This window comes from uncultured Rhodoblastus sp. (assembly GCF_903903185.1).
Taxonomy (GTDB): Bacteria; Pseudomonadota; Alphaproteobacteria; order Rhizobiales; family Beijerinckiaceae; genus Rhodoblastus.
Window position 1 is genome coordinate 1 of sequence record NZ_CAIUXT010000250.1, and the last position, 51,435, is coordinate 51,435.

Below are 51,435 nucleotides of genomic sequence, written 5' to 3' on the forward strand. Positions count from 1 at the left end.
CTCCGATTACGATGGCCCATGCCGACACGTTCGATGCCTGCGCGGCTTGCGCAGCAAGCATTCTCAATACGCCTAAATCCGTTACTGGCGCTTGCTCAACTGCGTGCTCTGGTTGGTACGGCACACCGCGATATCGCGAGTGGGTCGAAAAATGGATGTTAAACCACCCTGCGCCCAAAAGCATTTATCAGCAATGGATGGAAACTCATACCCCACGGGACCAACTGATAACGCCGCCCATCTGCGAGATTGCCAACGTAAAGGAAGTCTTTCCCGCCGGGGAAGAATGCCGATCCGGTAAAGAATCTCAAGGGCGCCATGGCGATACAGCCGATGGAGATTACTGGTCGTGCAGCGGCGCCAGCGCTGGCGGCATAACCTACACCAATGGCATCAATCAAAATGGCAGTTATGCCTATGTCCCCGCGATGGAAGCCTCACTACCGGGCGATAGTGTGAAATTGTGCCTTGTCAGCCGACAAATCGACTGCCCGCCCGGAGATGACCGGGGTACAGTCTACTCGTCATTAAATCTTCGAACTCACGGCAGATGGAAAAAACCCAATTCGGAGCATAGTTGCGGAGGAGCGTGATCCCACCAGCGCGCCATTTTTCATGAATTTCGCACGCGAATGGCTGAAACGATTCAATGAATCAGCGCATTGTAATGTTGTTTATGTATTCGAGTGGCCATGATGCGCGAAACCCGGTCGTTCCCAAACAGTTCGTTGAATGGCATCATCCATTAATAGCCCGTAGGGCCGGGTGCTGCCTCACCTATAGCTCTCTGAAAGGCCGCCCACGCCCTTCTTTAGGCGTGGACGGCAATTCGCGACTTCACAACACCGCCACCGACCAATCGCTCAAGGGTGTGCAGAGGTAGATGTTGCCACCTCCCTCCGCGTGCGACAGTCGAGCGTCTATCTGAAGCGCGCGAGCAAGAGCCAATTGGCATTGACCCTTGTTTGCGAACTCAGGAACAAAACCTTTGTTCATCGTGTAAGCGCCCCTACCGTTGCTCCACCCGAGGGTGAGCATCACCCAATCATTCTGCGAATCCACGTCCCGCGCGCTCGCGCTCAAGGTCAGCGCCAGCGCGGCGACGACGGCAGCGAGGAACTTTTTCATTTTGTTTCTCCATATCGAGCACGATTCGCTCGTTCATGCGTTGGCGGGGAACAGATGCGCTTGCTTCGCTCGGCGCGTCGCCAATTGGCCGCGCAGAAGATCGACCGCTGCGTCAGAAAGCGGCGACCTTCAGGACTGCGATCCGGTACATCGGATCATTTTCTTGATGCAGATCAATCGTTGCGGCATTATCGAACGGTCATGACATCGAGAGCAGACCTTTTCACACAGATGACGGAACGAAATGCTCTGCGGCGCCAGAGCGGGCTTCCGCTTTTAAACATGCGCCACGAGATCGAAAAATCCCAGAACGTCCTCGACTGGAAGGCATTTGCCGATATTTGCGAACAGCATAAAGCCGTCCGGGATCGGATCGCGGCAAGGATCAAGGCTGAACTGGCCGTAGAGGGCTGCGACTGCCTGTCCAGTGGCGGGCGGATTATGCTGGGGATCAAGGTCGAGAAAGAGTTTCATGGCGTTTTGCGGGGGATCGGCGTCAAGATTCCGACGGTGACGGGGGCCACCCGTTACGGCTCGAATTCATGAGTTCGCCTGCATCGGTGGCGCCGTCGAATGATTACGGAAAACTTTGATCAGAGAGGCTTTATGGGGCGGGCCAGATACGCCAACAGTTTTGCATCGGCTTCCTGCATCAATGCCTTGTCAAAACTAATTCGGTCGTTGTCAGCTTTGAAAATAGCCCACGTCCACTCGATGATGACACTATCAGGTGAATGCTCGGCCAGCCATTTCGTTCCTCCCCAGCCATTCGGAACGGTGAAACGATTTTCGGGATAGCGATGAACTACATTTGAAAATCGCAACCAATAATAAATGGCGAGGGAGTCAGATAGTGTGACCATGTTCATAGGCTCTATATAGCTGTCATCGTCACTAATGCACTTCAAGATGAATTCGGCACGCGCATAACTTATTGGGTAATCGTAGATGCGATTTTTGCTCATTGGGGAAAAATGTCCTTCTATTACCGTTTGGGACGAATTGGGCGTTCGGACCTGTCAGGGTAAGCTGCGAACAACCTTGGGATACTTCATTTTATAAAAAGCGGCGTCTTCATCGGTGACGTTTAATATGAAATCACCATAGATTCCCCTCGGATCGTGAGGTTTAAGCTTCGAAAATCCTCCGCAGCGGGAGCCAAGCTCTTGCCGAATATCCGCTGTGGTGGCACCGCAGGTGATAATAATTGTTGAGTTCATTGAAATGTTCTCCATCCTTCGTACGGACGCGATACCGTGAGTTGTGCTTATGAATGTATTTATCTAAAGTAATACAGACTTCGCCGCACAACGCTGCCTCTTTGATTAAGTGAGAAGTCCTCGATGTGGCCTCTGATCAAACCTAAACAATGAATGGTTGCCAGTAGGATACCGCAATGATTTCCCTAAAAAATTGGATCGAAAAACATCCAAAATGGTTCGAGCAGTCTCGGATCGACATCGAAGGTGGACACGAGGGATGGCGACAATTGATAGACGACGTCTTTACGGCGGCGGAGCAAATCTTGTCGGACAATCCGGGAGCGTTATTCAGGATAACGCAGGTCAAGGAGAAGCTTGGTGCGCTGACCATTTATTTCCGTCACGAAGGGCTCCCAGCCGCAGATGTGGATCGGTTGCGCGGGATAAAATTCATAGCGCGGGAACGGTCACTGCATGTCTGTGAAATATGCGGCGCACCCGCGAATTTGGGCGCGCTCGATTCATGCTTGAGTGTGCGCTGTGGCTCTTGCGCGCCCGCCGGATGGCTGGCGATATATGGCGATAGGTCCCGCACCATCTCCAATCCTTGACTCCTCAGCTTGCCGCCGAACCTTGCTGTTATGGGGTCCAGCCTGTGAGGAAACTCGTCGATCTGGTAAAATGATCCCGCTGAGGGGTGCAGAATCGTCATCTAGGGAGTCGATCCATGAACAATCGCATTGCGCTGACGTTTGGCCTCGCCGTATCGATTTCCTCCGCAACGGCAACTTTTGCTGGTCCCTGTTCACAACAGATTGGCGAGATGCAGGCCCAGATCGACACCAAGCTGGAGGCCGCTGCCGCTGCGGGACCGAGCGGGAAAGAGACGACGGCGGCGACGATGAATCGCCAGCCCACGCCAAAGTCGATTGCCGCCGCCGAGGTCCGGTTGGGAGACATTTCCGCGAAAACCATGCAGGCGATTGATGGCGGAATGGCGCGAGCGCGCGAAGCCGATCAAGCCGGAGACCGGATCGCCTGCGAAAAAGCCCTCGCCGACGTAAAAAACGCTTTGGGGAATTGAGGGAAAGAACTGGACTTTGGCCAAATCTGCGCCATTCTCTACAAATCATCCCCCAATTCCACCTCCCAGCATCCCGGCCATCGGCCACAAAGCCGACAGAAACCGTCTCACCAATTGATCGCCGCCCAATAGTAATTTCAAAAATCCGGTCGGAATTTGAATTCCGATTTCGTATTTGTGATAAATAATATTATGATGATGGAAAAAACAGTGTTTTGTAATGACGATTATGTTGAGGAATTATCTCGGGACGGACGATTGATTATGCCCATTACGACGGTTTTCATAGGAACACACGATCTGGCTGTGGACATCCTTATGAAACTCGATGATGAAGAAGAAGCTGTGGTCACAAAAATCTGGAGAGTTCAATTCGATGATCCACAATCGCAGACTGACTTTCTCGCACTATGTCCAGACGCTTTTTACCTTGAGGGTTGGTTTCTTGTGATGAACTGCGTTATACGGGAATTTGTGATTGAACATGGATGCGCCAGATTGGAAGAGATTGTCGCCATTGAATTTAATTCACTTAGACTTCGAAAGCGGTTCATTGATGAAACGGATCATTGAATCAGCGCGTTGGAATGTTTGATCCGGTATAGCTCGGCGCAAGGCCGAAATGATTAAACGGCGCCGCTGGCGTTGATGGTCTCTTTCCGTCGGCGCGGGCGGTGATGGACGGCACGCGGAGTCTGATGTCGCTCGGAGCGGCAACACTGCCAGTTCCGCAGCAACCTCTGGTGGTAATGGTGGCATGGCTGCCGAGAAAAGCGATAAAAGGTTGGCGCAAGGAACTGAATCCAGCACTGTAGCTAGTAATCCGCGCTTGCTAGCCTTAAACTCGACCGACAGGAAACAGACGGGCAACTAGCCTTAAGCTGCGAACAGTCTGCCATACACGGCAAATTTGCCGATCAGCTTGTGCAGGGGAAATGCACTAAAGTGTTCGCGCGATTCGAAGTGGAATGCATAGTCATTGCAAATCGTGCCGTCGAGGACATGAGGAGCGTCCGCTGCCAAAATTGCTGGCAAAGCTGTAATCGTTGGCGGTTGGTGCCGATAGACCATACCTGACTTGCGATACATTTATTCCCCCCGAAGGCCTGATGCCGTTAGCTGTTGCGGATTTTCGCAGTAGAGAACTCCAAGAAGCGACATGATTCGCGCTCGCGGCTGTAGGCGACGACGGCGGCAAAGAACTAATCTGCCCTGACGGCACGATGGCGTCCTTGCGCTGCATCAATGAATTCGATTATTTCATTCCAGAACAGTTGTTTCGCGTTCGCATCAGTTGGGTCGAACGTAGTCACAGGCCAGATGCCCGTTCAAGCTCGGACGTTTCCCCTTGCCCCCGATCCAGTTCCCGAAATCTGCCGCCCAGCGGTGTGCTGCGGGGTCCGCCGTAGCGCCACCGATTGGAATCTGCGGCCACAGTCCCGTTTTGAGGGCTCCGCTCAAGGCGTTGGCGGCTTCGCCGAGAGACTTATCCTTACCGATGCATTCGCAGGCCAGCCCGTCGATAGCATTCGGCGTGTTCATTCCGGGAAGTTCAACCGAAACTTCATCAACTAATTTGATCAATTCCAAGCCGCCGTTGGTAAAAGTCTCAATGTAGGTGCGGCAGGGAACTTGCTTCCAATTTTCGTCGGCTTGGACGGTCGGCGCAACCATTAAAAAGGTGAGAAAAGTAGCGGAAAAAGTTGTGGTTTTCACTTTTCGATTCCTTCCACGTCGTTTTGTTACGGTCGGGGTCTCAATGGCTCAATTAAGACAATTGTGCATATTCGACGCGAGGTCAGAATGCGGCTTCACTGATGTGATTGAAAATGGTTTTTCAAAAGGACTTTCGGGCAGGGATTTACGCGGCGCTCCTCTTTTCGACCTCAGTCAGGATTTCAATGAGCCTAACGACATCCGCCGTTTCGAAAACGCCCGCGACTCCGTTGCTGTCGAAATCCGTGAACGGCGCCTCGTAGAGCAGGCCGGGGTCCATGATCCCCTTTGCCGTCAAATGCTCGATCAATAGGCCGAGGAATTCGTGCTGGTTGGCGGTCAGCGGACGGCCTGACATGAATTCCACGAACGCCGCCTGAGCCGCCTCGCGGTCGAGACCGACCAAGGTTCTGACAAATCGACCGAGCCCGCCCTCGGCTTGCAATCGGCCCAGTGAGTCCGCGTCGACGCCCGCCTCGACGAAAATGCGCTCAAGTTCGGAAAGGTCGGTGGCGGTCAAAGGCTCGTTGCGCCGGAGTTTTAGAACGGCGATGTGATTTTCGTAGGGACGCAGGAACGCCCGCGCCTTGCGGCGAAACGCTTCCATATCCGTGCCGATGGGGATGCCGCGCACCTCGATCTCGGCGGCGACGCCAACGCGATCTTCGAAATCGGAATAGACGATAGGCCGCTTCTTGAATTCGATCAATTTTATGAGCCCGCGCAGTCGGCGCCGAACGGTTTCCAGCATGGGCGCGGTCACATCCTGCCAAAACTCGTCTGTCTGGACCTCAAGGATCAGCGCCAGTTCGGCGGCGACCATGGGCACGTTGGCCAAGCCTTCCAGCAGTCCGGCGATATCGCGGATGCGTTTCTTCAGCGTGGCGAAAGAGGCATCGGTCTGCAAGAGCGCCAGTTGCGTGCGATAAATTGTCAGGTCGAATTGCTTGGCGGCGAGATCGTCGTCGGTCACGCTTGTCGGAAGCCCCGCTACATGCTCGATCAACTCGGTTCGAGCGTCGGCGTCGAGACTGCTCCATGAGTCCTCGTCGGAAAATCTCTCGACTTGGCGCCGATGAGGACGGACGAGAAAATTGTCGGGGCTCATGCCGCGCACTTCATCCCGCAAGGCTCCCGCGAGCGACTGGCGCAGATCGACGACGGCGCGACTCTTCTCATCATCGGCAGGCTCCGCAGCGTCTAACTGGCCAATCAACTGCACACGGGCGTCAAACAAACGCTTGCTCAGCGAGTCCGCCGCCACCGCGTCGGTCGCGCCGGGATTCTCGTTGAAAAACTCGAAATTTCGGCACCAGTCGAAAATATAGAAAAACGCCTTGTCCTTGCCCGGACCGCACAGGTCCTTGCAGAGCCGGGTCCCGCGCCCGATCATTTGCCAGAATTTGGTTTTCGAGCGGACCGGCTTGAAAAATACCAGATTCACAACCTCCGGCACATCGATGCCGGTGTCGAGCATATCGACGGAAACTGCGATCTGCGGCGTTTTCGCGGGCGTGGAGAAATCATCGATCAGCGATTGCGCATAGGAAATCGAATAGTCGATGGTCCGGGCGAAATGGCCTTGGAGATGCGGGTAATTGGCGTCGAACCGCTCCGTGATGAATTGGGCGTGCGGGCGGTTCTTCGCGAAGATGATGGTCTTGCCGAGCTTTTCGCCCTCATCGACCTTCAGCCCGGTCTCCATCAATGCTTTCAGCACCTTGTCCACCGTGTCGGCATTGAACAGCCATTTGTTCAGCGCCGGGGCCTCAACGGCTTCAGGCGTAGCGCCTTCCTCGTCCCACTCCAGCGCGTCCCATTTCTCCTTCTCCTCGTCGGAAAGCTGTTCGTAGCGAATACCGGCATCGAGAAAATCCGTGCTCGACGCGATCACGCGCGGCGGAACCAGATGCCTGTCGCGCACCGCCTCGTCGAGACCATAGGCGTCGGTCGGCACGCCGGTTTCGAGGTCGAACAGCCGATAGGTGTCGCGATCCACCTCGCCCTTCGGCGTCGCCGTCAGCCCGACCAGATAGGCGTCGAAATAATCGAAGATCGCCTTGTATTTTCGATAGACCGAGCGATGCGCCTCGTCGATCACGATCAGGTCGAAATGGCCGACGCCAAAGCGCCGCTCGGCGGCCCCCGCCTCGTCGATCATCTTCATGATGGTCGGATAGGTCGAGCAATACACCCGGCCCTCCTGTTCCTTGTCGAGGCAGAGATTGACCGTCGGCGACCCCGGCAGGAATTTCTTGAACGCTTTTTCCGCCTGCCGAACCAGCGCGGTGCGGTCGGCGAGAAACAACACGTTCTTCACCCAATTGGCGCGCATCAGCAGGTCGCACAGCGCGATCACCGTGCGGGTCTTTCCGGCGCCAGTGGCCATCACCAGCAGCGCCTTGCGTTGGCGATCACGCTCAAAAGACTCGGCCACCCGGCGGACGGCCCGATGCTGGTAGGCCCGCTCGACAATGGCGTTGTCGATGGCCTGTTCCCCCAAAAGCTTTTGCGTCGTGCGACGCTGCATCATCAGCGCCAATTCATCGCGCTTCAAAAAGCCCTGAATGGCGCGCGGCGGCTCACGAGAATCGTCCCAAATCCAATGGTCATAACCATTGGTGCAGAAAATGATCGGCCTCTGGCCATACTGGTTCTCAAGGCAGTCGGCATAGAGCTTTGCCTGCTGCTGACCGATCCGCGCGTCGCGGCGCGTGCGTTTGGCTTCGACGAGCGCCAGCGGCTTGCCGTCGCCGCCGCGCAGCACGTAATCGACAAACCCTTGGCCGCTATCGCTCGGCATGCCCGCAACTTCGACCTCGACGGCGTCAGGCGCCTGCGGATCGAATCCCGCCTCGCGCAAAAGCGTGTCGATATAGAGGTCGCGGGTTTCCGCCTCGTTGTAATCGTGGCTGTCGGGAATTTGCTGGTTGGCGGCGCGGATGGCGGCGATCTCGGCGCGAGCGGCGGCGAGTCCGGCCTCCAGCGCGGCGCGGCCCTCCTCGCTGGCGCGGCGCGCGTTTTCGGCCTCGTCGCGGGTTTTGACATTGTCCTGAAAGCGCCGGGCGATTTCTTGAAGTTGCGCCAGCGAAGTGGTGGTGACCTGCGTCAGACGCGGCAAGGCCTCGATGCTGAAAACGGCGTCCGGCGCGGGTTTGTCGCCCTTGGCGTAGGTGCGCGCCAGCCAATAGGCCAGATGAAAAAATTCACGCAGGGCGGTGGCCGCCAGTTGGGCGGAGACCGGCTTGCCGTGGGCGGCGGCGTTGCCGACATCCTTGACGAAACGCGCCTTGATCGAAAGCGTCTGCCCGACCAGCGCCTGAAAACTCGGTTCGGCGAGATAGGCGGCGAGGTTGTCGCTATAGGGCGTTTTTAAGCTCTTCTCGCGCCGAAAAAGCCAATCGACCAAAGTCTCCAGCGCAATGCGGCAATGAACCCCGGCGGCGCGCGCATCCGAATAGGCCTGCGACTCGGCCTGTGCGGCGGCGGCAAAAACTTCAGGAAATTCAGTCTTGAGAAAATGGAATTGCGACATGGCCCCGCCATTCGAACTGGTTTCGCGCCCTTTGTCCATCGGCAGAAAAAGGCGGCCCCTTGGTTTCTCGCACTCACTGGACTAAATTGGGTTAGTCCAGTGAGTTCGCCATGCGCCAGATCAACATCCACGAAGCCAAGACCCATCTGTCGCGCCTCGTCGAACAGGCGGCGGCGGGTGACAGTTTCATTATCGCCAAGGCGGGAAAACCGCTGGTCAAAGTCACGCCGCTCGACGCGCCGGAACCCGCCGCCATGCGCCGCACGGGTTTCCTGAGCGGTCAAATCGAGGTTCCCGAAGATTTCGACCGCATGGGCCGCGCGGAGATCGAAAGCCTGTTCGACGGCGAGTCATGAGGTTTTTGCTCGACACGCACCTGCTGCTCTGGGCGGCGGGCGCGCCGGAGTTACTGCCGCAGGCGGCGCGCGAGGCAATCGAGAACCCGGACAACGCGCTTTGGTTCAGCGCCGCCAGTTTTTGGGAGATCGCCATCAAACGCGGCCTTGATCGCCCGTATTTTCGCGTCGATCCGCGCGCCTTGCGGCAGGGCCTGATCGAAAACGGCTATGAGGAACTGGCGATCACGGGCGCCCATGCCGTGGCGCTCGACCTGTTGCCGCCGCTGCACAAGGACCCGTTCGACCGCATCCTCATCGCGCAGGCCATGGTCGAAGGGCTGACGCTGATGACCAGCGACGCCTTGATCGGCGCCTATCCCGGCCCGATCCGTAAGGTTTGAGCGTCAGGCCAGTTCCAGATTTTTGCCTGCGGAGGCGCCCGTCAACTCGCCGCGAAAGGCGCGGTGTTGCAGGACGGCGAACAGGGCGTCGAGTTTTTTCAGATGGGCGCGGTGGGCGGCTTTCATTTTGTCGACTTCGGCGAACCTACCACCAATCCGTTCAAGGTCACTGTCGTTAAGCAATGGTATTTCAAACTCTCGAATTTCGACCGGTGAAATATGCGGGACAGTTGTTTCCGTGATTTTGCAATGCCCCACGAATTCCGTGCTTTTGAGCAGTTCGAGCAAAAAAGCGGATGCTCGTCGGTCGTTCGGTCTCAGTCGGGCTACACGCTGGACGAGGAGAGCGGGCAGATCGCTTTCCTTTACTCGCGCCACTTTTAGGCCCTCAGAAATCCAAGGACGATCCATCGCAAGCACAATATCGTCTTCGTGGAGTTCAAAAATTCCGAAATCGCTCGCTAAATTTCGTGGCCAATAGGCCGTATCCTGCCAATCAATCCTGTCGGGCAGGACATTCGCGCCTCGGCATAGCCTTATGTCAGCAAAATCTTCTGAATATTGGCTGCTCTTGAATGGATAGCCGACTTGAAAGTCAACGAAATCGGCCAACCTGACTTTTCTTCGTCCCTCGACGCGCAGATTCTGAATGATAGTTGAGATCAGCGCCTCGGTTAAATGACCCAGACGAGCTATAGCCTCCCTCCGCTTGCGGCGCAGGGCGTCGGCCTGATCGAGGATCGCCGCGATCTGCCGCTGTTCGGCGAGGGGCGGAAGGGGTATTATCAGTTCTTCAAGAAATTTTCTCGGTACGCGCCGCTGGCCTGCGCTGCCCGTCATTCTACGCGCGCCCTCGACTCGCACACGGTCTTGGCGAAGAAAATGGCAAAGAAAGCGATTGTTGAGCCTGTCCGAGAAAGGCCGAATGACATGAAATTCAGTCGAGCCAAAACCGTGCCGCTGGCCGAAATCCGCAATTGCGATTTTGTTGTTCTCATAGCATGGCGTGATTTTCGCAACGAGAACGTCGCCGTTTTGCATATAGCTATAGCCAGCTTTCAAATCAGCCGCAGCAAGCGTTTCGGGAACGTCCATTCGGCCCGTTTCTGAAACACGGGCCATCGGCACGAACGCGACTTCCTCATCCTCATGCAAATGCGAGCAGGAAGGATTAAAAATAGCGAGGTTGCCGAGCGAGAGGCTGTTCACGCCAGCATTTCCTCAAGCCGCGCCATGCCATCGGAAATCTCGGTCTCGATCCGACGCAAGTCCGCAAGAATCTCCGCCGGGCTGTCGTGCGCGACCTCGTCGTGCTCGACTTCGCGAAAACGGTTGAGAGAAAGGTCGTAGCCCGCCGCCGCAATTTCAGCTTTTGGAACGCAAAAACTCTGCGCCGTGCGCGGACGGTCGCGTTCGGCGGAAGCCCGCTCCTCCCAGCGCATCAGCAGATCGGGCAGGTTGTTCTTCGCCGCTTCGGCCTCGTCCAGTTCTGCCTCCGGCGTGGGCCCGAGTTTTTCCGGCGCCAGCAGAGGCTGGCGCTTGTCGTCGAGCGACCAGCCATCCGCCTGCACATCGTAGAACCAGACGAAATCCGTGCCGCCGACGCCCGTGCGCGTAAAAACCAGAATGGCGGTGGAGACTCCCGCATAGGGCCTAAAAACGCCAGACGGCAGTTTGATCACGGCGTCGAGCTTGTTCTCATCGACCAGCATTTTGCGCAAATCCTTGTGCGCCTTGGAGGAGCCGAACAAAACCCCATCGGGCACGATCACCGCCGCGCGCCCGCCCACCTTCAACAGCCGCAGGAACAGGGCGATGAACAGCAGTTCCGTCTTCTTGGTCTTGACGATGCGCTGCAAATCCTTGGCGGTGGTCTCATTGTCGAGGGAACCCGCGAAGGGGGGATTGGCGAGCACCAGCGAATAGGCGCCCGCGTCCTCGGCATGGTCCTCGGCGAGGGAATCGCGATAGGCGACATTGGCGTTTTCGACGCCATGCAGCGCCATGTTCATCGCGCCGATGCGCAACATGGTCGGGTCGAAATCGAAGCCGTTGAACAGCGTCTCATTGAAATGCTTTTTCAGGCGCGCATCGCTGAACAGGCCCGCGTGATGCTTTCGCAGATATTCACCAGCGGCGACCAGAAAGCCGCAGGTGCCCGCCGCCGGATCGCAGATCACGTCCTCGGGTCTCGGCTGCATCAACTCGACCATCAGCGCGATGATATGGCGCGGCGTGCGGAACTGGCCGTTCTGACCGGCGGACGCGATCTTCGCCAGCATATATTCGTAAACGTCGCCCTTGGTGTCGCGGTCGCCCATGTCTACATGATCGAGCTTTTCCACGACCTTGGTCAGAAGCTGCGGGCTGGGAATTTGAAACCGCGCATCCCTCATATGCTTGGCGTATTCGCCGCCATCGCCGTTGAGGCCGCGCAGGAAGGGGAAGACCCGTTCGTCGACGGTCCTGAACATTTCAGGCCCGGCGAAATTCTTGAACCGCGACCAGCGCAAATTCTCCCAAGGCTCGCCCTTCTCGTCCGCGCCTTCCGGAAAAATCCGCCGCTCCAGAGGGCGGTTCAGCATGGTGGCCTTGCGCTCCGCGACCTCCTGCATTTCGTCGAGGCGCTTGATGAAAATCAAAAAGGTGATCTGCTCGATGACCTGAAGCGGATTGGCAAGGCCGCCGGACCAGAAATCATTCCAGATGCTATCGATTTTGCTGCGCAATTCGCCGGTGAGCATGCGATTCCCCTAAAGACCCGCGTCAAGCTAACGACAAGCGGCAAGGGGAGCAACATATGTCGCAGGAAGGCGCTGCCGGGCATCGGCTCGCAGCTTCCGTCGGCGGCCCTTTTTCCATTTTGCATCAACAAGTTGACGGACTCGCAATTCGGCACGTTTTCAGTTGCGCGACGCGATTCGTCAAGCCGGAGAGTTTGCATTTTCATCTCCTTCTGTGAACCGACGATCAGAAAAATCCTTTAAAAACAGATAGTTAATAAAAACTAGCCAAAAAGTTCGCCACGGCGCCCACCTTGCGGTGAGCCGAGAGAGTGCGGGATTTCGTCGCGCACCAATCTCGGCGAACGGAAGAAGAAATGTTTGTGTCACGCCAACTTGGCCGGGCGTAGAGCCTAGACCAAGAATGTTTACGCGCAGATTTGACCAAGCTTCGTCCGCACTTCATCGGAGAGTAACGGTGGTTTTTCAAATTAGATACGAATTTGGAGGCGAGAAAGTTATGAGCGCTTCCCAAATAATTCACGTCGTCACTGCTCACAATGCGACGCGGGATTCATTAGGTATTTTGCTGAAAGTGGAAGGTTATACAGTCAAAAAATACGCTTCCATTCCCTCATTCCTTGCTAAGATTGAGCAAACCGACGCCGCCAGTTGCATCTTGGCGGATGCTCAAATACCCGGCATGGACGGGCTGGATTTGTTGGCTGCGCTCAATGAACGGGGCATCTTTTTTCCGGTTATCGTCATGAGCGGAATTGCCGATCATGAGCTTGAAACTACGGTAAGGATGCAAGGCGCGGTAAATTTTTTTGAGACGCCATTAGACCCCGAAATACTGCTTGCGGCCATTCGCAATGCATTGACGCTATCCCACAACTAAGTCCCAACTTGACCGAAACGCCCCGAGAAAAGCGGGGAGCCTGCACCGCAATTCAGATGGCCTATGGTTGGCGAATCGAATGCTTCGGGGGTGTCTTAGGTCGCCCGGTAGATCAAATATTTGGCGAAGTTCCCAGAAGTTTATGCCACAAAGCTCGCAGGCTGCAACGGATGACGCTCGTTCCTAAGCTTCAATGCCGCGTCGATGGATGCAAGCAGGGCGTCGGCGCCGGCGAGTTTCGATAAAATGTTGAACGCTCCCAGCTTCAGGGCTGAGACCGCAATTTGAGCATCGGCGCGTCCGGTCAGGACGATGACTGGGGTGTCGTTGCGCTGTGCAGCCAAAGCCGCCAACAGATCGAGCCCGCTCATTTCCGGCATATGTACATCCGTCAAGATGCAACCGCTTTCGCATTGCCAGTCGGTTTCGAGAAAAATTCGAGCGGACGCATAGGTGCGAACCGCATAACCCTCCGATGTCAGGAGCATATTCAGTGAATCGAGCAATGCAGGATCGTCGTCGATAACGTGAATGACCGGAATATTTTGATCGAACGCCATGAATTCAGCCTCGTTCCGGCAAAAATTTGGAACGCTTGGATTCAGATGATCACGCGGCTTTGCGTTGCGACAGATTCGGAATCTACTCATGCTTTAGAAGACGAAAGGCCGAAGAGTTTTGCTTGAAACCGCGCCCACGGGGCCGCTGCGATAGCAATCCCGGACCATATATGCTTGTGTTTTCCGCTATTTACGCGATCCGTAGGCAGGGTGGCCCCGTATTAATTCTGGCGCCAGATGCAAAGCGCGAATTATTTCGTGCGAAAAACATCGACCCCGGCGCAGAAATCCACCAATCGACCAAATCGCGTCTGGCCATAAAGGGCGCGGAGCCCCCATAGCGCGAAGCAGGCGGCGGATAGTTGGCGGTTTAAGGGAGATCGGCGGCGAGGGCGGTCGAACCGCAAGCTGCCACTGTGAGTCCGCGCCGCTTACCGGGAAATAATTTAAATCAATGACTTGAAAGCCTTTTTCGGCTTTATTATAACATTTACAGTGTTGGGTTGCAGCGCGGGAGATGTCATGGCGATTGCAAATCATCCGATTTCGAGGAGTCTCGTTTGCGAGCGGCCTATCGCGACGCCGACGGCGCCAAGGATGGAAAACTCGGCAGACCTGCCTGATCGTGACCTTAAAACCATTGATGCGCTTGCAATGGTAATGGCCAAGAACTTACCGCTTCAGTTTATCTCCGAATTCAAAAGGGCGCATGATGAAGGGGTTACCTTGGTTGCCCTTGCTGACGCCATTCTCCTAGCGCACGCCAAGAGGCTTTCCGCATGTGGTCGCTGTCGGGACCGGTTGTGCCGTTCATGCCCGTTGGCGACCTTTTCCAGCGTCGGCTTAACTGATAAGTCCGACTGACGCAGCGACAATCAGGAAATCCACGCCGCAGCCTACGCCGGACCAATAGAACCGTCGTCCGGACCGCGACCAGTTCGGGAGCGGTGGCGATTGTCTCACGGACAAATCAACGGTCGATAGATTACATGGGGCCGCGTTCGAAGAAATAGGACATCGGTACTTTCAGAATACGCGAAATTCGAAAGAGTTGCTGCGCCGAGATTCTGCTTTCACCAGTTTCAAATTTTTGAACATCCGAAATTGTCGCACCTATCATGTGGGCAAGTTCATCCTCATTTATTCCCAGCGACAAGCGGCGCATCCGAAGCCTTGCCCCGACGAAAGTGTCTATCGGGTCAGGGGTCTTTCTCTCAGATTCCGAGGCAAGCCGCCCGATGAAATTAGGTTTCATCTCAAATACCTAAGTTAGAAAACCAGATTTTGTTTATACCATACTGATAATCGCTCTGGAAGGTCGGATTGGGGCTGAGTTCATCATAGGCCATGCATACCAAGATTAATTGGCATTCGGGGCGTAACCCGGCCACGCTGGCGCGACACCGATCTCCCTGCCACCGCATGTTTGGCAGATCATCAGCCCTTGAATTTTCGGCAATGTCGTCGCCGATGGCAACACGGTGAGCGGCGCCTAATAGTCTGGGAAAATGCCCGGCATCGGCGGCAAATTGCCGGTCTGGTCCCGAACGACGCGAAAGATCGCACCAATTGCGTCTTGAGGTTTCGTCATCGAATAGAGATTGCACATCCGGCGATTATGCCAGCGTTGGGGGAGTTGGCGCGATTTTGTGTTCATGCCCGCGCCGATTCAAAATTCGGGTTAGTTGGAGCGGACAAAAGGAGGCATATCAGTGCGAGGCGAGGCTATCGGCAGGATTCGGTTCGAACTGTCGTCGGCACGATGTTCGCCGAGCGTCTAAAGTCGACGTCAAACGCACCTCCAACGTAGCTATTAAGCATCGTGCAGGAGTAGCGGCAAAAAAAGACTTTGGTGCGCTGCGCGGTGATGTCGGCCTTGCCGTTGAACTCCGATGGTGATAAGTTTAAATTTCGTGAATATTTTGCGTGTCGTTTCAACGGTCGACCCCGGCGGACTCTAGTTAAACAGACCGCCGGAAAGGTAGTGGCATCCGATAACTTAAGGGGAAACGTCATGAAGTGGGCGACAGTATTGGCGGGCGCGGCTCTGTCCCTTGCCTTCGCGAATTCGACCTTGGCTCGTACGGTGTTCGTTTCAGCGTTTAACGGGCCTTGGTCGGTTGGGAGCAATCCTAGCCTGACTTACGGCGTCGGTGACAACACCGGTGCCGTGGTGCTTGCTCTGGAGACCGGTGCGACTGCGATAACCATAACCTATGATAGCGGGTTCGCGAGCGCCTTTTCGGGAGCGCCTCCTTCGGTCGATGTTTACGGTTATGTTGGCGGCATCTTCGGCAGCGGAAGTGGCCTGTCGGGGATCGGCTACTCTGGGCAACCGTTCCCGACTTTTTCGATTGATCCGACAAACACGGGTAACCCTCTCAACTTGATGTCGTTGGTAGGTGCGTTCACGGATAGTTCGGGCCTCGTTAAGGGTTCTCCCTTCGCATGCGACGGTTCGGTAAGAACATGTGACGGATCGGTTCGAATCTTTATTCCAGTCGGGGCCACCCGGTTGTCGCTCGGAGCTAACGACGATATCTTTGCCGACAATTACGGCGGCTGGAACATCACGGTAACAGGTGTGACAGCCGGGGTTCCTGAGCTTTCGACTTGGGCGATGATGCTCGTTGGCTTCGGGAGCGTCGGCTTCGCGGGCTATAGATCGCGCAAGGCCCTTTTAACCGTCGCGTGAGGCTTTGCTTTTGCATCGTGTAAAGAGAGGTCGCGATACGGCGACCTTTTTCTTTCGCTCAGCGTACCCACCGCCGGGCTTCCCTATATCCAGCCGCCTTATTCCGCCGCGACCTTCGGCGCGGCCTTCCTTCCGCCGGGCATTTTTGCTGCAACTCTCTTCGAAGCAACTGTTTCACCGGCCTTTCGACCAGCGGGCTTTAAAGCGCCATTGCCTCAACCGCCGACGCACTGAGCCAGACGTCAATTTCTTCATCGTTGGTCGAGATGACCGGCACGGCTTTCGAGGGAGTGCTGGGTCGGAAGTTGGACTTCGTGACGTTCCGCCATCCGAAATGCGGGCGCCTTGTATGCGTCGCGCAGGTTGTTGATCGGAGCTTTGTCAGGCGGTTTTTTCACGCCAGAAATCGTGAAAGGTTTTTGGCTACCTGAAAAGCCTGCTAACATATTGATAATAAAAGATAAAAGCATCTCATCCGCCCTTTTCCCACTAAAATCCGCGAAGAGGCCTATCTTATTGATCTAACTCTATATTTTTGGTAAGGTTCGCTGCTTGGGCGCCGATTTAGGGATAACTTGAAAGATAATGGCAGGTGCCGCAGGCGGGATGCGGGTGCCGGGAGGGCTTGCGATGTTCCATAGCTTGCATGAATTTTGGCGGCGTCATATTTGTGACGATGTTCCAATAAAGATGGACTTGTGCCTTGATTGCGGTGAGGTTAACTGCCTCGCGGATCAGTGGAATGAGTGCGCCCCACGAAAGGCTCGCGCGGCTGCACTTGCGGCCCCAATGACCGAAACCAGCAAAAGCCGGATTTCTGCCGCCGCCCTTTCAATAGGGCTTCCCCTCGCGATTGATTGAAATGCAACGCTAAAGCGCGACCGCATGCCAGCAGATCGCCGATCTGCTGGCATATCCATTTCTAAACGGTCATAATAGGTCTCGATGAAATTTTTCCCGGAGGTGGCGGGGTGAGGACAGCTAATGGCATTTTTAAATTCCTTGGCTGCGGAAAAAGCGTGCTCCCTCTTTTTTACCCCAAGATTTTTAAAATGTCCTGACGCGGTTCCCGAAATCTGCCCGACGAATTGAAAGGGCAGACCCCGGCGCAGAAATACCCGCCGAAGCAATCGGTCCGACGCATCTCCTCAAATCACGATCCGCTCGATTTCGTCGAGGCTCACTTCATCGTGGCGCCGATCAACCGAGTCTGCAAACTGCTTCGCCGCATGCGGATATGATCAGGAATAAGCCGAAAATGCTCTAGCAGGCTTGATACCGAAAGACATCAATCAACTGAGCGCCAGTGATCCAGCATAAATTCCCGCTGAGACAGTGTGCGCTGACGTAGGCGCGAAGGGCTGGCGCATACATCCCAAGCATCATGTTTGTTCCGATGGGATGGGTTCCAGCATGAAAGCCAAGCGTTGCTTCCCTCTCAACGCAGCTAGCGTGTTTGAGGCGCATGGTACAGGCGGATGCACAGATGCCACGGATCGGTCTTTTGTCGGTCTGGCTTCGCGCCCAGTAGGTCGAGATTGAGCCGCCGGTGTCGACTTGACCGTATCCTATGACCAGAGTTCCGGCGACGCAATAAAATAGGGCGCCAACGATCATCCCGCACAGCCATGCTACAGGGACGCGCCATGTGATCGACGTCATGGACGATTTGTTAGAAGCATCATCGGCACAGCGGCCCTTGTCGGTAACAGCCTCGTCGACTAGGTCACGAAACTCAGGAGAAACAACGTACGAAGTCATAACCATCGCCCTACAAAACGGCGCCCATTTGGCGCAGAACGCTTGCGTCCAGACAATCACGCGGCAGATGATCATGTTCTGCAAGGTCGGCGCCATGCGCTGGCGATTGGTCCGGCATAGATTAACTAGATGAATTTAAAAAGAAATATTATAAACCTCATCCCGGAGGAGTTTGCATATTACAAAATCGTCTGCCGCGCGAATTGCATTTCGAAAAAGCCTTGCCTCGCATCGCGAATCTATCGAGAACGCCGCCGGTAACGTCGAGCAACCCTTTCTTGGCCTTCCCCTTTGCGCTGTTTTGCGCTATTCGCGGTCGGTGTCATCCGATCTTCATTATCTGCCACCAGACGCGATGCACGAACTCCATCGGACGAAGCTCCACAGACCCCGGCGCAGAAATCCCGGATCGTCAGCGCTCATATCACGATCCGCTCAATCTCGGCTGGGCTCACCTAATCGTTCCGCCGATCATCGGGTCCGGGTCGATGAACGGTTGCCCATGGCGGCAGCCTTTTCCAAAGTCCCGCCAATCTTGAAAGAAGCCGTGATACCGGTGGCGCGGAACGTTTGGTTGCCGATCTTGGTCTCGATTCTGGAGCCCACAGCCCTGCGCTGAATCATCGCATAAGCGTTTGCTTGGGGCAGGGGCGTCCGGGTGGCCAAGGAATTCGCGAATTGCATTTAGAATGCGAACAATTTTCGCAAGAACTTCCTATTTTGCGAGGTTTTGGCTCCTGACAGGGAACCGAAAGACGTCCGGACCCGCAAAGGTTTTAGACGAAAAAGGCGAAAAGTCTTTTTTCGCAACGGCGTAATAGATTGATATTATTGACTATTAGTCAAAATAAACGTGCGAAAATTGTATTTTCAATGAGCACAAAGACCATTTTTCTGCATCCCAAAAATATCTGGCGCCGTCCTTGCGGATTTGAGATCGACGATATATCGCGTCGGCCCATTTGAAATAGTCACGGATGGTCATAACGTTCGCAAAGGTTGGGGTATCCCATGGCAAGCAAAATCAATATCATCAAAGCAGCGGCAGTTCTTTTTGGCGCAACGATGGCCGTGTCTGCTGCTCAGGCTGACACTTTTAGTTTCACAATAGAAAATGGTCCGGCCAGCTACTTTTATGATCGAACCCCAATTGATGGTGGCATCGTAACCGGAGTGCTTTATGGATTGACCGACAATGGTTGGTCTAAACCAACGGCGGTTTCGATCACGTATGCTGATCCCGGACTTGGTCTCGCGTCCGGCCCTTTGACATCCAGTTGGCAATGGGGCGGCACAGGCTTTCAGGAGACCAACGGCCAGATAACGGACGCAAATTTTGACTTCAATTTTAACGATGCGGCGGGCAATGGTTTCCAGCTTCGTTTAAATGACCAAGTAGAAATCGCAGGCGCAAATTGGCTATTTTGGAACGGTGGCAGTCAGCCAGTTACAGGGGTTGGAAATACGCTGGGCTTCTCGGGAGCGCAATATCAGTCCATGTCATCCGGGGTCCCTGAGCCGTCCACTTGGGCGCTGATGATGATTGGCTTCGTCGGTCTCGGCTTCGCCAGCTATCGTCGGAACAAGATGGCTTCCGTCGCCGCCTGATCGCCTTTTTTCAATCGAAATTTGCAAAGGCCGCCGAGAGGCGGCCTTTACTTTTTGCGCCGGACAATCTTTGACCAAAGATGGCATTCGGCTTCAAAGCGACGGCAAGCCCTTGGGCTGGGGCGTCTCGGTGAGCTTGCCAGTGCCCCGGTCAATCGTCGGGAAAAGCAGTCCTTTTAGGCTCGCGCCCCGGCGGCTTGGACGAGGGCGAGTACGTGATGGGCAAGGACCGGGGCGAGGTGATTCAAGCGGCGTGCCGCTTATCCAATTCTTGTTTGATCTTTTTTCGGTCTCGGCGGAAGAGGTCAAGAATGGGTTGCCGTCCCGGTCCCGGCACCTTTTCCATATCATGCACGACATGTTCGATGATTTCGTCGAGGTGAACGAGGGCGGCTTCCAATTCATCGCGGGAGCGTTCTTTGAGGAGCTTCATGGGTAATCCATTCAAATATTCGATAAGGCGCATTATCATATATTAATACAAAGACCAAGCTCTGCGCCCGATGCTGGGTGTTGAATGCGGATGTTTACGAAAGATGTTGGCGAACGCGAAGCAAGTCCTGCTTCGCAAGAAAGCTGCCAATCCCAACGCCCTGCCGGGCGCTTCGACTAGGTCGGGCAAAGGTTCGCGCGACGGCGTGGGTAAATTCCGAACCTGCCTAAATGTTGCAATGCGGTATAAACGGCGATCAAAAGAGAAACTTTCAGGGGTCGGATTTTTAACAGCGGCTAGAAAGCCGTTTCACTAAAGGAAATGTTCGTGGAACATCAAATTATCCATGGTGGCGTCATTCGCAGATTGTGGGCCGCCGACCTTTCAGCTTTCAGGGACCACCTGCTGAGGCTCGACCCGCAAAGTCGATTTGATCGTTTCGCAATGGCCGTCAACGACGACTTTTTGATCCGCTATGCCGAGCACTGCTTTGGCGTCGACGATGTGACCTACGGCTATTATGTCGACGGGACGTTGCGTGGAGTGGGCGAATTGCGCGATGTCGGCATTAATATCATAGGCGGTTCCGTCGAGGCGGCCTTCAGCGTCGAGTTGGTCTGGCGTCGGCTTGGGTTCGGCTTGGAATTAATGGACCGGATCGTGCGGGCCGCGCGCAACCGTCGCGCCGAATCGCTTTATATGTCCTGTGATGCGTGCAACGCCGCAATGAAGGGGTTGGCCCGCAAGTTCACGGCAGACCTGCGCTTTGAAACGGACGACCTTATATCGCGTCTGGTGGCGCGCTCGCCGTCAGCCGCCTCCGTATGGGGCGAGTTCGCGGATAATTCGACGAGCGTCGCAATTGCCAAGCTCGACCTACAGACGCGAGTGTATTCGATGCAGCGGCGCTTCCGACCATCGTTCACGCCCTTCGAGGCCGCGTTCTGATGAAGGTCCGCGAAAAGCTTTTGCTACCATTGCGCACCCGCAAAAATTGGCGCAAATGGCCCGGTTCGCGCGGCGCCAGCAAGGGCAGGATAATCCCATAACAAGGCATTAGCTTGATTCCGCGCAATGCGATTTCTGCAAAATCGAGCGCGGATTTCGCATTCCTAAACTACCGCCGCTTCGTCACCGTCCGCCAAAGCTCCGCCCAAATAGCCGCATCGGCGTCCGCGCGGCGGCGGCGATTTCGCTGTGCGTCCCTTCTGGCCTGATCGAGATTCGCCAGATCGAAATTTCGATCCGCTTCGGCCTGCTCAAGCATGACTCGGGCGTCGGTGTGGAGGACGGTAAAGGCGGGCTCGACGCCAGCCGCTTCAAACACCTGAAAGAGCCACCTTTCGTCGTAGCGCCAGTTCTCCGAGACCAGTTCGCGTCCGCCAAGCTCGCTATTCATAATCCGGGCGATTTCTTCCACTGGCCGACTATTTTCGCGCAAATAAGCGAGAGAAATGCCATGCAGCCTTTCCGATTTTGCGCTCCAAGCGTCCTTTATTTTCCAATCTGGTGCTGGCCGAATGAGATGGGCGGCGGAAACGATGCTTTCGCCGTCCTTGCTCAAAAAGGTCCAACCGGTTTCGATGATGTAACCGTCGAGGCTCGACGCTTCGCAATCGAATAAGACGGGCGGCGCGGGAATTACTTTTTTTATTCCGCCGCTGCTTTCGGCGCGGCTTTTCTTCCGCCCGGCTTTTTAACGGCAGCTTTCTTGGCAGCACGCGATTCAGCGGCCTTTCTTCCAAGCCCAGTGCTCTTTGCCAGAGAGGAACGCTGGGCCGAATAGTTCGGGGCGACAGTCGGATAATCCGCTTTCAACCCAAAAGCCGCTCGATATTCATTCGGGGATTGACCGTGTTCCGATTGCAGGTGGCGTTTGAGAGACTTAAACGATTTCGCGCAATGAAGGCATATTAGAGAATCGGGTGTAACCGACTTCCTGATCGAAACGGCGGGCTCGAATTTCTGCGGCTCTTCAACATTAGAAACAGGAGTCGAGCCTACCGAGACTCCAAATGCGTTTTTTACCGTCTCGATAACCACGTGGAGATCAGCGGGATTTACAGTGTTGTTCGACAGGTAGGCAGATAGCACTTCGGCGACCAGCGCCGTGTTTTCATTCTCTGACATTTTCATTCTCCGAATCTTGCTATTTTTTATTTCGAAGAAGCGCCCAGTTTCGTTGTTTGTCAATTCAAAAATGGTGATTTCAATACATGAAGGCATCAGCTTTTTTAATTTGCCGTTAAGGTTTGGCTGTTCAAAATGCAGAAAGTCCGGCAGCGATGGGCGCCGGACTCTCTGCTTCGCTCCGTGAATATGAATTTGTTTTCAGCGCGCTGCATGAATGCGGTCACATCAAACTGCGTACTGGAGCTTTTCAGCTTTTTCTTTTGAACGGATCATCAGTCGGAGAGTCTTTTCCTAGAGATCGCTGATAATCGGATGGAGCGTGCTTTTTTGATTGAGCTTGATCCGATTTCGGCTTTTTCGGCTCCTTATTGGATTTCATTTGACCCTTAGACATCGCGTCCTCCATTTGCTCTGCGCAACAGGCGGCCTCAATTGCTCCGTTTCGACATATTTGACGCCACTTTTGAAGCGTTGGCGTCTGGCGGAGTGAATTTTGCTGATATTCGCGCCTGTCCGGGCTGCAAATGGTGATCATGAGGCCTTCGTGACAGGCCATGCTTTAGGAAAAAAGCGAATCGAAATGTCTCAAATGCTTTTTAAACTCGCACCCGATCATCAAAGGAGGATTTTAATTCAGGCTGAGAATATGCGCGATAATGTCATCCCGCTGTTTGGCTGAGAGCATGAACATCGGCATCCCTGCATGCGGCGTCGTGAGAGCCACCAATAAAGCGGTCCGCGTCATTCCGGGGGTGGCGGCAAGTTTGACGAAAGTCGGCGCCTCCGCTCTTGGTGACCGATCCTGTCCGGCGACTGTCGCGTGACATTCCGCACAGACCTTTTGCGCTACGCCGAGACCTTCCTTTGGGTCGCCGACAGCTTGGGCATTGGCGTTGCCAACTGCGGCAGCGAGCAGCAAGGCGGTTGAAAGATAATACAAAAGCTTCTTCACGGATTAGCTCCCATCGTTAAACTGAAAATCGTCTCCAGCGGTTTCGCCTCGGCTGGGCGCGAATATGACCGCCTAAAACTTAAGTGGGACTTCAGCAAAAAGTGGAGGTGCGATGGCGTCGGAGACAACAACAGGGATGCCGCGAACATGTTCATTCAGCGCAATGAGCCCGGCATCATTGCCCTGAAAATACGTCAGCTTCGTTGTCACTTCCATCCATTTTCGGCGGAATCGACTTGATCATGAAGACGTTGTTGCGATAGCGAACCGAGGCGTCACCGTGAACCAAGGTTGACGGCTACGGCGCCGAGCCATCTCCGCTGAGCAGCGGATACACGCGGGCCACAATCGACCCCAGACAGATTAGAATGACCAGTAGCTTGAGAAGCTGCGCCAGCCGCGCTTCGGGCGAATATTTATCGATGACCCAGAATAAGATTGCGCCAACGACGACCGTAATCAGGATTCCAATTAAGAGCGATAGCGTGAGCAAGGCAATTTCCTCCATTTTAGCCCAAGGTATAGAAATAATCTCGCCCCCATTGGTTATCGAGCAGAAGCTTCATAATAGCAAGTGATGCCGAGGCAGTGTGACGGCGGTTAAGGGTCTGGCATCCCTTCCGCGCGTTAAGCTGCCGCCTGCGGAATGCGGGTCCTTGATTTTTGCCGCCGAAATGAGGGTCCGAACCGGATTGGCGGTTTCAAGTCGGCGTTTAGCGGTTCGTTCAGATCGCGCCGAAATCGCCATTGCCGTCACGATATTGTCAGCGATGATGGCTCGATCTTCCGGGAGGAGCCATTTGAATCGGAAGATGCGGCTTTGGCTAAGGCATAACCGTGACAAAGGACGAGGACATCAACAGCTTTTTTGAGGGGGCGGCGGAGATGGTCGGGCCGATTGAGCGGTGGTCGCGGCGCATATTCAATGCGGATTTTGCCGAGACGAGAACGACAAAGGTAAATGAAAAAGTACCACATCTTCTATCTAGTGTTGGCATTTTGATGATAGCTGTTGTGATGGATGGCGTCCTCAAAGTTAACGGTGCGCTGTATTGTCTAGGTCTAAGGGCCTTGTGATTGATAGACAATAATAAAAATAATAGGTGAATTATTATAAGTATTACAATAAACAAGATAATATTAAATTCCGTAGAATAAAATATTTATTGAAATATAAGCAACCAGAATAAAAACAGGGAGAATGCGATACTTCAGCAAAATCGCAATTTTATGACCATTTTAGTAAGCGGAAGCATAAATGGCGTCGGATTACGTCGTGGGCGAAAAAAACCTGTTGACAAACAGATAGAATTGGTTATCAATGTTTTTCGAAAGGTCGCCGTAACGATAGATAACGCGTCAATTCTACCGATGCGAAGAAAGCACCGCAGGCGTGGCTGATGAGTTGTAAACGCGGAATGCATTCGCAGGTCGGATGCGTCGCTTGGTGATCTGATGGCGAAAAGGCTTCCGGTCTGGTCGGCGATCAACTTCTGCAATCCTGATGACGAGAAAATCTGCACCCTCAGCGAGTTGAACTCATCACTAAAGTCTCAAATCTGGAAGTTATTGATGATTCATTTCTCGACCAGAAACTGAAAAGGCCAGCGTCGAAAACAGTTGGATGCAAAAAGGCGGCTAGGCGAGCCTAGGAATTCGTCTTGAAAAAGGATTGGGTGAAATGAAAATCCAACTCGCCAAACGAGAAGGCGCCCTCGCGCAACGGTGGGCGGAAGAGCACGAATTGTTTTCGTGTTGGAAGACCGGTGTGTTGAATTCTGGATATCCAGATGATCGAGCACGGTTTCATGCGCTGATTGATTCGGTGACGCCAGATAATGCTGAGGGTGACTCCCCGGCGCTTATTTGGTGGAGCCAGACGTCTGCTCTCCAGTTTCTATTTTTAAATTGTCATTGAAAAAGAGATATAATGTTATTGATACCGCGAAAGCACTTGGGAAGACTCCAGCTAAAATTCGAGAACTTTGTCGTTCTGGACAACTTAGAGCCAAAAATATTCGTCCAAATTCCGAGCGCGCCGAATGGCAAATATTTGAGGACGACATAAACGCGTTCGGCGAGAGTAACGACATATTGGCTGCGCCCCAGAAATTGACGCGGCGTCTCCATCCACGTGTAACTGATGCTAACGGCACAAATCCCATTCAGGCGGCGGAAGACCTTCTGGCGGAAGCGGTGCTGGCCTGCAAGCCAAAAGGGAAGCGGTAATGCGAATATACGAGCACGGAAGCGATTGGTGGTGTGATTTCAGCTACAAGGGCGTCCGGGACCGCGCCACGACTGGAATCCTGATAGGCGGACCGGCGACCAAGGCTGCGGCTGCAAAGGTTGGCAAGCAGAAGCTTCTGGACGCCCAGATCAGATGGCAGCAGACGGGCGGTAAGGCTCCAAGCTCCGTTCCCACCATGGCGGAGGCCATCGTTCGCTATCACCAGTCGAAGGGTTCGCAGATTGGCAATGCGAAGAACGCCAAAGACAATTTGAAATACCTCATGTGGTGTAGAGACGCGATTGGACCTGACACGCCAATCACCGAAATCACTGACGAGGTCATTCAGAACCTCATCAACAAGCGTTCACGGGACACGGTTCGGGGGACTGGGAAGGCAATCTCTGCCGCGACGAACAATCGTTCAGTCCGCGTTCCCATGCGCCAAATGATGAACTGGATGGCCCTCAAAGCGAAAATCCAAGGGATGCAGATAATCGACTGGGCCGATCTCGAATTAGAAGAGGCTGGGCCCCGTGAGCGCGTCCTTACCTATGACGAACTCGACTCCATACGCGCCGCTGTCGTGGCCGAAAACGATGGGCACCTTGACGCGTTTGAATTCGCCTTATTGTGCGGATTCCGTCTCAGTAATTTTACCCAACTGCGGTGGGACGAGGTCTTCTTTGAATCGGCGCAGGGATATCCGAATGGGAGAATCGCCGTCATTCAAAAAGGCGGAAAGACACATACCATTCCGATGACCATCGGAATTCGCGAATTGCTCGAAAAGCTTAAGGGCAACGACACCGAGGCGGTTTTCACCTTCGTGGCGAAAAAAACGTGGACCAATCCGAAAAACCATCAGGACTGCGACAGGGGGCAGCGCTACCCAGTGACCTATTATGGTTGGGGTTCGTGGTTCAAGGATTTGATCAAGCGGGCAACGCTCAAAGACGGCTCAAGGCTCACTAACGTTCGCACCCACGATTTGCGAAAAACCTGCGGCTCGGAAATCTTGAATGCGACTGGAAATATCGTGGCGGCGCAAAAACTCCTCGGCCATGCCACCGTCGAACAAACCGCTCGCGCCTACGCATTTTTGTCCACCGACGTCCTCTTGAACGCGATGGAATTGGTGGAAGCCCAAAAGAAATCGCGGCACAAATCCGGCACAAATTGACAAAAAGGAGGGCGTGCCATTTCTGACACGCCCTTAACTCTTTGATTTTCTTTGGGTTTTTGGTGGGCGCTGTAGGGTTCGAACCTACGACCCGCTGATTAAGAGTCAGCTGCTCTACCAACTGAGCTAAGCGCCCATCGAAAAAAAATTCAGCGGTCGATGTTTGGTCGCCGCCGAAGCGAAGGGGGATGTAGCAAAGCCATGTCCCCGTGTCCATCCTCAGAGCCTTGATTTCGCAATTTTATGACTTTTTGCCTCTTCAGGCCAGATCGCATTTTTATCGCCCTCCCTTGGCCGGCATGATAAGAGCAGCCAGATTTCGTTTCGCCGGCCGAGCGCCGGGCCGAAAAAATGAGCGCAATGCTGGACCAGCCCGAAACGCCGCCGCAAACGCCGCAAGACCCCGCCGGGGGCGAAAGTCCGCGCGAAAAATTCATGGAATTCCTGCAATTGCCGAAGCTCGACCGGCGCGGCTGGGCTTTGCTCGCGGGGCTCGTGGTTTTCGTCTGGCTCTCGACCGGTTTTTACAAGGTGCAGCCCGACGAGCAGGGCGTGGTGCTGCGCTTCGGCGCCTGGGTGGACACCACGCAGCCGGGTCTGCATTTCCATCTGCCCTGGCCGATTGAAACGGTCATCCTGCCGAAGATTACCCAGATCCGCCAGATGCAACTGGGCGTTGCGCCAGATGGCGGCGTCGGTCAGGCGCGCGAAAAGCAGATGCTGACCGGCGACGAGAATATCGTCGAGGCCGATTGCGCGCTGCTCTGGCAGGTCAAGGACGCCGGCAAATATCTGTTCAATGTCGCCGAGCCGGACATCGCCTTGCGCATCGCCGCCGAAAGCGCGCTGCGCGAAGTGATCGGCCGCACGCCTATCCAGTCGGCCCTGTCCGACAAGCGCCGCGAAGTCGCCGAGGAAACCCAGGAACTTTTGCAAAGCGTGCTCGACCGCGAAGGCTCAGGCATTCGCGTGGTGCAGGTGCAATTATCGCGGGTCGATCCGCCCTCGACCGTGATCGACGCCTTCAACGACGTGCAGCGCGCCCGCGCCGACCAGGAGCGCGCCCGCAACGAGGCCGAATCCTATGCCAACGACATTCTGCCGCGCGCCCGCGGCGAAGCCGAGCGCATCCGCCTCGACGCCGAGGCCTTCAAGGCCCAGACGGTCAATCTCGCCCAGGGCGAGGCGCAGAATTTCACCGCCATCTACAAGAGCTACGTTCAGGCGCGGGAGGTTACGGCCTGGCGGCTCTATCTGGAGAGCGTTGACGCCGTGTTGCGCAAATCCTCGCGGGTGATCGTCGATTCCTCGGGCAAGGGCGTGGCGCCGCTCGCCCCCTTCCTGCCGCTCAGCGAAATCAGGCCGGGGCCGGACAGCCTGCATCTGCGTGAAGGGCTTGGCAAATGAAGGGGAACCGGCTGTTTCCGCTGGGCCTTGCCGCCGTCGCGCTGTTTGTCGGCCTGTCGAGCTTCTATACGCTCAACGAGGGAGATAATGCGCTGATCGTGCGGCTCGGCGCGCCGGTCGGCGTCGAGAAGACGCCGGGGCTCAAGTTCAAGGCGCCCTTCATCGACACGGTCATCGTCAACGACGCCCGGCTGCTGTTTCTGGAGCCGCCGTCCGAACAGGTGATCCTCGGCGACCAGAAGCGCATCGTGGCGCAGATCTATACCCGGTTTCGCATCGTCGATCCGCTGCGTTTCTACCAGAGCCTGCGCAATCTCGGCGAGGCGCGGGCGCAGCTGTCGCAGGTGGTCTCGACCGCCATGCGCCGCGAATTCGGCCAGATCAACCTGCCCGCGCTGCTGTCGCCGCGCCGCCGCGAGGTGGTGCAAAACGTCCATGCCGACGTCAGCGCCAAATTCGCGCCGCTCGGCGTCGAGGTGACGGAAGTGCGGCTGCATCGCGCCGACCTGCCGCTCGAAACCAGCCAGGCGATCTATGACCGCATGAAATCCGAGCGCCAGCGCGAAGCCAAGGAACTTCGCGCGCAAGGTTTCGAATGGGCGCAACAGATACAGTCGCGCGCCGACCGCGACCGCACCGTCATCCTGTCGCAGGCGCAGCGCAACGCCCAGATAACGCGCGGCGAGGGCGAGGCGGAGGCCAGCCGCGTGCTGGCCGAGGCGCAAAAGGGCGATCCCGCATTCTACCAGTTCTACCGCTCCCTGCAATCCTATCGCACAGCGCTCGCCGAAAGCGGCCCCGTGCTGCTGCTTGCGCCCGACGCGGAATTCTTGCGCGCGCTGAAATCCGGCCCGCAGGAAACCCGGGGCAGGCCCGAGCCGGGAAAATGAGCCGGACAGCGACTCCGCCCGGAGGACATAAAAATGTCCGGCGCTGTCGCTATCCTGGGCTGTGAAAGGCTTTTTTTGATGGATGGCGCCAACGCCGCAACCGCCCTCGGCGTTCTGCTGCAAATCGTCTTTCTCGACCTCCTGCTCAGCGGCGACAACGCCGTGCTCATTGCGCTCGCCTGCCGAAATCTGCCGCCCGAACAGGCGCGCCGCGCCGCCTGGCTCGGCGCCGGCGGCGCGATCCTGTTCCGGGTGATCCTCACCTCGATGACCGCCTGGCTGATCGAACTGCCTTTTTTGCAGCTCTTGAGCGCCCTGCCGCTGCTGATCATCGCGATGAACCTGATGGCCGAGCAGGGCCAGCATCACCTCCCGAATCCATCGATCGAGGCGGCCAGGAGCGGGGTCGCCGCCGCCGCCGGGGTCATCATTGTCTCCGACGCGACGATGAGCATAGATAACGTCCTGGCGCTCGCTGCGGTGTCGGAAGGCAATTTCTGGATGCTGGCCTTCGGTCTCGCTCTGAGCATTCCAATCATCGTGTTCGGCAGTTTCGGCTTTACCCGGCTGATGCGCGCCTTTCCGTTGCTGATCGATCTCGGCGCCGCCTTGCTCGGCTGGGTGGCGGGCGACATGATCGTCGGCGATCCGCTGTTTCGCTCCTGGGCGGCCGCCCAGGCTCCGGCGCTTGGCTTTGCGCTGCCGCTGGCCTGCGCGATTTTCGTGCTGGCCCAGGGCCGTTTCGCCCGCCAGAGAGCCCACGCCCAAAGCCTCGCTGTGGCGCCGGGGTCGAGCGCCACGCCGCCGGGCGCCGAGCCGGCGGCGAGAGAAAATTGTGACCGCAATACGATAAAAAACAAATCATTATGTAATACTTTAAAAGTAGAGCATGAAGAGTTTGAAGGCCATCAAAAGCAAGCGTCTGAACCCTCTGGCGAGCGGCTGTCGGCGCCACCGGCCAAGCCGGACGCTGAACGTTTTCGGGAGCGGGAGGTCGAACCGGCCGATATCGCGGCGGTCTGCGCGCCGGCAAGCGGCGAGGCGGCGCCGCAAGCACAGGACGACCGCTGGATGGTTTTCGGCCTCGTTGCGCTGTTTGCGGTTTTCGGGCTGTTTCTGACGGTGACGATGCTGATCCCCGATTAAATCGGTTCCCGGGACGCGGGGACTTTCGGAGGGGCCTAGATCGTCGAGGTCGGGCTCAAAACGCCTCGTCGCCGACCAAACTGGCGATTTCGGCGGCAGGCAGGCCGTTGACCGCATAGCCGAGCTTGCGATTGAACTGCAGGGCGGCGGTCTGGGCGTTGATCGCGGCAAACCGTTCCGGCGCGCCGCGCGGACATTGAAATGTCGGCGACATGCCTTTGCGCGTCCGGAAATAGGCTTCGAGCCGGTGTTCGATCCGCGCGCTTTCCGCCGGGCTGGCGAAAATATCGGTGATGATGGTCTCATGCGCCGAGGGCGCAACGCCGACGCAGAAGCGCCATTCCGCGCTCCAGCCCGGTCCGGGCGACAACAGCGCTAAAAGCAGGGCGAGAGCGGGCGCGCGGGGGGTCAAGGCAGGCCTTCGTCATTTCTGGAGCGCGGCGTGCAGGGCCGCCCGCAAGGAGCATCGGCTCAGGCCGTAAAAAAACCGCTAAGCCTCTGCCTTCCGGCAAGGGCAAGGCAGAAGAACCGGTTGTTTACCCGACCAATATACAACCCAGGCATGCAATCTTAGCCGGTTTGTCGCGCTCATGGGTCTTGTCGCCAAATTCTCGCCCCCGGGCGAAACGCCTCCTGAACCATCGGCGAAGTTCCCGCGGCAGAGGGAATTTCCCGTCGGCGCATCGGCTCACGAGTTGGCGGATCCAGCGGCGCCGGAGGCAGACGGCGGGCCGGAGCTCGTCAAATCGCGGATTTCGCAACCGCTGGTGGTTGGCGCCCTGTTGTTGTTCGATGTCGTTAATTTTCCGCTGAGCGGGTTGCTGGCCTTGCCATCGCTCGCCGGCGTCCCTCCAACGGATGCGGCGTTGGACGCTTGCGGCCTCGCGGCGGCGACCATGGTCGGCATTCTCGTGCTGCATCGGCGGTGGTCCTATACGATCCGCGCGACCGGCGACTTTCCCCGCCAGGGTTACAGCCTCCTCCTCGCCTTCGTCACCGCGCTCGCTGCCTGGGCCGGATTTTTTGTGCTGGCGGAGCCGGACCCGACCCGGCTGGCTCTGCTGCGGCCTTGGGGCCTGCGCTGGCTGGCCCTCGGCCTCGCCATGGGACTGCTCGGGCGCGCCCTGTTCGCGCATTGGACGGCCCTCTGGACGCGAGAGGGCCGTCTCGCGCGCCGCACGGTGGTCGTCGGCGGCGGCGCGCGGGCGCTTGCAACCATTGACAGGGTGGAGAAATCGGGCAGGGGCGCGCTGCGGATTCTCGGGGTTTTCGACGACCGGCTCCAGCCGCGCCAGCGCGTTGCCGCCGGTGGGCTTCCGTTTCTCGGCGCTTTTGCCGATCTGGAGCGTTTTTGTCGCGAAGCCAGGGTCGATCTGCTGATCGTCGCGCTGCCGCTCTATGCCGAAGACCGGCTGCTGGAGGTTCTGCGGCAATTATGGATTTTGCCGGTGGATGTGCGGATTTCCGCCCTCGGCGGCAAGCTTGCGCTGCGCGAGCGCGCCTATAGCCCGATTGGCGACGTTCCATTTCTGCCCTTGTTCGACAAGCCTTTGTCCGACGGGTCGATCGCCCTGAAATGCCTGTTCGACCGAGCGCTGGCGCTGGTGCTGATCGTCGTGCTGTCGCCGCTGCTGGCGTTGGTGGCGCTTGGGGTGAAATTTTCGTCGCCCGGTCCGGCGCTGTTCGTGCAGACGCGCTATGGCTTCAATAACCGGTCTTTCGGCGCATTGAAATTCCGTTCGATGCATGTCGCGGAATGCGACGCCGACGCGAACCGACTCGTCATCCGGGGCGATTCGCGGGTGACGAAATTCGGCGCCTTCCTCCGCCGCGCCTCGCTCGACGAATTGCCGCAATTGTTCAATGTGCTCAAGGGCGATCTGTCGCTGGTCGGGCCGCGTCCCCACGCCATGAAGGCCAAGGCCGCCGGCATGATCTACGAACAGGCGGTGGAGGGTTATTTCGCGCGCCATCGCGTCAAGCCGGGCATGACCGGCTGGGCGCAGATCAACGGCTGGCGCGGCGAAACCGATACGGTCGAGAAGATCGAGCAGCGCCTCGCCCATGATCTTTATTACATCGACCATTGGTCGCTTTGGCTGGACATCAAGATCCTGGCCCGGACGCCGTTCGCGGTTCTGACAGCCAAAAACGCCTATTGACGCGCCGCGCTCCTGGCGGTCAGCCTTCGAGGCGGCCTTCGTCGCCGTCGTCGGCAAGCCGCACGATGATATCGACGCCGACGATTTTCTTGCCCCTGGGCGGCGTGATGTTGAGTTGGGAGGTCAGATCGACCGGCATGTCGAACAGCACCGCCTCGTCCTCGTCGAAATAATGGCAATGCGAGCCGGTCTTGGTGTCGTACCAGACTTTGGAGCCGTAAAGCGCGATCTCGCGCACGAGGCCGGCGGCGACGAACTGGTGCAGCGTATTGTAGACCGTGGCGCGCGAAAGCGGCATCCGCAAGGCCTTGGCCTCGGCGAAAAGCTGGTCCACGGTGACGTGGCGGTCGCCGGCGACGAACAGCAGGCTGGCGAGGCTGACCCTCTGGCGGGTCGGGCGCAATTCGACCTCGCGCAATTTGCCGCGCACCAGCCGGGCGAGAGCGCCGTTTTTCCAGTCATACGTCGGCTTCGCGACAATTCGCTCCGCGGTCGCGCTGCTGCTCTCTTGTCCGGTCGCCGCCATATTTGTCCTCATTTGGAAATTCTAGCATGTCGCCGGGCGTTTTTGAAAGACTTCGTAAGGGACCGGCGGGTCACTGCGCTCAAATCACGCAAAGCCGGCGCCAGACTGCCTCTTGACGCGGACACCGGTCACGACACATAAGTTTCTCTATAGCCAAGGGGAACCCCGGCAGGGGGCTGAGAGGCTGGCGAGCCGAAGACTATTCGGCGGCCCGGCGACCCTTAAGACCTGATCCAGTTCGGACTGGCGGAGGGATGGCGCGACCCGGAGTTTTTTCGCTTCGCCGCCCTTCCCCTCGCCATCCGCGTCCCGCATCGGTTGGCGGAGGAAGACGAGGGCGACATGCGCATCCGGGTGATCGGCGCCGGCGCGGCGGGACTGACCGCCGCTTTCGAACTGCTCCGCGTCGCGCGCGCGCAAAACCGCGACCTCGCGCTCGAAATCGTCGAAAAATCCGCCAAGCCCGGGCTTGGCTGCTCCTATTTCGCCGGCGGCATGATCGCGCCCTGGTGCGAGGCCGAAAGCACGGAGCCAATCGTCGCGCGCCTCGGCGCCGAGGCGCTCGAATTCTGGACGCAAATCGTTCCGGTGGCGCAGCGTCGCGGCAGCCTCGTGGTGGCGCGGCCCCGCGACCGTTCCGAACTGCTTCAGTTTTCCCGGCGCACCAGCCATTTTGTGACGCTCGACCGGCCGGCCTTGGCCGAGCTTGAGCCCGATCTGGCCGGGAATTTCGAAACGGCGCTTTATTTTGCCGAGGAAGCGCATCTGGCGCCGCGCGACGCCATGGCGGAACTGGTCCGGTTGCTCGCGGTAGAGCCCAATGTGGTGTTTCGCTGCGGCGTCGATGCGGCAGACCTGCCCGATAATGTCGACTGGACCCTCGATTGCCGGGGCTTTGCGGCGAGGCCCGATCTTGCCGGTTTGCGCGGCGTCAAGGGCGAGATGATGGTGCTGCGCTCCGCCGATATCCGCCTTTCGCGGCCGGTGCGGATGCTGCATCCGCGCCATCCGGTCTATATCGTGCCGCGTCCCGACGGGACCTTCATGGTCGGCGCGACGATGATCGAGAACGAGGAGCGCGCGCGGGTCACGGCGCGTTCGCTGGTCGAACTGGTCAATTCGGCCTTCGCTTTGCATCCGGCTTTCGCCGAGGCGGAAGTCGTTGAGACCGGCTCCGACGTGCGCCCGAGCTTTGCCGACAACCTGCCGCGCCTGTTGCGAAAGGGGCGCCGGCTTTATCTGAACGGCCTGTACCGGCACGGTTTCCTGCTTTCTCCCGCGCTGGCCAGCCGAGCCGCGCGCGTGGTGTTCGACGATGCTTATTTCCCGGAGGTGATGGATGAGACTGAACGTCAACGGCGAGCCTCTTGAGGTGCGCGCGCGCAACCTCGACGCGCTGATCGCCGAACTCGACTATCCGGCCGAACTCGTCGCCACGGCGGTCAACGAGCAATTCGTTCGCGCGAAAGAGCGGGCGGCGACGGCGCTTGACGAGCATGACCGCGTCGAAATCCTGACGCCCCGGCAAGGGGGTTGATCTTGGCGGCTGAACTGAACGCCGCGCCCGCCGACGACCGGCTGCATTTCTACGATGTCGCGCTGCATTCGCGGCTGCTGGTCGGCACGGCGCTTTATCCTTCGCCGGCGATCCTCGCCGAGGCTCTTTCGGCGTCGGGGGCGGAGGTCGTCACCGTGTCGCTGCGCCGCGAGGCCGGGGGCGGGCGGGCCGGCGAAAGCTTTTGGGGCCTGATCCGCGCGCAAAACCTGCGCGTGTTGCCCAATACCGCCGGGTGCCGCACGGTCAAGGAGGCGGTCGCCACCGCGCAAATGGCGCGCGAACTTTTCGCCACGCCCTGGATCAAGCTCGAAGTGATTGGCGAGGAGGACACCTTGCAGCCCGACGTGTTCGGGCTGGTCGAGGCCGCCAAAATCCTCTGCGCCGAGGGGTTTGAAGTGTTTCCCTACATGACCGAGGATCTGGTCGTCGCCGAAAAACTGCTCGACGCCGGCTGCCGGGTGCTGATGCCCTGGGGGTCGCCGATCGGTTCGGGGCGGGGGCTCAACAATCTGTTCGGCCTGCGGGCCTTGCGCGCGCATTTTCCCGGCGTGCCGCTGGTGATCGACGCCGGGCTCGGGGCGCCGTCGCAGGCGGCGCAGGCTTTCGAGCTTGGCTATGACGCGGTGCTGCTCAATACCGCCATCGCCCGGGCCGGCGACCCCGTCGCCATGGCGCGCGCCTTCAAGGCCGCCTGCGAGGCCGGACGCGGGGCCTTTCTCGCCCAGACCATCGAGCCGCGCGACATGGCCGCGCCCTCGACGCCCGTGCTGGGAAAAGCCTTCACATGAAACTCGATCCTTTCTATCTCATCGTCGATTCGCTCGACTGGCTCACCCGACTGTTGCCCCAGGGCGCGCGGCTCGTGCAATTGCGCATCAAGGAAATGGACGAGGCCGAATTGCGCGCGCAGATCGCCGCCGCCAAAACGCTCTGCGCCGCCGCCGGCGCGCAACTGGTGGTCAATGATTATTGGCGCCTCGCCATCGATCTGGGGTGCGATTTCGTCCATCTCGGCCAGCAGGATTTTTTGGCCGCCGATCTGCCGGCGATTCGCCGCGCGGGGATCAAACTCGGCCTTTCCACCCATGACGAGGCCGAACTCGAGACCGCTTTGGCGCAAAAACCCGATTATGTCGCGCTCGGGCCAATCTTTCCGACGATATTGAAGAAAATGCCCTGGGCGCCGCAGGGGCTGGAGCGGATCGGGGAGTGGAAGCGCAAGATCGGCGACCTGCCTCTGGTGGCGATTGGCGGCCTGACGCCCGAGCGTGGCATTGAAGTTTTGCGCGCCGGGGCCGACAGCGCGGCGGTGGTCACCGACATCACGCTCAACGCCGACCCAGAGGGCCGGGCGCGACAATGGGTCGCGATATCCCGGCCCTTTGTCTGAAAGCGGCAAATCCTGTAAGAATCGGTTTTCCTTGGGGCGCGACGAAGATGGGTGTCAATTCGGTTTTGATAAGGCGTAGCGCGAGCGACTCGCGTTACGAGGAACTGGTCGCACATGCGGTAAAGTCGCTGCTTGCGGCGCGGGTTTTCTCGAAACCCTATCCGCATATATCTTTCGACAAATTCTGGCCCGAGGATTTTTATCGCGAATTGCTCGCCAAAAAGCCCGAGCCAACCAATTACGTGCAGCTCAACCGCGAAAACACCCGCCGGCAATTCACCATGTTCGACGGCTCCTGCGACGCCGGCGACGACGAGCGGCGGCGCCTTTGGAAACTGGTTTCCGATGTGCTGGCTTCGGCGGAAATCGAAGCGGCGTTGCGGCAAATCCTCGACGAGGGTTTTCGCCTGCGCGAGAAGGGCAGCCACGAGGGCTGGCCGGTCAAAATGTATCCGCGCCCGGTGGCCTATCTCGATTTCGACGGCTATGCGATCAAGCCGCATCCCGACACCCGCCGGAAGGTGCTGACCATGCTGGTCTATATGCCGGAGGACGACAGCCAGGTCGATCTCGGCACGACGCTCTACAAAATCTCGCCGCTCGGCGTCTTCCACTGGAAAACCTATGGCCTGGTCGAGGAAAAGACCATGCCCTTCCTGCCCAACAGCGGCGCCGCCTTCGTGGTGATCCACCCGAGATATAATCTGCTGCGCTCAAGCTGGCACGGCCGCGCCGCGATCAAGACCGACCCGGAAAAGCCGCGCTTCTCCCTGCTCAACGCCTATTACGCCCAGCCGGTGACGGAGGCGGCCTATTGATTTCGTGTGGCCTTTTGCTCTGCTTTCGACAAAGGAAAAGCGTCATGAGCTGAGAGACGAAACCATCCGGTGGCCGCGAAATGTGGGGAGAAACGCTCGGCAAATAACTTTGATTGCGTTTGCGGGAGCCACGAGATCGACCGGACTTTTTTGTCCGCAACGCACGAAATTCCGCATCCCTTCAGAACTATTTTCAATCGGATCGGAGAAAACTCTACCGTGACTGCTTTCGGTCTCGCGGTGACGCGTCCGCCGCTCAGTCCTCTCCCGGCTTTAGCCCCGGCGCGGGTCCTGCGAAGGATACCCCTTGGCGACCTTCCACGGGCGCAGCCTTAAAGCGCGCGCGCGTCGACGTATCACCCGCGAAGCCGGTCAATCGAGCGCGTCCGGCGGCGAGGGGCGCGTCGAGCAAGGCTGCCGAGGCGCGTCTCCAGCTCAGGCGTCGTTGGACACAACGGGTTCAGGATCCGGCAATTCGGTTTTCACCTGCTTTTTTGAGCTCTTTCGGGATTCCTCGAACCGTTGCAGAACGGCGAAGAACGAGGGAACGAACAACACCGCGAGGCAGGTCGAGGCGATCATGCCGCTGAACACGCTGATGCCGAGCGACTTGCGCGCATTGGCGCCGGCGCCCGTCGCCAGCACCAGCGGCAGCACGCCAAGGATGAAGGCGAAGGAGGTCATCAGGATCGGACGGAACCGGGTGCGCGCCGCCTCCACGGCGGCCTCGGGAATGGACTTGCCGAGCACCAGGCGATGTTCCCGCGCCATTTCGACGATCAGAATGCCGTTCTTCGCCGAGAGCGCGATCAGCAGCATCAGGCCGATCTGGGTGTAAAGGTTGTTTGCCGCGCCAAGTGCGGTCAGCGCGATCACCGGGCCGAGCAAGGCCAGCGGCACCGCCGCGAGCACGGCGAGAGGCAGGATCCAGCTCTCGTACTGGCCGGCGAGCACGAGATAGACCAGCAGGATCGACAGGGCGAAGGTGATATAAAGCTGATTGCCGGTGATCTTCTCCTGATAGGACATAGCGGTCCATTCATAGGCGACGTCGCTGGGCAGCACGCGCCTGGCGATGGCCTCCATCGCGTCGAGCGACTGGCCCGAACTGAAGCCGCGCGCCGGCGCGCCGATGATGGTCGAGGATGGGTAGAGGTTATACTGGGTGATCAGCGCCGGCGAGACCGCTGGACCCAGATGGGCGACCGAGCCGAGCGGCACCATGTTTCCGTCCTGGCTGCGGACATGGAGATTGAGCAAATCTTCGGGATTCATCCGGAATTTCGAATCCGCCTGGACATAGATCTGCAGTGACAGGCCGAATTTGTTGAACTGGTTGACATAGGTCGATCCGATATAATCGGTAAGCGTCGCGAAAATGTCGCCGACGCTGACGCGCAGGGTCTGGGCGCGGTCGCGGTCGACCGTCAGCGTGATATGCGGCGCGTTGTTGCGGAATGTCGTCAGCACGTTCTGCAGCGCCGGGTCCTTGGCGGCCTCCGAGACCATCTGGTCGGTCAGATTGCCGAGCTTCTGGAAATCGGTGCTTCCGCCGAGCAGTTCGACCTGCATCTGGAAGCCGCCGGCGTTGCCGATGCCCTGGATCGCCGGCGGCGGCAGCACATAGGCCTTGCCGTCGGGCAGCGAGGCGACGGCCGCCGCCAGGCTCTTGTAGATGGAGAGCAGATCCTGGTCCCTGGCCTTGAGCCGCTCGTCGAAGGGCTTCAGCATGACCCAGGCGACGCCTGAATTGAACAGATCGGCGCTGTTGTCGAGCACGGAAAGACCGCCGATCGAGATGACCTGATCGACGCCGGGAATTTTCAGCGCGGCGGCGGTGGCTTTTTCGAGCGAAGCCGTCGTCCGTCCGGCGGAGGCGCCTTCGGGCAATTGCAGGGCGATCATCAGATAGCCCTGGTCGTCGATCGGAATGAACGCCGTCGGGATGCGGCTGAGCCCCCAGAAACCAAGCCCCGAGACGATCAGCGCCAGGATCACCATCAAGCCGCTGCGCTGCACCATGCGGGCGATGAACGCCGTATAGCCGCGCTCCATCGGGTCGTAGAGATTGTTGAAGGCGCGGAACAAGAAATTGCGCTTTTCGAGTGGAACCGGTTCGCGCAGCCACAGCGCGCATTGGGTCGGCTTCAGGGTCGCGGCGTTGACCGCGCTGATCAGCGCAGTGACGGCGATTACCAGTGCGAATTGCGCGAACATGTTGCCGGTGAGGCCCGGCACGAAAGCCGCAGGAATGAACACCGCCATCAGCACCAGGGTGATGCCGATGATCGGGCCGAACAATTCGTCCATCGCCTTGATCGCGGCGTCGTGGCCCGACAGGCCCTGCTCGATGTATTTGGTCACGCCTTCGACGATGACGATGGCGTCGTCGACGACGATGCCGATGGCCAGCACGATGCCGAACAGGGTCGAGAGATTGACCGTGAAGCCCAGCGCCGCCATGCCGGCGAAAGCGCCGATGATGGTGACCGGCACGGTCGTCGCCGGCACCAGGGTCGCGCGGAAATTCTGCAAGAAAACCAGGATCACGATCAGGACCAGAATGCCCGCCTCGTAGAGCGTGCGATAGACTTCGGAGATCGAGTCCGTGACGAAGATCGTCGTGTCATAAGGCACAGCGTAGCGCATGCCCTCAGGGAAGCGCTTCGCCATCTGCGCCATCAGCGCCTTGACCTCATTGCCAACCTGCAGCGAATTGGCTTCCGGCGTCTGGTAGATGCCGATGCCGGCGGCCTGCTTGCCATTGACCCTGAAATCCTGGGCATAAGTCTGCGAGCCGAGTTCGATGCGCGCGACATCGCCGAGATGGATCAGCCGGCCGCCCTGCGCCGTCTGGTTCTTGAGAACGATGCTGGCGAATTCCTCCGGCTGGTCGAGCCGGGACTTCACGTCGATCGTATACTGGAACGGCGTATCCGCCGGCGCCGGCGGCATGCCGATCTGTCCGGCGGCGATATTCTGGTTCTGCTCCTTGATGGCGAGGATGACGTCCTTCGGCTCGAGATTGTAGGCTCGTAGCTTGTCCGGATCCATCCAGATGCGCATCGAGTAAGTGCCGGCGCCGAACACCTTGACGCTGCCGACGCCGGGCAGGCGCGCCAGGGCGTCGATCAGGTTGATCGTCGCGTAGTTGCTCAGGAACAGCCCGTCATATTTGCCTTCCGGCGATTCCAGCGTCACGATCTGCAGGATGGCGGTGTTTTTCTTCTGGACGCTGACGCCTTGCGACTGAACCGCCAGGGGCAGCGAAGCCAGCGCCAGCTGCACGCGGTTCTGCACCAGCACCTGAGCGATGTTCGGATCGGTGCCGATTTCGAAAGTGACGGTCAGGCTGTAGGTGCCGTCCGGCGCGCTGGTCGACTCCATGTACAGCATGCGATCGACGCCATTGACCTGGGTCTCGATCGGCAGGGCCACCGTGTTGATGACGGTCTGGGCGCTGGCGCCGGCATAGCTCGCCGTGACCTGCACGGTCGGCGGCACGACATTGGGATATTCTGAAACGGGTAGACGGTACAAAGATACCGCGCCGATGACGACGAGCACGATCGCCAGCACATTCGCCAGCACGGGATGCTCGATGAAAAATTTCGAGATCATCGGCTTTTGTCCTTGCGCCCAGCTTTATTCGTCAACCTTGGCCGGCTTCGGCGCGATCTTGACGCCCGGCGACACCCGCCAGAGTTCCCCGACGACGATCCGGTCGTTGCGGTCGAGCCCGCTCTCGATGACCTGGAGCGTGCCGACCAGGGCGCCGAGCTGGACGTAGCGTTTCTGGACGATGTCGTCGTCGCCGACCACCAGCAGATAGCGCCCGCCCTGATCTTCCTGCAAGGCGCTTTGCGGCGCCAGCAGCGCGCTCTTGGTGACCTTGCCCATCGGCAGCCGCACTTTGACGAAAACGCCGGGAAGCAGGGTCTGGTTGGGGTTTTTCAACAGGCCGCGCACATAAAGCGTGCCGGTGGAAGGATCGATCGCCGGGGCGACATAGTCGATCATGCCGCGATGGGGAAAGCCGGTCTCGTCGGACAGCGCCGCATCGATCGGAATCTTGTGCAATTGCTGGAGGGTCAGGCGGCGCTGGTCGAGATTGGCGCGGATCTGCAAGGCCTGCTGCGAGCTGATGTTGGCGACGATATAAATCGGATCGAGTTGGGTGATCTGGGCGAGACTGGCGCTCGGGGCGCTCGCGCCGACCAGGTTGCCGACGTCGATCAGATGCCGGGCCATCTGGCCGTCGAAGGGCGCCCTGACCTCGGTGTAGGACAGGTTCAGCTTCGCAATCTCGACCTGCGCCTGCGCCCCCAGAATATTGGCCTCGGCGGATTTTTCCTCATAGACCCAGTGATCGACTTCGACCTGCGACGTCGCGTGCCTGGCGAGCAGCGCCGTGAAGCGCCCAACCTCCAGATGGGCATGGTCGCGCGCAACCTTCGCCGCTTCGAGCTGGGCCTGCGCCTGCTGCAATTGCGCCTTGTACTGGTCCTGCTGGACGGTGAACAGCAGATCGCCCTTCTTGACGATCGCGCCGTCCTCGAAATGGATCTTTTCGAGATAGCCGGGCACGCGGGCGACGAGCATGACCTGGGCGACCGCCTCGGCGTTGCCGGTGGCCGTCAGGGTCTCGTTGACGGTCTCGACCTTGGGCAGGACGACCGGAATGGATGGCGGCTCGGTGGGCGCCGCGATCGCCTCCCCGGCCTGCGCCGGATTGAGCGACAAGAAAGCGGCCGGTGCGGCGAACAACGCGAGAGCGGCGAGCGCCGCTTTTTTCGCGGAAAAATTCGGGAATTTTTGGATGGCGTTCACCATTGCGGCAGCCTCACGGTCGGGCCGATGTCGGACGGGCCGGGAAGCCCGGGCGTCGGGGGTTGCGGTTGACCCGCCGGCGGCAGCACGTCCCCCCAATTGGTGCGCGCGCGCATTTCCCGAGCGTTGGCGTCGTCCACGAATTCCTTGCCTTCCCGGATCTGCCAGCCGCCGCCCAGGGCGCGGTAGGTCGTCGTCAGGCTGACCGAGAGATTGCCCTCGGCGACGGCCAGATTGTTCTGCGCCTGATAGAGATTCTGCTCGGCGGTCAGCACGGTGGTGAAGTCGCGCGAGCCCAGCTGGTATTGCTGGAGCGCCACGATGAGCGCCTGGCTCGCGGCGGCGGCGCTGCGCTTCAGGTAGCCGACCTGTCGCCGCCCTTGCGTGAAGGCGGCGAGGCCATCCTCGACCTCGCGCTGCGCCTTCAGCACGGTGTTCTTGTAATCGAGCAGCAGGGCCTGCAATTCGGCGTCCTGTACGCGCACATTATTGGTGATCTGGCCGTAATTGAGCACCGGCCAGCTGAAGGACGGACCGAAGGCGAAAGTCAGGCTCGGCGAGGTGAATAATTGGCCGATGCGATTGCCATTGGTCGTGCTGACCAGCGTGCCGAAGGCGCCGCCGAGCGAAAAGGCCGGATAGAGATCGGCTTCGGCGATGCCGACCTGTGCGCTTTGCGCGGCAGCCTTGAGTTCGGCGGCGCGCACGTCCGGACGGCGGCGCAACAGGTCCGCCGGAATACCGACGGCGACATGCGCCGGCGGCGCGGGAATGCCCCTGCCATGGACGAGCAGGCCGTCGAGCGACTCCGGCGTCATGCCGAGCAGGACGCGCAGGGCGTTCTCGTCCTTCTGCAACTGCGCCGTCAGTTGCGGCACGGCGGACTGGGTCTGCGCCAGCACGTTTTCGGCCTGCAGCGGATCGAGTTCCGAAGTGGCGCCGCCCCGGTAGCGGTCGCGCGCGATCTGCAGCGCCATCTTCTGCTTGACGACATTGTCGTGCGCAATGGCGATCTGCCGTTGCAGGGTGCGGATGGCGACGTAGTTGGAAGCGACATCGCCGATCAACGTGACGAGCACGTCGTCATAGGAGGCGATCGACGCCAGATAGGCGGCGTCCGCCGATTCGACGCCATGACGGAACTTGCCCCACAGGTCGAGTTCCCAGGCGACCTGGGCGCCGATATTGACCCGCCAGAACTGTGTGGCGAGGTTGTCGTTGGGATTGGAGGTCGCGTCGGTCGTGCTCGGGCGGAAATAGTCTCCCGTGCCCGAAAGCTGTTGCGTCTGCGGATAGAGTTCGCCAACGGCGTGGCCAAGACTCGCCCGCGCCTTGAGGACCCGCGCTCCCGCCTCCATCAGGCTCAGATTCTGCTCATAGGCGATTTCGACGAGACGATCGAGCGTCGGGTCGCGATAGGCCGACCACCAACGCCGATAGTCCTGCTTGCGCGTGTTGACCGAAGGATTGCCGGCCTCGCGCCATTTACCGGCCACCGGCGCCTCGGGCGTCAGGAAGTTGGGGCCGACCGAACAGGCGGCAAGGAGAAGCACAACGGCGAACGCTTGCAAGGGGGCAAGGCGGCGCAGCGCCGGGACGGCGACGCCGGTCTTCAGCGCAATCGCTTCGCCATTCCAGTTGTTGCGACTGTGACCATGCAGCTCGCCGCTGGCTTTGCGAAGGCATGGGAGTGCGCCGCGATTATGATTCATCTGACTTTCGGCGCCGGGCGCTCAGCGAAAATTTAACGAACTTCTGCTGCAATCAATTCGTTGTTAGAACAAGCTATTTGCCGCTGATCGCGCAATCAAGCGGTCGTTGCTGTTTGGCATTGTTTCCGGGCGGCTGTTGCAATGAGGTGACAGGCGAATGTCGGCTTCGAGCGAACTCCGCGAGATCCCGGGTGGCGGGGGAAATCGGGGACTTCGACGGAATGCGGTCGTTGGATGACGGGAATGGAATCAAGATCGATGAGATATGCGCTCATTCGGCGGCTCATCGAATCGTTCTGTTCGAATTTGCGCATTAGATCGCTGTATGGCCGGATGGACGAGGCGTCGCCGAACCGGGACTTTCAAGAGTTCTTGGCGCCGGGCCTCGGCCCGCCAATTTTGTGGTTTTGATTTCATCAGGACCGACCCGGAAAAGCCGCGCTTCTCCCTGCTCATCGCCTGTTACGCCCAGCCGGTGACAGAGGCGGTTTATTGAGATCGTTGTCCAGTGGCCGCGACGAGCGGCCGGGAGCGCGGAAGAACGCCTCACTCGTGGCCGTTGGAGACGATTTCGCTGTAGACGAGCCAGCTGAAGCGGTTGAGCAGGTCGCGCCCATGCGGTTGCCGGAACGAAGCCTTGTGCGCCAGGGTCTTGCAGTAGGCGAGCGTAAGCCCGTTGACAATGTCGGCCTGCGACAGTTTTGGCGCGACGTCGCGCGCCCGCGCGACCAGCGACGGCAGCTTCGGAAGCATCGTCTCCGCCGTCATCGCCGAGAGCGCCTTGACGATCCCGGGATCGTCGATTGGCGGCACGGGCGGCGCATCCTCGCTCGTCTTGCAGGGATCGTTCGCTTCTTCGATGGCGCCCGGTCCCGAAATCGTGCTGACGGTCTGGCCCCTTATGTCGCCGACGAGGCCCGTCTTTTCGATCACCGGAGCGGCGTTGGACCACGCGTTGCGCACGTAATCGGTGACGTCGGCAACCTGCTGGTCCGTCATGTAGGCTCCCGGCGCCGGCATCGGCGCATAGGTTCCCGTCGCCAGCCGGCCGCCGAGGATCACGCGGATGACGTCCTCCGGACCCTTGGCGCGGACGAGGTCATTGCCCGCCAAGGCCGGAACGGCGCCCTTGATCCCCTGTCCGTTGATCTGATGGCAGGACACGCAATATTCGAGATAGACGCTCTCGCCCGACGCGTGCGGGCCGATCTCCCCGGTCGGACGATCGGCCTTATAGTCCGATATCGCGGGAATGGTTTTCAGATAAACGGCGATGGCGTGGAGGTCCGCATCGGAGAGATGGGACAGGCTGTCGTGAACCACCTGCGCCATCGGGCCGACGAGGACGCCCTTGCCGGGCGCCGCGCCGGTCTTCAGAATTTGCGCGAGCTCCGCCTCGGTCCATCGGCCGATGCCTCGTCTCTTGTCCGAGGTGATGTTGGGCGCATACCAATCGTCGATTTCGCCCCCCGAAAAAGCCTTCGAGGTCACAGGCTGCATCGCGAGGCCCTTGGGCGTATGGCAGTCGCCGCAATGGCCGAGTCCCTCGACGAGATAGGCGCCGCGATTCCATTCCTCGGATTTCGACGCATCGGGGGCGAAGGCGCCGGGACGGAAATAGAGATCGTTCCAGGCGCGAATTCCCTCGCGGATGTTGAACGGGAACATCAGGCGCGTCGGCTTCGAAGGCGTGCTCGAAGGCCGGACTGTCTGAAGGTAGGCGCGGATCGCGTCGACGTCCTCGCGCGAGACTTTGGTGAACCATTGATAGGGAAAGGCGGGGTAGAGATATTCGCCGTGCTTGCCGATTCCCTCATGCATAGCGCGATAGAATTCGTCGTCGCTCCAGGCGCCAATGCCATGGAGCTTGTTGGGCGTGATGTTGGGGGGATAAATTGGCCCAAACGGCGTGTTGATCGCCTCGCCCCCGGCGTAAGGCGCTCGGCCCGGCGTGGTATGGCAGGCGACGCAGTCGCCCGCTCTCGCGAGATTTTCGCCCCTCGCGACCAGCGCGGCATCCGGCGCCGCGGACGCGGCCGAGGCGGTAAGGGAGAAGAAAACGGCGCTCAACGCGAAGGCGCAAGATTTGACCCGGTCCATGCGATTTCGCCCCGATGCGCTTGCGACAAAAACCCGGTGTCCCGAATCAAGCCTCCGGGCCCCGCCGTTCAATCCGAAGGCAATTATAACAGATTCTTGTTCATCTTGAAATACTTAGTATCGTCCCTGCATCGTCGGAGGAACCATGAGGCGCCTCCCTTTTCCTGAAACCACTGGACTGCCGGTTCGCCATGGCTCGGCGCTTTGCGACGAGCGTCCGTCGAGACGACGGGCGCGCGAAGTGCGCCCTATGGCTCCTCGCAATGACAGCGGTCCAGCAAGGACATTCGCATTGAGGCGCGCCGGTTGAACCTCGCGCCGATAAGCCCCACATGTTTCAATAATGACCCTGCAAGCCAAACTGCATCGCCCTGCCCCCCTCGCCGGCGAGGCCTTCGCCATGCATGTCGGCGGCATGACCTGCGCCTCTTGCGTCGCCCATGTCGAAAAGGCGCTCAAAGCTGCGCCGGGCGTGCTGGACGCGCGCGTCAATCTCGCCGGCGAGCGCGCCGACCTGACGCTGACTCCGCAGACCGATTTCGCCGATCTGGCGGCGCGGGTCAAAGAGGAGGGGTTTGAGCCGCGCCTCGCGCATTTCGAGATCGGGGTTGGCGGCATGACCTGCGGCGCTTGCGTCGCCCATGTCGAGAAAGCGCTCAAAAACCAGCGCGGCGTGCTTGATGTCCGGGTCAATCTGGCCACCGAGCGCGCCTTTGTCGAGGCGCTCGACGGCGCCGTCGATTATCCGGCGCTGGCTGCCGCGATCCGCGAGGAGGGCTACGAGCCAAGCCCGCTCGGCGCGCAGGCGCCGGACCCTTTCGCCGTGCGGGCGGCAGAAACAAAGGCCCTGCGGCAAAAATTCCTGCTCGCCGCTTTGCTCGCCGCGCCGGTGATGCTGCTCGAGATGGGCGGCCACATGTCGCCGGCCTTCGAAACGCTGCTGCATGACACGCTCGGCCACCAGAGCGTGATGATCGCCTCCGCCCTGCTGACCACGCTGATCCTGTTCTGGCCGGGGCGACGGTTTTTCACCCTCGGTTTTTCTTCGCTGCGGCGGGGCGCGCCCGACATGAACGCCCTCGTCGCGCTCGGCGCCGGCGCGGCTTACCTTTATTCGCTGATTGCGACTTTCGCCCCGGAAATCCTGCCAATAGGGACGCGCCACTCCTATTTCGAATCGGCGGCGACGATTGTCGCCTTCATTCTGCTCGGGCGCTGGCTGGAGGCGCGCGCGCGGGGCCGCGCCGCCGACGCCATCGGCAAGCTGGCGCGGCTGCAACCCAAAATCGCCCATGTGCGGCGTGGCGGCGAAATCCTCGATCTAGCGATTGAGGAGGTGCGAATCGGCGATGTCGTCGAGGTGCGGCCGGGCGAAAAAATCCCGGTCGATGGCGTGGTCGTCGAGGGCGCGAGCCATGTCGATGAAAGCCTCGTCACCGGCGAATCGCTGCCCGTTGCGAAACGGCCCGGCGCGGCGGCGATCGGCGGCACACTCAATCTTGCCGGCGCCTTGGCGCTGAGGGCGGAAAATGTCGGCGGCGATACCGTGCTGTCCGGAATCGTCAGGATGGTCGAGACCGCGCAGGGCGCGCGCCTGCCGATCCAGGCGCTGGCCGACAAGGTGACGGCGCGTTTCGTGCCGGCGGTTCTGGCGCTGTCGCTGGCGACTTTCGCGCTCTGGCTGGTTTTCGGGCCGCAGCCGGCGCTGGCTCTGGCGCTGGTCGGCGCAGTCAATGTGCTGATCATCGCCTGTCCTTGCGCCATGGGCCTCGCCACGCCCGCCGCCTTGATGACCGGAACCGGCCGCGCGGCGGAACTGGGCGTGATTTTCCGCCAGGGCGACGCCTTGCAGACCTTGTGCGGCGTGAAAACCGTTGCTTTCGACAAGACCGGCACCTTGACTTTGGGCAGACCGGCGCTGACCCGCCTCATCGCCGCCGATGGTTTTGAAGAATCCCGCCTGCTGGCGCTGGCGGCGGCGGTCGAGAGCAAATCGGAACATCCGCTCGGACGCGCGTTGAACGAGGCGGCGCGCGCCCGTAACCTCCATCTGCCCGAAGTTGAAAATTTCGCCACGCGTCCCGGTCTCGGCGTCCTTGGCGAGATCGACGGAAAAAAGATCGGCGTCGGCTCGGCGGAGTTTCTGGCGAGCCTTGGCGCCGATGCTGGCGGTCTGGAAAAACAGGCTGAGGAACTGGCGGGGCAGGGCGCCTCCTGCTTTTTTGTCAGCGTCGCCGGCAAGGCCGCCGGCCTCTGCGTCCTGTCCGATACGCCGCGCCCCGAGTCGCCGGCGGCGCTCGACGCCTTGCGCGCGCTCGGCCTCAAAACGGTTCTGATCACCGGCGACCGCGAGGCGACCGCCCGCGCCGTGGCGAAAATTCTAGGGATCGACGAAGTTTTCGCGGGCCGCAGGCCCGAGGGCAAGGTCGCGGCCTTGCGTGCGCTGGCGAAAGACGGGCCGGTCGCCTTTGTCGGCGATGGCGTCAATGACGCGCCGGCGCTCGCCGCCGCCGCTGTCGGCATCGCCATGGGGGCAGGGACCGACATTGCCGTGGACAGCGCCCAGGTCGTGCTGATGGGGTCGGATCTCCGCAAGGTGGCGACCGCCTTCGCGATCTCCCGCGCGACCTTGCGCAATATCGAGCAGAACCTGTTCTGGGCCTTTGGCTATAATATCCTGCTGGTTCCGGTGGCCATGGGCGCGCTTTATCCGCTGGCCGGAATTTTGCTCGATCCGTCGCTGGCGGCGGCGGCGATGGCCTGTTCGAGCCTGTTTGTGCTGGCCAACGCCCTGCGCCTGCGCCATTTTTCCACTTCAACCGAACGAGGGAGGCTTGAGAATGCCGGAACCTGAAAACACCGTCTTCGCCGTCGAAAACATGAGCTGCGAGCGTTGCGCCGCGCGGGTGACCAAGGCGATTCACGCGCTTGCGCCGCAAGCGGAGGTCAATGTCGATCTGCCGACCGGCGCCGTGACGGTGACGCCCGCCCTCATTGATCCGGCCGGCGTCGCCCGAGCCATCGCCGAGGCCGGCTATCCGGCTCGGGCCGCTGAAAATATTTTTTAAGATAGGAGAAATTTCATCTAGTCTGCGCCGGATCAATGCGGCGGCCCGCAAGGGGCGCAAGCCTGTTCTGAATCGCGCGCCCGCTGGCGCCGCGTCAGGATGCTCCGATGCCAGACGACACCATCATCACCGGACCGCTCTACGTCTCGCGCAAGAAAGTCTATCCGCAGGCGACGCACGGCACGTTTCGCAACATCAAATGGGCGCTGCTGGTCTTCACCCTCGGCGTCTATTACATCCTGCCCTTCGTGCGCTGGAATCGTGGCCCGAACCTGCCCAATCAGGCGGTGCTGGTCGATCTGCCGCATCGGCGCTTCTATTTCTTCTTCATCGAACTCTGGCCGCAGGAAGTCTATTATTTCACCGGCTTGCTGATCCTCGCCGCCATGACGCTGTTTCTGATGAATGCGGTGGCCGGGCGCATCTGGTGCGGCTATCTGTGCTGGCAGACGGTCTGGACGGACCTGTTCTACGCCGTGGAGCGCTGGGTCGAGGGCGACCGCCGCGACCGCATGGTCAAGGACAGGAAGGGCTGGACGCTCCCCCATCTCCGCGAGGTCGCGACCAAGCACTTTTTATGGCTCATGATCGCCTGGTGGACCGGCGGCGCCTGGGTGCTCTATTTCAACGACGCGCCGACATTGGTGCGGCAATTGCTGACCTTTCAGGCGCCGGGGATCGCCTATCTCTGGATCGCCATTCTGACTTTCACCACTTATGTTTTCGCCGGCCATCTGCGCGAGCAGACCTGCATCTACATCTGCCCCTGGCCGCGCATCCAGGCGGCGATGACCGACGAATGGGCGCTCAATGTTACCTATGAGCGCGATCGCGGCGAGCCGCGCCTGTCGGTGAAAAAGGCCGCCCACGCCCGCGATAGGGGCGAAAAAGCCGGCGACTGCATCGATTGCCTGCAATGTATCGCGGTCTGCCCTACCGGCGTCGATATTCGCAAGGGCTCGCAACTCGGCTGCATCCAGTGCGGGCTGTGCATCGACGCCTGCGACAATGTGATGAAGGAAATCGGGCGGGCGCCGCATCTCATTTATTACGATAACGACATCAATGTGCAGCGCCGCTCCGAAGGGCTGGCCCCGATCTACCGCCCGATCCGTCCGCGCACGCTGCTCTATCCGGCGATCATGGCTCTGGTCGGCTCGGTGATGCTCTACCAGCTGGCGACGCGCGCCGATCTCGGCGTCAATGTGCTGCACGACCGCAATCCGCTGGCCGTGGCGACGGTGGATGGCGGCGTACGCAACGGTTTTACCGTACGTCTGCTCAACAAGCAGGCGGCGGATCGCAAGGTCGCGCTGTCGGTGGCCGGCGCGCCCGGTCTGCAACTGGATATCGTCGGCGAGGGCGCCGGTTCGACCGTGACGGTGGGGCCCGACCAGACGCTGGAATTGCGCGTGCTGGTCAGCGCGCCGCCGGGCATGAAGCCGGCCGAGGCGATTCCGGTGACTTTCACCGCGCAGGATGAGGCGGGCGGCGGCAAAGTGACAAAGGCAAGCGCCTCGGATCACTTCTTCCCGAAATAGGGGCGGAGACCGATGGTCGAAGTCATCGACAGAGAGCCCTGTTTCGATAAAGGCAATCGGCTCTGGATTCCTTTGATTTTGCAATGTTTTTTGCGAAAAACAGGCGTCCACTTTTTTGCATATTGCTCTGGCTACGCGGCCGTCACTGCTTTAACATTCCAATTGGAGCATCGGGGCCGATTAACGGGAGCAGGGGAGAGCCTATGCGCAAATCCTTCCATCGATTGAAGAGAATTTCTTTTGTTTTGGCCGCCATTCAAGTGGCGTTGGTCGTCTTTCCGGCGATGGCGCGCGCGGGCTCCGGCTTCTTCGGCGCCAACAAGTCCCCAATCCTCGTCCAAATCGACAAGAACAGTCAGCAAATGACGGTTTTTCTGGATGGGGCAGAAAGATATCGATGGCCGGTATCGACGGGCCGGACAGGATATGAAACGCCATCGGGAACCTATACCGCGACGTCCATGAACGAAATCTGGTATAGCAAAGAATATGACAACGCTCCCATGCCCCATGCGGTTTTCTTCATGAAAGACGGCCATGCCATCCACGGCACTTTCGAGGTGAAGAATCTCGGCAAACCCGCATCGCATGGCTGCGTGCGCATCTCGCCTCAAAATGCCGCGATCCTTTACAAGCTGGTGCAGGAGAATGGCCTGGAGAATACCAAGGTGGTGCTGACCGGCTCCAGTTCGGGCGAGGTCGCCAGGGCTCGGACAAGCCCGCGCGGGGAGTCTCCGCGGCCCTCATCCGAAGCCGTTTATCGCAATAGATCCCAGGATTACGATCCATCGCCATGGATACGTTGGTGAAGACCAGCTTGTCGCGTTTGCAGGATTGCGGCCCGTTGCACCAGCCCGTCGGCGCGCCGAAAGGGGGAATTCGCGGTCGGATGCCTGAATTTCCGGGCTCGACTCGAAGGAGAAATCCGCAAGATGTTCGTTGACCGCCTTGATTCGGCGTTTAACGGACGCTGATAGCGCCGCCCTTTTTCAAAACAAGGCGCCGTTCGTTCGATGTTTCGCGCCATCGATCGTCGTGGTACGACTACTCTCGGGGGTTTGATGCGACTTCGTTTGGTTCAAAACCTGAATATTACGCCGCCCTCAATACTCAATCATCATCTGCGATGACGCCAAGGGCGTACAGGGAGACGGAAGCAATGGAACGCATAAATTGCCCAATTTGCAACGGCGCGACCAGCGGCAGACCGGCCGTCATTGCTCCGTTCGTCGTGCAAACTTGCGGACTGGAACAATCAACTACACAGGTTCGTTATTGTCGATCATGCGAGTTTGTTTTCTACCAGCGAGGACTTGCTGATGAAGAGGCAACAAAATTATATACGAATTACAGAGGAGAAGAATACAATAAGGTCCGTATTTCTTTAGAACCATATTATGCCGGTTTGATACATGACTTTGAAGACCCGCTGTCTTCCTATTATGTCAACCGAATTATTGAAAACATAGATCTGATTGATGTATATCCAGAACTTCCCAGAAATTGCACAGCTCTGGACTTCGGCGGAGATGGAGATGTGCTAAGGCGAATATTTCCTAACGGGCAAATATTCGTTGATGATTTGAATGCAGGAAAGTCCCCAGATCAGCCAAGTACGTATCAATTTATATTCGCATCAAATGTTTTCGAGCATGTATCGGATCCGGTGACGGTTCTCAAGGCGCTTTCTGAGCGCCTTGATCA

General features: G+C 58.7%; 54 protein-coding genes, 1 tRNA gene, 2 pseudogenes and 1 riboswitch. Of the genes and pseudogenes, 29 read left to right on the top strand and 28 right to left on the bottom strand.

Going from position 1 to position 51,435, the window contains the following annotated elements:
• Positions 1-593 (top strand): annotated as a pseudogene (locus QZY01_RS23205) (hypothetical protein); the annotation flags it as partial.
• Positions 594-837: 244 nt separating this feature from the next.
• Here the strand turns inward: QZY01_RS23205 and QZY01_RS23210 are convergent.
• Complete coding sequence (locus QZY01_RS23210; RefSeq protein WP_294542003.1) at positions 838-1,128, bottom strand: hypothetical protein; 291 nt, start codon at positions 1,126-1,128, stop codon at positions 838-840.
• A 54-nt stretch (positions 1,129-1,182) separates the two neighbouring features.
• Between QZY01_RS23210 and QZY01_RS23215 the strand changes: the two genes are divergently transcribed.
• Positions 1,183-1,674, top strand: coding sequence for a hypothetical protein (locus QZY01_RS23215; protein ID WP_294542005.1), 492 nt, complete (start codon positions 1,183-1,185; stop codon positions 1,672-1,674).
• A gap of 47 nt (positions 1,675-1,721) precedes the next feature.
• Here the strand turns inward: QZY01_RS23215 and QZY01_RS23220 are convergent, their stop codons facing one another.
• Together QZY01_RS23220 and QZY01_RS23225 are read right to left on the bottom strand one after the other, a co-directional pair.
• Entirely contained in the window at positions 1,722-2,093 is a 372-nt protein-coding gene (locus QZY01_RS23220; protein ID WP_294542006.1) for a hypothetical protein, read from the bottom strand.
• 54 nt (positions 2,094-2,147) lie between these two features.
• Positions 2,148-2,348: a hypothetical protein gene (locus tag QZY01_RS23225; protein ID WP_294542008.1), complete on the bottom strand. Its 201-nt coding sequence runs from the start codon at positions 2,346-2,348 to the stop codon at positions 2,148-2,150.
• Between the two features lie 176 nt (positions 2,349-2,524).
• Here QZY01_RS23225 and QZY01_RS23230 point away from each other — a divergent pair, with 176 nt between their 5' ends.
• From QZY01_RS23230 to QZY01_RS23240, 3 genes are all read left to right on the top strand, one after another.
• On the top strand, positions 2,525-2,941 hold the full coding sequence (locus tag QZY01_RS23230; protein WP_294542010.1) for a hypothetical protein: 417 nt from the start codon (positions 2,525-2,527) through the stop codon (positions 2,939-2,941).
• 116 nt (positions 2,942-3,057) lie between these two features.
• A complete protein-coding gene (locus tag QZY01_RS23235; RefSeq protein ID WP_294542012.1) occupies positions 3,058-3,414 on the top strand; it encodes a hypothetical protein in 357 nt (118 codons plus the stop codon).
• 318 nt (positions 3,415-3,732) lie between these two features.
• Positions 3,733-3,987, top strand: a complete 255-nt coding sequence (locus QZY01_RS23240) for a hypothetical protein (protein ID WP_294542014.1) — start codon at positions 3,733-3,735, stop codon at positions 3,985-3,987.
• Between the two features lie 303 nt (positions 3,988-4,290).
• Here QZY01_RS23240 and QZY01_RS23245 read toward each other — a convergent pair whose 3' ends face one another.
• The 3 genes from QZY01_RS23245 to QZY01_RS23255 form a co-directional block, all read right to left on the bottom strand.
• Complete coding sequence (locus QZY01_RS23245) at positions 4,291-4,503, bottom strand: hypothetical protein (protein WP_294542015.1); 213 nt, start codon at positions 4,501-4,503, stop codon at positions 4,291-4,293.
• A 201-nt stretch (positions 4,504-4,704) separates the two neighbouring features.
• Positions 4,705-5,130, bottom strand: coding sequence for a hypothetical protein (locus QZY01_RS23250; protein WP_294542017.1), 426 nt, complete (start codon positions 5,128-5,130; stop codon positions 4,705-4,707).
• 145 nt (positions 5,131-5,275) lie between these two features.
• Positions 5,276-8,665, bottom strand: coding sequence for a DEAD/DEAH box helicase family protein (locus tag QZY01_RS23255; protein ID WP_294542019.1), 3,390 nt, complete (start codon positions 8,663-8,665; stop codon positions 5,276-5,278).
• 110 nt (positions 8,666-8,775) lie between these two features.
• Here QZY01_RS23255 and QZY01_RS23260 point away from each other — a divergent pair, with 110 nt between their 5' ends.
• Positions 8,776-9,021: a type II toxin-antitoxin system prevent-host-death family antitoxin gene (locus QZY01_RS23260; RefSeq protein ID WP_294542021.1), complete on the top strand. Its 246-nt coding sequence runs from the start codon at positions 8,776-8,778 to the stop codon at positions 9,019-9,021.
• Complete coding sequence (locus QZY01_RS23265) at positions 9,018-9,404, top strand: type II toxin-antitoxin system VapC family toxin (protein WP_294542023.1); 387 nt, start codon at positions 9,018-9,020, stop codon at positions 9,402-9,404. Before QZY01_RS23260 ends, QZY01_RS23265 begins: the two co-directional genes overlap by 4 nt.
• Before the next feature lie 3 nt (positions 9,405-9,407).
• Here the strand turns inward: QZY01_RS23265 and QZY01_RS23270 are convergent, their stop codons facing one another.
• Entirely contained in the window at positions 9,408-10,613 is a 1,206-nt protein-coding gene (locus QZY01_RS23270) for a restriction endonuclease subunit S (protein ID WP_294542025.1), read from the bottom strand.
• Positions 10,610-12,148 carry a class I SAM-dependent DNA methyltransferase gene (locus tag QZY01_RS23275; RefSeq protein WP_294542027.1) on the bottom strand — a complete coding sequence of 513 codons (1,539 nt, stop codon included), beginning with the start codon at positions 12,146-12,148 and terminating at the stop codon, positions 10,610-10,612. Before QZY01_RS23275 ends, QZY01_RS23270 begins: the two co-directional genes overlap by 4 nt.
• Positions 12,149-12,647: 499 nt before the next feature.
• On the opposite strand from QZY01_RS23275, the gene QZY01_RS23280 reads away from it, so the two are divergent.
• A complete protein-coding gene (locus QZY01_RS23280; RefSeq protein WP_294542029.1) occupies positions 12,648-13,028 on the top strand; it encodes a response regulator in 381 nt (126 codons plus the stop codon).
• Between the two features lie 140 nt (positions 13,029-13,168).
• On the opposite strand, the gene QZY01_RS23285 is transcribed toward QZY01_RS23280, so the two are convergent.
• On the bottom strand, positions 13,169-13,588 hold the full coding sequence (locus tag QZY01_RS23285; protein ID WP_294542031.1) for a response regulator: 420 nt from the start codon (positions 13,586-13,588) through the stop codon (positions 13,169-13,171).
• A 522-nt stretch (positions 13,589-14,110) separates the two neighbouring features.
• Here QZY01_RS23285 and QZY01_RS23290 point away from each other — a divergent pair.
• Positions 14,111-14,452, top strand: a complete 342-nt coding sequence (locus QZY01_RS23290) for a hypothetical protein (RefSeq protein WP_294542033.1) — start codon at positions 14,111-14,113, stop codon at positions 14,450-14,452.
• Positions 14,453-14,573: 121 nt separating this feature from the next.
• On the opposite strand, the gene QZY01_RS23295 is transcribed toward QZY01_RS23290, so the two are convergent.
• A complete protein-coding gene (locus QZY01_RS23295) occupies positions 14,574-14,843 on the bottom strand; it encodes a helix-turn-helix transcriptional regulator (RefSeq protein WP_294542035.1) in 270 nt (89 codons plus the stop codon).
• 240 nt (positions 14,844-15,083) lie between these two features.
• A pseudogene (locus QZY01_RS23300) lies at positions 15,084-15,197 on the bottom strand (SOS response-associated peptidase); the annotation flags it as partial.
• Positions 15,198-15,602: 405 nt separating this feature from the next.
• Here QZY01_RS23300 and QZY01_RS23305 point away from each other — a divergent pair.
• On the top strand, positions 15,603-16,283 hold the full coding sequence (locus tag QZY01_RS23305; RefSeq protein WP_294542036.1) for a hypothetical protein: 681 nt from the start codon (positions 15,603-15,605) through the stop codon (positions 16,281-16,283).
• A gap of 251 nt (positions 16,284-16,534) precedes the next feature.
• On the opposite strand, the gene QZY01_RS23310 is transcribed toward QZY01_RS23305, so the two are convergent.
• From QZY01_RS23310 to QZY01_RS23320, 3 genes are all read right to left on the bottom strand, one after another.
• Complete coding sequence (locus tag QZY01_RS23310) at positions 16,535-16,753, bottom strand: hypothetical protein (protein WP_294542038.1); 219 nt, start codon at positions 16,751-16,753, stop codon at positions 16,535-16,537.
• Positions 16,754-17,546: 793 nt separating this feature from the next.
• Positions 17,547-18,128, bottom strand: a complete 582-nt coding sequence (locus tag QZY01_RS23315; RefSeq protein ID WP_294542040.1) for a hypothetical protein — start codon at positions 18,126-18,128, stop codon at positions 17,547-17,549.
• 387 nt (positions 18,129-18,515) lie between these two features.
• Positions 18,516-18,728: a hypothetical protein gene (locus tag QZY01_RS23320; protein ID WP_294542042.1), complete on the bottom strand. Its 213-nt coding sequence runs from the start codon at positions 18,726-18,728 to the stop codon at positions 18,516-18,518.
• 327 nt (positions 18,729-19,055) lie between these two features.
• Between QZY01_RS23320 and QZY01_RS23325 the strand changes: the two genes are divergently transcribed.
• A complete protein-coding gene (locus tag QZY01_RS23325; RefSeq protein ID WP_294542044.1) occupies positions 19,056-19,652 on the top strand; it encodes a PEP-CTERM sorting domain-containing protein in 597 nt (198 codons plus the stop codon).
• A 244-nt stretch (positions 19,653-19,896) separates the two neighbouring features.
• Here the strand turns inward: QZY01_RS23325 and QZY01_RS23330 are convergent, their stop codons facing one another.
• Positions 19,897-20,085 carry a hypothetical protein gene (locus tag QZY01_RS23330; RefSeq protein WP_294542046.1) on the bottom strand — a complete coding sequence of 63 codons (189 nt, stop codon included), beginning with the start codon at positions 20,083-20,085 and terminating at the stop codon, positions 19,897-19,899.
• Between the two features lie 327 nt (positions 20,086-20,412).
• On the opposite strand from QZY01_RS23330, the gene QZY01_RS23335 reads away from it, so the two are divergent.
• Positions 20,413-21,033 (top strand): GNAT family N-acetyltransferase, encoded by a 621-nt coding sequence (locus QZY01_RS23335; protein ID WP_294542047.1) that lies wholly within the window; start codon positions 20,413-20,415, stop codon positions 21,031-21,033.
• Between the two features lie 169 nt (positions 21,034-21,202).
• Here the strand turns inward: QZY01_RS23335 and QZY01_RS23340 are convergent, their stop codons facing one another.
• The 6 genes from QZY01_RS23340 to QZY01_RS23365 all read right to left on the bottom strand — a co-directional run bounded on the left by QZY01_RS23340 (position 21,203) and on the right by QZY01_RS23365 (position 23,663).
• Positions 21,203-21,484 carry a hypothetical protein gene (locus tag QZY01_RS23340; protein WP_294542049.1) on the bottom strand — a complete coding sequence of 94 codons (282 nt, stop codon included), beginning with the start codon at positions 21,482-21,484 and terminating at the stop codon, positions 21,203-21,205.
• Positions 21,485-21,735: 251 nt separating this feature from the next.
• A complete protein-coding gene (locus QZY01_RS23345) occupies positions 21,736-22,215 on the bottom strand; it encodes a MucR family transcriptional regulator (protein ID WP_294542051.1) in 480 nt (159 codons plus the stop codon).
• Positions 22,216-22,465: 250 nt separating this feature from the next.
• On the bottom strand, positions 22,466-22,753 hold the full coding sequence (locus QZY01_RS23350; protein WP_294542053.1) for a hypothetical protein: 288 nt from the start codon (positions 22,751-22,753) through the stop codon (positions 22,466-22,468).
• 93 nt (positions 22,754-22,846) lie between these two features.
• Positions 22,847-23,170: a cytochrome c gene (locus QZY01_RS23355; RefSeq protein WP_294542055.1), complete on the bottom strand. Its 324-nt coding sequence runs from the start codon at positions 23,168-23,170 to the stop codon at positions 22,847-22,849.
• A gap of 72 nt (positions 23,171-23,242) precedes the next feature.
• Entirely contained in the window at positions 23,243-23,386 is a 144-nt protein-coding gene (locus tag QZY01_RS23360; protein ID WP_294542057.1) for a hypothetical protein, read from the bottom strand.
• 82 nt (positions 23,387-23,468) lie between these two features.
• Positions 23,469-23,663, bottom strand: a complete 195-nt coding sequence (locus QZY01_RS23365; RefSeq protein WP_294542060.1) for a hypothetical protein — start codon at positions 23,661-23,663, stop codon at positions 23,469-23,471.
• Positions 23,664-24,007: 344 nt separating this feature from the next.
• On the opposite strand from QZY01_RS23365, the gene QZY01_RS23370 reads away from it, so the two are divergent.
• From QZY01_RS23370 to QZY01_RS23380, 3 genes are all read left to right on the top strand, one after another.
• A complete protein-coding gene (locus QZY01_RS23370; protein WP_294542062.1) occupies positions 24,008-24,247 on the top strand; it encodes a hypothetical protein in 240 nt (79 codons plus the stop codon).
• Positions 24,248-25,039: 792 nt separating this feature from the next.
• On the top strand, positions 25,040-25,399 hold the full coding sequence (locus QZY01_RS23375; RefSeq protein WP_294542063.1) for a hypothetical protein: 360 nt from the start codon (positions 25,040-25,042) through the stop codon (positions 25,397-25,399).
• Complete coding sequence (locus tag QZY01_RS23380) at positions 25,399-26,583, top strand: site-specific integrase (RefSeq protein ID WP_294542065.1); 1,185 nt, start codon at positions 25,399-25,401, stop codon at positions 26,581-26,583. The genes QZY01_RS23375 and QZY01_RS23380 overlap by 1 nt, the downstream gene beginning before the upstream one ends.
• A 60-nt stretch (positions 26,584-26,643) precedes the next feature.
• Here the strand turns inward: QZY01_RS23380 and QZY01_RS23385 are convergent.
• Positions 26,644-26,719: transfer RNA gene (locus tag QZY01_RS23385), tRNA-Lys, on the bottom strand.
• Between the two features lie 215 nt (positions 26,720-26,934).
• On the opposite strand from QZY01_RS23385, the gene hflK reads away from it, so the two are divergent.
• Genes hflK through QZY01_RS23400 form a run of 3 tightly spaced genes read left to right on the top strand, consistent with a single transcriptional unit; the run spans position 26,935 to position 30,026 of the window.
• Positions 26,935-27,990: an FtsH protease activity modulator HflK gene (hflK, locus tag QZY01_RS23390; RefSeq protein ID WP_294542067.1), complete on the top strand. Its 1,056-nt coding sequence runs from the start codon at positions 26,935-26,937 to the stop codon at positions 27,988-27,990.
• Positions 27,987-28,880, top strand: a complete 894-nt coding sequence (locus QZY01_RS23395; protein WP_294542070.1) for a protease modulator HflC — start codon at positions 27,987-27,989, stop codon at positions 28,878-28,880. Before hflK ends, QZY01_RS23395 begins: the two co-directional genes overlap by 4 nt.
• Positions 28,881-28,913: 33 nt before the next feature.
• Complete coding sequence (locus QZY01_RS23400) at positions 28,914-30,026, top strand: TerC family protein (RefSeq protein ID WP_294542072.1); 1,113 nt, start codon at positions 28,914-28,916, stop codon at positions 30,024-30,026.
• Positions 30,027-30,081: 55 nt separating this feature from the next.
• Here QZY01_RS23400 and QZY01_RS23405 read toward each other — a convergent pair whose 3' ends face one another.
• On the bottom strand, positions 30,082-30,438 hold the full coding sequence (locus QZY01_RS23405) for a hypothetical protein (RefSeq protein ID WP_294542074.1): 357 nt from the start codon (positions 30,436-30,438) through the stop codon (positions 30,082-30,084).
• A 283-nt stretch (positions 30,439-30,721) separates the two neighbouring features.
• On the opposite strand from QZY01_RS23405, the gene QZY01_RS23410 reads away from it, so the two are divergent.
• A complete protein-coding gene (locus tag QZY01_RS23410; protein WP_294542076.1) occupies positions 30,722-32,188 on the top strand; it encodes an undecaprenyl-phosphate glucose phosphotransferase in 1,467 nt (488 codons plus the stop codon).
• Between the two features lie 19 nt (positions 32,189-32,207).
• Here the strand turns inward: QZY01_RS23410 and QZY01_RS23415 are convergent, their stop codons facing one another.
• Positions 32,208-32,726, bottom strand: a complete 519-nt coding sequence (locus QZY01_RS23415; protein WP_294542077.1) for a transcriptional repressor — start codon at positions 32,724-32,726, stop codon at positions 32,208-32,210.
• A 134-nt stretch (positions 32,727-32,860) separates the two neighbouring features.
• Positions 32,861-32,986: riboswitch (TPP riboswitch) on the top strand.
• A 70-nt stretch (positions 32,987-33,056) separates the two neighbouring features.
• Here QZY01_RS23415 and QZY01_RS23420 point away from each other — a divergent pair.
• From QZY01_RS23420 to QZY01_RS23440, 5 genes are read left to right on the top strand one after another with little or no spacing between them, the layout of a single operon-like run.
• Entirely contained in the window at positions 33,057-34,085 is a 1,029-nt protein-coding gene (locus QZY01_RS23420) for an FAD-dependent oxidoreductase (protein ID WP_294542078.1), read from the top strand.
• Entirely contained in the window at positions 34,054-34,251 is a 198-nt protein-coding gene (gene thiS, locus QZY01_RS23425) for a sulfur carrier protein ThiS (protein WP_294542080.1), read from the top strand. The genes QZY01_RS23420 and thiS overlap by 32 nt, the downstream gene beginning before the upstream one ends.
• 2 nt (positions 34,252-34,253) lie before the next feature.
• Positions 34,254-35,060 (top strand): thiazole synthase, encoded by an 807-nt coding sequence (locus QZY01_RS23430; RefSeq protein WP_294542081.1) that lies wholly within the window; start codon positions 34,254-34,256, stop codon positions 35,058-35,060.
• Positions 35,057-35,662 carry a thiamine phosphate synthase gene (locus QZY01_RS23435; protein ID WP_294542083.1) on the top strand — a complete coding sequence of 202 codons (606 nt, stop codon included), beginning with the start codon at positions 35,057-35,059 and terminating at the stop codon, positions 35,660-35,662. The genes QZY01_RS23430 and QZY01_RS23435 overlap by 4 nt, the downstream gene beginning before the upstream one ends.
• Before the next feature lie 47 nt (positions 35,663-35,709).
• Entirely contained in the window at positions 35,710-36,480 is a 771-nt protein-coding gene (locus tag QZY01_RS23440; RefSeq protein WP_294542086.1) for a hypothetical protein, read from the top strand.
• 435 nt (positions 36,481-36,915) lie between these two features.
• Here the strand turns inward: QZY01_RS23440 and QZY01_RS23445 are convergent, their stop codons facing one another.
• The 4 genes from QZY01_RS23445 to QZY01_RS23460 all read right to left on the bottom strand — a co-directional run bounded on the left by QZY01_RS23445 (position 36,916) and on the right by QZY01_RS23460 (position 45,122).
• Positions 36,916-40,101, bottom strand: a complete 3,186-nt coding sequence (locus QZY01_RS23445; RefSeq protein WP_294542088.1) for an efflux RND transporter permease subunit — start codon at positions 40,099-40,101, stop codon at positions 36,916-36,918.
• Positions 40,102-40,125: 24 nt separating this feature from the next.
• The gene (locus tag QZY01_RS23450) at positions 40,126-41,313 is read right to left on the bottom strand and encodes an efflux RND transporter periplasmic adaptor subunit (RefSeq protein WP_294542091.1); all 1,188 of its coding nucleotides are present in this window, start codon (positions 41,311-41,313) and stop codon (positions 40,126-40,128) included.
• Positions 41,307-43,022, bottom strand: coding sequence for an efflux transporter outer membrane subunit (locus tag QZY01_RS23455; protein ID WP_294542094.1), 1,716 nt, complete (start codon positions 43,020-43,022; stop codon positions 41,307-41,309). Before QZY01_RS23455 ends, QZY01_RS23450 begins: the two co-directional genes overlap by 7 nt.
• A gap of 546 nt (positions 43,023-43,568) precedes the next feature.
• Positions 43,569-45,122 carry a cytochrome c gene (locus QZY01_RS23460; protein ID WP_294542097.1) on the bottom strand — a complete coding sequence of 518 codons (1,554 nt, stop codon included), beginning with the start codon at positions 45,120-45,122 and terminating at the stop codon, positions 43,569-43,571.
• Between the two features lie 343 nt (positions 45,123-45,465).
• Between QZY01_RS23460 and QZY01_RS23465 the strand changes: the two genes are divergently transcribed.
• The 5 genes from QZY01_RS23465 to QZY01_RS23485 form a co-directional block, all read left to right on the top strand.
• Entirely contained in the window at positions 45,466-47,976 is a 2,511-nt protein-coding gene (locus tag QZY01_RS23465) for a heavy metal translocating P-type ATPase (RefSeq protein ID WP_294542099.1), read from the top strand.
• Positions 47,963-48,190, top strand: coding sequence for a heavy-metal-associated domain-containing protein (locus tag QZY01_RS23470; protein WP_294542101.1), 228 nt, complete (start codon positions 47,963-47,965; stop codon positions 48,188-48,190). The genes QZY01_RS23465 and QZY01_RS23470 overlap by 14 nt, the downstream gene beginning before the upstream one ends.
• Before the next feature lie 107 nt (positions 48,191-48,297).
• Entirely contained in the window at positions 48,298-49,731 is a 1,434-nt protein-coding gene (ccoG, locus tag QZY01_RS23475) for a cytochrome c oxidase accessory protein CcoG (protein WP_294542104.1), read from the top strand.
• A 203-nt stretch (positions 49,732-49,934) separates the two neighbouring features.
• Entirely contained in the window at positions 49,935-50,540 is a 606-nt protein-coding gene (locus QZY01_RS23480) for a L,D-transpeptidase (RefSeq protein WP_294542106.1), read from the top strand.
• A gap of 350 nt (positions 50,541-50,890) precedes the next feature.
• Positions 50,891-51,435 (top strand): hypothetical protein (locus QZY01_RS23485; RefSeq protein ID WP_294542108.1); only part of this gene is annotated, 545 nt, incomplete at its 3' end.

Excerpts from the sequence above, each read along its gene's own strand:
- QZY01_RS23395 (WP_294542070.1), top strand. The coding sequence starts at position 27,987 with ATGAAGGGGAACCGGCTGTTTCCGCTGGGCCTTGCCGCCGTCGCGCTG.
- QZY01_RS23480 (WP_294542106.1), top strand. The coding sequence starts at position 49,935 with ATGCGCAAATCCTTCCATCGATTGAAGAGAATTTCTTTTGTTTTGGCC.
- QZY01_RS23290 (WP_294542033.1), top strand. The coding sequence starts at position 14,111 with ATGGCGATTGCAAATCATCCGATTTCGAGGAGTCTCGTTTGCGAGCGG.
- QZY01_RS23225 (WP_294542008.1), bottom strand. The coding sequence starts at position 2,348 with ATGAACTCAACAATTATTATCACCTGCGGTGCCACCACAGCGGATATT.
- QZY01_RS23450 (WP_294542091.1), bottom strand. The coding sequence starts at position 41,313 with ATGGTGAACGCCATCCAAAAATTCCCGAATTTTTCCGCGAAAAAAGCG.
- QZY01_RS23265 (WP_294542023.1), top strand. The coding sequence starts at position 9,018 with ATGAGGTTTTTGCTCGACACGCACCTGCTGCTCTGGGCGGCGGGCGCG.
- QZY01_RS23255 (WP_294542019.1), bottom strand. The coding sequence starts at position 8,665 with ATGTCGCAATTCCATTTTCTCAAGACTGAATTTCCTGAAGTTTTTGCC.
- QZY01_RS23330 (WP_294542046.1), bottom strand. The coding sequence starts at position 20,085 with ATGAAGCTCCTCAAAGAACGCTCCCGCGATGAATTGGAAGCCGCCCTC.
- QZY01_RS23280 (WP_294542029.1), top strand. The coding sequence starts at position 12,648 with ATGAGCGCTTCCCAAATAATTCACGTCGTCACTGCTCACAATGCGACG.
- QZY01_RS23305 (WP_294542036.1), top strand. The coding sequence starts at position 15,603 with ATGAAGTGGGCGACAGTATTGGCGGGCGCGGCTCTGTCCCTTGCCTTC.
- QZY01_RS23325 (WP_294542044.1), top strand. The coding sequence starts at position 19,056 with ATGGCAAGCAAAATCAATATCATCAAAGCAGCGGCAGTTCTTTTTGGC.
- QZY01_RS23470 (WP_294542101.1), top strand. The coding sequence starts at position 47,963 with ATGCCGGAACCTGAAAACACCGTCTTCGCCGTCGAAAACATGAGCTGC.
- QZY01_RS23465 (WP_294542099.1), top strand. The coding sequence starts at position 45,466 with ATGACCCTGCAAGCCAAACTGCATCGCCCTGCCCCCCTCGCCGGCGAG.
- QZY01_RS23380 (WP_294542065.1), top strand. The coding sequence starts at position 25,399 with ATGCGAATATACGAGCACGGAAGCGATTGGTGGTGTGATTTCAGCTAC.
- QZY01_RS23440 (WP_294542086.1), top strand. The coding sequence starts at position 35,710 with ATGGGTGTCAATTCGGTTTTGATAAGGCGTAGCGCGAGCGACTCGCGT.
- QZY01_RS23260 (WP_294542021.1), top strand. The coding sequence starts at position 8,776 with ATGCGCCAGATCAACATCCACGAAGCCAAGACCCATCTGTCGCGCCTC.
- hflK (WP_294542067.1), top strand. The coding sequence starts at position 26,935 with ATGAGCGCAATGCTGGACCAGCCCGAAACGCCGCCGCAAACGCCGCAA.
- QZY01_RS23460 (WP_294542097.1), bottom strand. The coding sequence starts at position 45,122 with ATGGACCGGGTCAAATCTTGCGCCTTCGCGTTGAGCGCCGTTTTCTTC.
- QZY01_RS23345 (WP_294542051.1), bottom strand. The coding sequence starts at position 22,215 with ATGTCAGAGAATGAAAACACGGCGCTGGTCGCCGAAGTGCTATCTGCC.
- QZY01_RS23275 (WP_294542027.1), bottom strand. The coding sequence starts at position 12,148 with ATGCTCACCGGCGAATTGCGCAGCAAAATCGATAGCATCTGGAATGAT.
- QZY01_RS23220 (WP_294542006.1), bottom strand. The coding sequence starts at position 2,093 with ATGAGCAAAAATCGCATCTACGATTACCCAATAAGTTATGCGCGTGCC.
- QZY01_RS23400 (WP_294542072.1), top strand. The coding sequence starts at position 28,914 with ATGTCCGGCGCTGTCGCTATCCTGGGCTGTGAAAGGCTTTTTTTGATG.
- QZY01_RS23310 (WP_294542038.1), bottom strand. The coding sequence starts at position 16,753 with ATGCTTTTATCTTTTATTATCAATATGTTAGCAGGCTTTTCAGGTAGC.
- QZY01_RS23235 (WP_294542012.1), top strand. The coding sequence starts at position 3,058 with ATGAACAATCGCATTGCGCTGACGTTTGGCCTCGCCGTATCGATTTCC.
- QZY01_RS23435 (WP_294542083.1), top strand. The coding sequence starts at position 35,057 with ATGAAACTCGATCCTTTCTATCTCATCGTCGATTCGCTCGACTGGCTC.
- QZY01_RS23445 (WP_294542088.1), bottom strand. The coding sequence starts at position 40,101 with ATGATCTCGAAATTTTTCATCGAGCATCCCGTGCTGGCGAATGTGCTG.
- QZY01_RS23320 (WP_294542042.1), bottom strand. The coding sequence starts at position 18,728 with ATGCAATTCGCGAATTCCTTGGCCACCCGGACGCCCCTGCCCCAAGCA.
- QZY01_RS23420 (WP_294542078.1), top strand. The coding sequence starts at position 33,057 with ATGCGCATCCGGGTGATCGGCGCCGGCGCGGCGGGACTGACCGCCGCT.
- ccoG (WP_294542104.1), top strand. The coding sequence starts at position 48,298 with ATGCCAGACGACACCATCATCACCGGACCGCTCTACGTCTCGCGCAAG.
- QZY01_RS23285 (WP_294542031.1), bottom strand. The coding sequence starts at position 13,588 with ATGGCGTTCGATCAAAATATTCCGGTCATTCACGTTATCGACGACGAT.
- QZY01_RS23455 (WP_294542094.1), bottom strand. The coding sequence starts at position 43,022 with ATGAATCATAATCGCGGCGCACTCCCATGCCTTCGCAAAGCCAGCGGC.
- QZY01_RS23240 (WP_294542014.1), top strand. The coding sequence starts at position 3,733 with ATGAAACTCGATGATGAAGAAGAAGCTGTGGTCACAAAAATCTGGAGA.
- QZY01_RS23210 (WP_294542003.1), bottom strand. The coding sequence starts at position 1,128 with ATGAAAAAGTTCCTCGCTGCCGTCGTCGCCGCGCTGGCGCTGACCTTG.
- QZY01_RS23340 (WP_294542049.1), bottom strand. The coding sequence starts at position 21,484 with ATGAATAGCGAGCTTGGCGGACGCGAACTGGTCTCGGAGAACTGGCGC.
- QZY01_RS23415 (WP_294542077.1), bottom strand. The coding sequence starts at position 32,726 with ATGAGGACAAATATGGCGGCGACCGGACAAGAGAGCAGCAGCGCGACC.
- QZY01_RS23295 (WP_294542035.1), bottom strand. The coding sequence starts at position 14,843 with ATGAAACCTAATTTCATCGGGCGGCTTGCCTCGGAATCTGAGAGAAAG.
- QZY01_RS23245 (WP_294542015.1), bottom strand. The coding sequence starts at position 4,503 with ATGTATCGCAAGTCAGGTATGGTCTATCGGCACCAACCGCCAACGATT.
- QZY01_RS23350 (WP_294542053.1), bottom strand. The coding sequence starts at position 22,753 with ATGATCACCATTTGCAGCCCGGACAGGCGCGAATATCAGCAAAATTCA.
- QZY01_RS23230 (WP_294542010.1), top strand. The coding sequence starts at position 2,525 with ATGATTTCCCTAAAAAATTGGATCGAAAAACATCCAAAATGGTTCGAG.
- QZY01_RS23360 (WP_294542057.1), bottom strand. The coding sequence starts at position 23,386 with ATGGAAGTGACAACGAAGCTGACGTATTTTCAGGGCAATGATGCCGGG.
- QZY01_RS23215 (WP_294542005.1), top strand. The coding sequence starts at position 1,183 with ATGCGCTTGCTTCGCTCGGCGCGTCGCCAATTGGCCGCGCAGAAGATC.
- thiS (WP_294542080.1), top strand. The coding sequence starts at position 34,054 with ATGAGACTGAACGTCAACGGCGAGCCTCTTGAGGTGCGCGCGCGCAAC.